This window comes from Agrobacterium sp. RC10-4-1 (genome assembly GCF_014138475.1).
GTDB classification, from domain to species: Bacteria; Pseudomonadota; Alphaproteobacteria; order Rhizobiales; family Rhizobiaceae; genus Agrobacterium; species Agrobacterium pusense.
Genome location: NZ_JACJIT010000006.1, coordinates 343374 through 397681 on the forward strand (window position 1 = coordinate 343374; position 54308 = coordinate 397681).

General features: G+C 59.9%; 41 protein-coding genes and 3 pseudogenes (1 of these 44 only partly in view). 12 read left to right on the plus strand and 32 right to left on the minus strand.

The window, feature by feature from the left end; translation table 11 throughout:
- The 4 genes from yjfF to ytfQ all read right to left on the minus strand — a co-directional run.
- Window positions 1–152, minus strand: the start of a protein-coding gene (gene yjfF, locus FHW77_RS18605; protein WP_044459900.1) for a galactofuranose ABC transporter, permease protein YjfF. 829 nt of this gene lie to the left of the window's left edge; 152 of the gene's 981 nt are visible here — the first part of the coding sequence; its start codon is at window positions 150–152; the stop codon falls past the left edge of the window.
- Window positions 149–1189: an ABC transporter permease gene (locus FHW77_RS18610; RefSeq protein ID WP_161794454.1), complete on the minus strand. Its 1041-nt coding sequence runs from the start codon at window positions 1187–1189 to the stop codon at window positions 149–151. The genes yjfF and FHW77_RS18610 overlap by 4 nt, the downstream gene beginning before the upstream one ends.
- Window positions 1189–2712 carry a sugar ABC transporter ATP-binding protein gene (locus FHW77_RS18615; protein WP_044459901.1) on the minus strand — a complete coding sequence of 508 codons (1524 nt, stop codon included), beginning with the start codon at window positions 2710–2712 and terminating at the stop codon, window positions 1189–1191. The genes FHW77_RS18610 and FHW77_RS18615 overlap by 1 nt, the downstream gene beginning before the upstream one ends.
- Window positions 2713–3010: 298 nt before the next feature.
- Window positions 3011–3970, minus strand: coding sequence for a galactofuranose ABC transporter, galactofuranose-binding protein YtfQ (gene ytfQ, locus FHW77_RS18620; protein WP_004438884.1), 960 nt, complete (start codon window positions 3968–3970; stop codon window positions 3011–3013).
- A gap of 525 nt (window positions 3971–4495) precedes the next feature.
- Here ytfQ and FHW77_RS18625 point away from each other — a divergent pair.
- A complete protein-coding gene (locus FHW77_RS18625; protein WP_035208190.1) occupies window positions 4496–6307 on the plus strand; it encodes an IlvD/Edd family dehydratase in 1812 nt (603 codons plus the stop codon).
- Between the two features lie 179 nt (window positions 6308–6486).
- On the opposite strand, the gene FHW77_RS18630 is transcribed toward FHW77_RS18625, so the two are convergent.
- From FHW77_RS18630 to FHW77_RS18660, 7 genes are all read right to left on the minus strand, one after another.
- Window positions 6487–6675 (minus strand): hypothetical protein, encoded by a 189-nt coding sequence (locus tag FHW77_RS18630; protein WP_003506556.1) that lies wholly within the window; start codon window positions 6673–6675, stop codon window positions 6487–6489.
- 164 nt (window positions 6676–6839) lie between these two features.
- The gene (locus tag FHW77_RS18635; protein WP_044459902.1) at window positions 6840–7958 is read right to left on the minus strand and encodes a pyridoxal-phosphate-dependent aminotransferase family protein; all 1119 of its coding nucleotides are present in this window, start codon (window positions 7956–7958) and stop codon (window positions 6840–6842) included.
- A 9-nt stretch (window positions 7959–7967) separates the two neighbouring features.
- Window positions 7968–8747, minus strand: a complete 780-nt coding sequence (locus FHW77_RS18640; protein WP_044459903.1) for an ABC transporter ATP-binding protein — start codon at window positions 8745–8747, stop codon at window positions 7968–7970.
- On the minus strand, window positions 8744–9544 hold the full coding sequence (locus FHW77_RS18645; RefSeq protein ID WP_044459904.1) for an ABC transporter ATP-binding protein: 801 nt from the start codon (window positions 9542–9544) through the stop codon (window positions 8744–8746). The genes FHW77_RS18640 and FHW77_RS18645 overlap by 4 nt, the downstream gene beginning before the upstream one ends.
- Window positions 9541–10371, minus strand: a complete 831-nt coding sequence (locus tag FHW77_RS18650) for an ABC transporter permease (RefSeq protein WP_044459905.1) — start codon at window positions 10369–10371, stop codon at window positions 9541–9543. The genes FHW77_RS18645 and FHW77_RS18650 overlap by 4 nt, the downstream gene beginning before the upstream one ends.
- Window positions 10368–11357, minus strand: a complete 990-nt coding sequence (locus FHW77_RS18655; protein WP_182590645.1) for an ABC transporter permease — start codon at window positions 11355–11357, stop codon at window positions 10368–10370. The genes FHW77_RS18650 and FHW77_RS18655 overlap by 4 nt, the downstream gene beginning before the upstream one ends.
- A gap of 9 nt (window positions 11358–11366) precedes the next feature.
- Window positions 11367–12974: an ABC transporter substrate-binding protein gene (locus tag FHW77_RS18660; RefSeq protein WP_044459906.1), complete on the minus strand. Its 1608-nt coding sequence runs from the start codon at window positions 12972–12974 to the stop codon at window positions 11367–11369.
- Window positions 12975–14498: 1524 nt separating this feature from the next.
- On the opposite strand from FHW77_RS18660, the pseudogene FHW77_RS27060 reads away from it, so the two are divergent.
- Window positions 14499–16049, plus strand: a pseudogene (locus tag FHW77_RS27060) (DNA translocase FtsK); the annotation flags it as partial.
- Between the two features lie 91 nt (window positions 16050–16140).
- Here the strand turns inward: FHW77_RS27060 and FHW77_RS18670 are convergent.
- Genes FHW77_RS18670 through FHW77_RS18695 form a run of 6 tightly spaced genes read right to left on the minus strand, consistent with a single transcriptional unit; the run spans window position 16141 to window position 24281 of the window.
- A complete protein-coding gene (locus FHW77_RS18670) occupies window positions 16141–17190 on the minus strand; it encodes a carbohydrate ABC transporter permease (RefSeq protein WP_182590647.1) in 1050 nt (349 codons plus the stop codon).
- Window positions 17191–17192: 2 nt separating this feature from the next.
- Window positions 17193–18188: a carbohydrate ABC transporter permease gene (locus tag FHW77_RS18675; RefSeq protein WP_182590648.1), complete on the minus strand. Its 996-nt coding sequence runs from the start codon at window positions 18186–18188 to the stop codon at window positions 17193–17195.
- Window position 18189: 1 nt separating this feature from the next.
- Entirely contained in the window at window positions 18190–19293 is a 1104-nt protein-coding gene (locus FHW77_RS18680; RefSeq protein WP_182590649.1) for an ABC transporter ATP-binding protein, read from the minus strand.
- Window positions 19293–20645, minus strand: a complete 1353-nt coding sequence (gene pglB, locus FHW77_RS18685; RefSeq protein ID WP_182590650.1) for a polygalacturonase PglB — start codon at window positions 20643–20645, stop codon at window positions 19293–19295. The genes FHW77_RS18680 and pglB overlap by 1 nt, the downstream gene beginning before the upstream one ends.
- Window positions 20646–20650: 5 nt before the next feature.
- Window positions 20651–21745, minus strand: a complete 1095-nt coding sequence (gene bglB, locus FHW77_RS18690) for a beta-galactosidase BglB (protein WP_182590651.1) — start codon at window positions 21743–21745, stop codon at window positions 20651–20653.
- 13 nt (window positions 21746–21758) lie between these two features.
- The gene (locus FHW77_RS18695; protein ID WP_182590652.1) at window positions 21759–24281 is read right to left on the minus strand and encodes a hypothetical protein; all 2523 of its coding nucleotides are present in this window, start codon (window positions 24279–24281) and stop codon (window positions 21759–21761) included.
- A gap of 194 nt (window positions 24282–24475) precedes the next feature.
- Here FHW77_RS18695 and FHW77_RS18700 point away from each other — a divergent pair, with 194 nt between their 5' ends.
- Both FHW77_RS18700 and FHW77_RS18705 read left to right on the plus strand, forming a co-directional pair.
- Window positions 24476–25756: an ABC transporter substrate-binding protein gene (locus FHW77_RS18700; RefSeq protein ID WP_111814073.1), complete on the plus strand. Its 1281-nt coding sequence runs from the start codon at window positions 24476–24478 to the stop codon at window positions 25754–25756.
- 253 nt (window positions 25757–26009) lie between these two features.
- On the plus strand, window positions 26010–27992 hold the full coding sequence (locus tag FHW77_RS18705; RefSeq protein WP_182590653.1) for a phosphatase PAP2 family protein: 1983 nt from the start codon (window positions 26010–26012) through the stop codon (window positions 27990–27992).
- A gap of 57 nt (window positions 27993–28049) precedes the next feature.
- Here the strand turns inward: FHW77_RS18705 and FHW77_RS18710 are convergent, their stop codons facing one another.
- The 5 genes from FHW77_RS18710 to FHW77_RS18730 form a co-directional block, all read right to left on the minus strand.
- On the minus strand, window positions 28050–29273 hold the full coding sequence (locus tag FHW77_RS18710; protein WP_182590654.1) for an MFS transporter: 1224 nt from the start codon (window positions 29271–29273) through the stop codon (window positions 28050–28052).
- Window positions 29273–31702, minus strand: a complete 2430-nt coding sequence (locus FHW77_RS18715) for a TonB-dependent siderophore receptor (RefSeq protein WP_182590655.1) — start codon at window positions 31700–31702, stop codon at window positions 29273–29275. Before FHW77_RS18715 ends, FHW77_RS18710 begins: the two co-directional genes overlap by 1 nt.
- Before the next feature lie 108 nt (window positions 31703–31810).
- Window positions 31811–32779: a FecR family protein gene (locus FHW77_RS18720; protein WP_182590656.1), complete on the minus strand. Its 969-nt coding sequence runs from the start codon at window positions 32777–32779 to the stop codon at window positions 31811–31813.
- A gap of 83 nt (window positions 32780–32862) precedes the next feature.
- Window positions 32863–33369, minus strand: coding sequence for a sigma-70 family RNA polymerase sigma factor (locus FHW77_RS18725; RefSeq protein ID WP_182590657.1), 507 nt, complete (start codon window positions 33367–33369; stop codon window positions 32863–32865).
- A gap of 197 nt (window positions 33370–33566) precedes the next feature.
- Window positions 33567–34715: an ROK family transcriptional regulator gene (locus tag FHW77_RS18730; RefSeq protein WP_182590658.1), complete on the minus strand. Its 1149-nt coding sequence runs from the start codon at window positions 34713–34715 to the stop codon at window positions 33567–33569.
- 212 nt (window positions 34716–34927) lie between these two features.
- Between FHW77_RS18730 and FHW77_RS18735 the strand changes: the two genes are divergently transcribed.
- Window positions 34928–35824 (plus strand): glycerophosphodiester phosphodiesterase family protein, encoded by an 897-nt coding sequence (locus FHW77_RS18735; protein ID WP_182590659.1) that lies wholly within the window; start codon window positions 34928–34930, stop codon window positions 35822–35824.
- A 133-nt stretch (window positions 35825–35957) separates the two neighbouring features.
- Here FHW77_RS18735 and FHW77_RS18740 read toward each other — a convergent pair whose 3' ends face one another.
- Entirely contained in the window at window positions 35958–36707 is a 750-nt protein-coding gene (locus FHW77_RS18740) for an SDR family oxidoreductase (protein WP_182590660.1), read from the minus strand.
- A 95-nt stretch (window positions 36708–36802) separates the two neighbouring features.
- Between FHW77_RS18740 and FHW77_RS18745 the strand changes: the two genes are divergently transcribed.
- Window positions 36803–37753, plus strand: a complete 951-nt coding sequence (locus FHW77_RS18745; RefSeq protein WP_182590661.1) for an AraC family transcriptional regulator — start codon at window positions 36803–36805, stop codon at window positions 37751–37753.
- 113 nt (window positions 37754–37866) lie between these two features.
- Here the strand turns inward: FHW77_RS18745 and FHW77_RS18750 are convergent, their stop codons facing one another.
- Window positions 37867–39000: an ROK family transcriptional regulator gene (locus FHW77_RS18750; protein WP_044459921.1), complete on the minus strand. Its 1134-nt coding sequence runs from the start codon at window positions 38998–39000 to the stop codon at window positions 37867–37869.
- Window positions 39001–39288: 288 nt separating this feature from the next.
- Here FHW77_RS18750 and FHW77_RS18755 point away from each other — a divergent pair, with 288 nt between their 5' ends.
- The 4 genes from FHW77_RS18755 to FHW77_RS18770 all read left to right on the plus strand — a co-directional run bounded on the left by FHW77_RS18755 (window position 39289) and on the right by FHW77_RS18770 (window position 44199).
- The gene (locus tag FHW77_RS18755) at window positions 39289–40281 is read left to right on the plus strand and encodes an ABC transporter substrate-binding protein (protein ID WP_182590662.1); all 993 of its coding nucleotides are present in this window, start codon (window positions 39289–39291) and stop codon (window positions 40279–40281) included.
- Window positions 40282–40391: 110 nt separating this feature from the next.
- Window positions 40392–41477 (plus strand): ABC transporter ATP-binding protein, encoded by a 1086-nt coding sequence (locus FHW77_RS18760; RefSeq protein WP_111813964.1) that lies wholly within the window; start codon window positions 40392–40394, stop codon window positions 41475–41477.
- Entirely contained in the window at window positions 41474–43159 is a 1686-nt protein-coding gene (locus tag FHW77_RS18765) for an ABC transporter permease (RefSeq protein ID WP_100911445.1), read from the plus strand. Before FHW77_RS18760 ends, FHW77_RS18765 begins: the two co-directional genes overlap by 4 nt.
- An 80-nt stretch (window positions 43160–43239) precedes the next feature.
- Complete coding sequence (locus FHW77_RS18770) at window positions 43240–44199, plus strand: hypothetical protein (protein WP_182590663.1); 960 nt, start codon at window positions 43240–43242, stop codon at window positions 44197–44199.
- 152 nt (window positions 44200–44351) lie between these two features.
- On the opposite strand, the gene FHW77_RS18775 is transcribed toward FHW77_RS18770, so the two are convergent.
- The 6 genes and pseudogenes from FHW77_RS18775 to FHW77_RS18795 form a co-directional block, all read right to left on the minus strand.
- Entirely contained in the window at window positions 44352–44915 is a 564-nt protein-coding gene (locus FHW77_RS18775; RefSeq protein WP_182590664.1) for a flavin reductase family protein, read from the minus strand.
- An 11-nt stretch (window positions 44916–44926) separates the two neighbouring features.
- Window positions 44927–45262 carry a ferredoxin FdxA gene (gene fdxA, locus FHW77_RS18780; RefSeq protein WP_004438973.1) on the minus strand — a complete coding sequence of 112 codons (336 nt, stop codon included), beginning with the start codon at window positions 45260–45262 and terminating at the stop codon, window positions 44927–44929.
- A 103-nt stretch (window positions 45263–45365) separates the two neighbouring features.
- Window positions 45366–45965, minus strand: coding sequence for a superoxide dismutase (locus FHW77_RS18785; RefSeq protein ID WP_182590665.1), 600 nt, complete (start codon window positions 45963–45965; stop codon window positions 45366–45368).
- Window positions 45966–46155: 190 nt separating this feature from the next.
- Complete coding sequence (locus tag FHW77_RS18790; RefSeq protein WP_502709248.1) at window positions 46156–50124, minus strand: putative Ig domain-containing protein; 3969 nt, start codon at window positions 50122–50124, stop codon at window positions 46156–46158.
- Between the two features lie 117 nt (window positions 50125–50241).
- Window positions 50242–50643: pseudogene (locus FHW77_RS27065) on the minus strand (CLIPPER-2 domain-containing protein); the annotation flags it as partial.
- Window positions 50644–50815: 172 nt separating this feature from the next.
- Window positions 50816–51385 (minus strand): TetR/AcrR family transcriptional regulator, encoded by a 570-nt coding sequence (locus FHW77_RS18795; protein ID WP_111813957.1) that lies wholly within the window; start codon window positions 51383–51385, stop codon window positions 50816–50818.
- A gap of 47 nt (window positions 51386–51432) precedes the next feature.
- Between FHW77_RS18795 and FHW77_RS18800 the strand changes: the two genes are divergently transcribed.
- On the plus strand, window positions 51433–51960 hold the full coding sequence (locus tag FHW77_RS18800; RefSeq protein ID WP_112416264.1) for a dihydrofolate reductase family protein: 528 nt from the start codon (window positions 51433–51435) through the stop codon (window positions 51958–51960).
- Between the two features lie 40 nt (window positions 51961–52000).
- Here FHW77_RS18800 and FHW77_RS18805 read toward each other — a convergent pair whose 3' ends face one another.
- The gene (locus FHW77_RS18805; protein WP_182590667.1) at window positions 52001–53068 is read right to left on the minus strand and encodes a linear amide C-N hydrolase; all 1068 of its coding nucleotides are present in this window, start codon (window positions 53066–53068) and stop codon (window positions 52001–52003) included.
- A gap of 140 nt (window positions 53069–53208) precedes the next feature.
- Between FHW77_RS18805 and FHW77_RS18810 the strand changes: the two genes are divergently transcribed.
- Window positions 53209–54009: a hypothetical protein gene (locus tag FHW77_RS18810; protein ID WP_182590669.1), complete on the plus strand. Its 801-nt coding sequence runs from the start codon at window positions 53209–53211 to the stop codon at window positions 54007–54009.
- A gap of 100 nt (window positions 54010–54109) precedes the next feature.
- Here the strand turns inward: FHW77_RS18810 and FHW77_RS26585 are convergent.
- Window positions 54110–54308 (minus strand): annotated as a pseudogene (locus FHW77_RS26585) (BID domain-containing protein); the annotation flags it as partial.

The window sequence follows — 54308 nt, forward strand, 5'->3', positions numbered from 1 at the left end:
ACGGCGGCTATGCCGAGAAAGGCGTTGTCGGTAAGAAGATTTCCGATCACCCGCGTCGAAAAGATCGCCGGATATTGCATCACGCAAAGAAGATAGGCGACGACGAAAATCGTCAGCGTGGTGAGGAAGGGCAGGTTGCGGCTGTGGATCATCGCGCGGTTCCTTCCTTGGTCATACCGTTGGTGGCGGTTTTGGCGTGCTGCTTTGGCGCTTTCACGAAACCGAGGACGGCCATGATCGCCGGAGATTGCAGCGTCAGCACCACCATGATGATGCCGGCCTTTATGATGAGGTTGAATTCCGGCGGAAAGCCCGAGACGAGGATGCCGGTATTGATGGTCTGGATGATGAGCGCGCCGATCAGCGATGCGGTGATGGAGAAGCGGCCACCATTTAGTGAAGTGCCGCCGATGACCACCGCCAATATGGCGTCCAATTCCAGCCAGAGGCCGGCATTGTTGGCATCCGCACCACGAATATCCGCCGTCACGATCATGCCGGCGATCGCCGCGCAAAGACCGGAGACGGCATAGACGAAGAACAGCAGAAAGCGCGCCCTTACACCGGCAAGAGCCGCTGCGCGGCGATTGATGCCGGTCGCTTCGATCAGGAAACCGAGTGCGCTCTTGCGAACGAGAAAGCCTATCAGGAGCGCGGCCGTTATCCAGATGATGACGGGCAGGGGCACACCGGCAAATGCGCCGGAGCCGATCGCGGAAAAGCTGTCATTGTTGAACGTGAGGATGACGCCCTCGGTGATGAGCTGCGCGATACCGCGCCCTGCCACCATGAGGATCAGCGTGGCGATGATGGGCTGTATGTCGAGAAGGGCAACCAGCACGCCATTCCAGAGGCCACAGACAATTCCCACGCCAAGCGAAATGGCGATGACGGCGGGAATGGAATGTCCATTGCTGATGAGCGTGGCGGCGACGGCGCCGCAGATGGCGATGACAGCACCAATGGAAAGATCGATGCCCTTGGTCGCGATGACCAGCGTCATGCCGATGGTGAGCAGCGCCACGGGGGCGGCGCGCACGAGAATATCCACCAGACTGCCATAGAGCCTGCCATTTTGAAACGACACATTGAGGAAGCCGGGCGAAATGATTGTAATCGCTGCGAGAATGATGAAAAGCGCAGCAAGCTGCGGTGCAAGTCTTCTAAGACGCCGATTGACTGCCGTCATCATGCCGCCTCCGTTCTGGCCGCATCTGCGATCGCACGCATGATATTGTCGGCCGTCACTTCGCCGCCTTTCAGCTCGCTGACATGCCGGCGGTCGGAAAGCACGACTACACGATGCGCCACGGCGGTGAGTTCCTCCAGTTCGGAGGATATGACGACAAGCGACATGCCCTCGCTGCAGAGTTTTTCGATCATTTTGAGAATTTCCGCGTGGGCGCCGATATCGATGCCGCGTGTCGGCTCATCGAGGATCAGAAGCCGGGGATGGGTGGCCAGCCAGCGGGCCAGGATGGCCTTCTGCTGGTTGCCGCCGGACAGGAACTTGATCGGCCGGTCGGGGTCGGCCGGGCGGATATCAAGGGATTTGATGAAACCTTCCGCCAGCTCCGCCTTTTGCCGGTGCGACAGCGGCCGCGCCCATCCCTGCCGGGCCTGAAGGGCCAGCGCGATGTTGTCGGTCACGGAGAAATCACCAATGATGCCGTCCGTCTTGCGTTCTTCGGGACAGAAACCGAAACCGGCCGCAATCGCCGCCTCGGGAGAAGAGATCGTCACCGCCTGCCCGTCGATCGTGGCTTTACCCGTGTCGGGGCGGTCTATGCCGAAGAGCAGGAATGCCGTTTCGGTCCGGCCGGAGCCGAGAAGCCCTGCCACGCCGACGATTTCCCCGGGGCGTATCCCGAGATCGAAGGGAGAGACGCTGCCGCGTTTGCCATAACCTTCGAAGCGAATGCTTGGCTCGCCTTCGGCGATTGTTTCTTCGGTCGCCTGATGGTCATGGGTAATCTGTTGAAGTTCCCGGCCGAGCATCATCGATATCAACTCGGAACGCGGCAGGCTGCCGATTTCGCGTGTGCCGACAAGCCGGCCGTTGCGCAGCACCGTCACCCGGTCGGCGATATCGTAGACCTGATTGAGGAAATGAGTGATGATTACGATACCGATACCGCGCGCCCGCAGCTTTTTCAGTACGCCGAACAGCATTTCAACCTCATGAGCGTCGAGGCTGGCGGTCGGTTCGTCCAGCACCAGCACCTTGCCGGAAAGATCGACGGCGCGGGCGATGGCGATGATCTGACGGATGGCGACGGAATAGCTTGAGAGAAGGGCGTTGACGTCGATGGAGAGCCCGTACTGGGCAAGCAGCGCCTGCGAATTCTTTTGCATCGTGCTGCGGTCGATCAGCCCGAAGCGCCGCGGCTGGCGGCCAAGGTAGAGGTTCTCCGCAACGGTGAGGTTTTCGAGAAGGTTGACCTCCTGATAGACGGTGCCGATGCCAAGGGCCTGCGCCTCACCCACATTGGCGGGCGAGATTTCGCTGCCTTCCAGAAAGACTGATCCGCTGCCGCGGCTGTAGACGCCCGTCAGGATTTTGATCAGCGTCGATTTTCCCGCGCCGTTTTCGCCGAGCAGGGCATGGATTTCACCGTGCCCAAGCAAAAAGTCGACGCCATCCAGCGCCGTGATCCCCAAAAAGGATTTGCCGATGGCGCGTGCTTCCAGAAGTGGTGCCGTTTCGGACATTGAGCAGTTTCCGTATTGCAATGGGTTTTGGTAGAGCAATCGGCAGGGAGCGGCGTATTTCTTCTCCCCGCCGGGGAGAAGGTGGGCCGAAGGGTCGGATGAGGGGGCAAGCTCTCCTGATATCTCCAGGCTTGCCCCCTCATCCCGCTGCCGCGACCTTCTCCCCGGAGGGGAAGAAGAAACAAGTGGCATGCGCTCGCTCCATACGAGATCATTCTGCAGACTGGATCGGAGAGGTTTCGCTCTCCTCAACAGAAAGAGACGGCGCAATCCCCGCGCCGTTTCTGCAAGGAATGGCTTAGTAACCCAGGCCCTTCTTCGCCTCGTAGACCTTCATCGGGTCGTCAGATGCCGTGTAGAGCTTGGATTCGGTCTGAATCCACTTCGCCGGAGCCTTCTTGTCTTTCAGATAGGCTTCGAGCGCGTCGAATGCCGGGCCGGCCATGTCGGGCGTCAGTTCCACGGTGGCGTTGGCTTCACCGGCTGCCATGGCCTTGAAGATGTCAGGCACGGCGTCGATCGACACGACCTTGATGTCGGTTCCGGGCTTGAGACCGGCTTCCTTGATCGCCTGGATCGCGCCAACGGCCATGTCGTCATTGTGGGCGTAGACGGCACAGATGTCCTTGCCGCCGCCTTCGGCCTTGATGAAGCTTTCCATCACTTCCTTACCCTTGGTGCGGGTAAAGTCACCCGTCTGCGAGCGGACGATCTTGATATTGGCGTGTGAAGCGATGGCTTGCTCGAAGCCCTTCTTGCGATTGATGGCGGGCGAGGAGCCGGTCGTGCCCTGCAATTCCACCACCTTGCAATCCTTGGAACCGACGTCCTTCACCAGCCAGTCACCGGCAACCTTGCCTTCGTGGACCTGGTCCGAGGTAACTGCGGTCAGGTAAAGATCATCGGGAGCCTCGATCTGGCGATCGAGCAGGATGACAGGGATTTTCTCTTCCTTGGCTTCCTTCAGGACAGCATCCCAGCCCGTTGCGACGACCGGTGCAATCAGGATTGCGTCGACGCCCTGCGCGATAAAGCCGCGAACGGCCTTGATCTGGTTTTCCTGCTTCTGTTGCGCGTCGGCGAACTTAAGCGTGACGCCGCGCTTCTCGGCCTGCTGTTTGGTAACGGTGGTTTCAGCCGCGCGCCAGCCGGATTCCGAACCGATCTGCGAGAAGCCGACGGTAAGTGATTTGGCGGAAACACTTGATGCAAGGCACAGCGAAACGGCGACAGTAACTGTCGCGAGAGCTTTTCTCATCTTAATCCTCCCAGAGATGATGTCAGCGTGACGCGATCACTATGAGCATATAGTAATACTCTTGAAAAGCGATTTTTTAGCCTTTCCGCAATTTGGCTTCGGTGAACTGCGGTGAATTTTCGCCATAAAATACTATGAATCAATGGGTTGAACGAAAGAAAGCCCCATTTTTCCGCTCGCGGAACTGGCTTGACGTGGCCTCAGAGGCGACTTGACAGAAGGCGATTGTCTCTAATAGTAATACAAATAAAGAGACTTTATAAAAGGCGGAGCGCGGAGCCGAAGAGCTAGCCGCATTCCCGAAAGGCATGGGAGGGAGAGGCCGTTGCGCGACACCGGTATCACCATAAATACCGAAAAATATTCGGCTAAATCCGAAGAACGGCTTCAGGTCACTCGTCTGGCGCTGCTCTGTCGGTTATGCGTGTTCTCCGAAAGCTGATTCCATTTTCCTTGCGCACAACATAAGCTTGTCGCATTTCGTAATATTTTACCGTTGGCCACTTCCGGCTGGAGACCTGCATCATGACTACATCCGACAAACTGCCTGCAACACAAGGCAAGCTTCGCTCACGCGCCTGGTTCGACAACCCCGCAAATGCGGATATGACCGCGCTTTATCTCGAGCGTTACATGAACTTTGGTCTGAGCCAGGCCGAGCTTCAGTCCGACCGCCCGATCATCGGCATCGCGCAGACGGGTTCGGACCTTTCTCCTTGCAACCGTCACCATCTGGAACTGGCAAACCGCCTGCGCGAAGGTATCCGTGAAGCTGGCGGCATCGCCATCGAATTTCCGGTTCACCCGATCCAGGAAACCGGCAAGCGGCCGACCGCAGGTCTCGACCGCAACCTCGCCTATCTCGGCCTCGTGGAAGTGCTTTATGGCTATCCGCTCGATGGCGTCGTTCTGACCATCGGCTGCGACAAGACCACGCCTGCCTGTCTCATGGCGGCGGCCACCGTCAACATTCCGGCCATCGCCCTTTCCGTCGGCCCGATGCTGAACGGCTGGTTCCGCGGTGAACGCACCGGTTCCGGCACCATCGTCTGGAAGGCGCGCGAACTGCTGGCGAAGGGGGAGATCGATTATCAGGGCTTCGTCAAGCTTGTCGCTTCCTCGGCTCCGTCGACCGGCTATTGCAACACCATGGGCACGGCGACGACCATGAATTCGCTTGCCGAAGCGCTGGGCATGCAGCTTCCCGGCTCCGCCGCCATCCCGGCGCCTTACCGTGATCGTCAGGAAGTCTCCTACCTCACCGGCTTGCGTATCGTCGAAATGGTCAAGGAAGACCTGAAGCCATCGGACATCATGACAAAGGATGCGTTCATCAACGCCATCCGCGTCAACTCGGCGATTGGCGGTTCCACCAACGCACCGATCCACCTGAACGGCCTTGCACGTCACGTCGGCGTCGAGCTGACAGTGGATGACTGGCAGACCTATGGTGAAGACGTACCGCTGCTCGTTAACCTGCAGCCGGCCGGTGAGTATCTCGGCGAGGATTATTACCATGCCGGCGGCGTTCCTGCTGTCGTCAACCAGCTGATGACCCAGGGGCTGATCATGGAAGATGCCATGACGGTCAACGGCAAGACCATCGGCGAAAACTGCCGTGGTGCGATCATCGAGGACGAAAAGGTCATTCGCCCCTATGAACAGCCGCTCAAGGAGCGCGCCGGCTTCCGCGTTCTGCGCGGCAACCTGTTCTCCTCCGCCATCATGAAGACGAGTGTGATTTCGGAAGAGTTCCGCAACCGTTACCTTTCCAACCCGAACGATCCCGAAGCTTTCGAAGGACGTGCCGTGGTGTTCGACGGTCCGGAAGACTACCATCACCGCATCGACGATCCGTCGCTGAAGATCGACGCCAACACCATCCTGTTCATGCGCGGTGCCGGCCCGATCGGTTATCCCGGCGCGGCAGAAGTCGTGAACATGCGCGCTCCGGATTATCTGCTGAAGGAAGGCGTCAACTCGCTGCCCTGCATCGGCGATGGCCGTCAGTCCGGCACTTCGGGCAGCCCGTCCATCCTCAATGCTTCCCCGGAAGCAGCAGCAGGTGGCGGCCTTGCCGTTCTGCAGACAGGCGACCGCGTCCGCATCGATGTAGGCCGCGGCAAGGCGGATATCCTGATTTCTGGTGAAGAACTGGCCAAGCGTTACGAGGCTCTGCATGCAGAGGGTGGCTACAAGTTCCCTGACCACCAGACGCCATGGCAGGAAATCCAGCGCGGCATCGTCAGCCAGATGGAAACCGGCGCGGTCCTGGAACCTGCCGTGAAGTATCAGCGCATCGCCCAGACCAAGGGCCTGCCGCGCGACAACCACTAACAGCCATCACAAGACTATGCGGCCCCGAGGACAACCTCGGGGCCGCTTTCGTTTCTTTTAACGGTAAACTAGAAGTATTGAGGTCTACGGACCGACCAACGCTATCATGCGCCCCGCGCCCCGCATCATGAGGCCACGGAGGGTCAATGTGTCGATGGCTTGGAGCGTGCGGCAGACGCTCAAATCACCGGGTAAAGCGACCAGAAAAACAGTTCATATTCCTGATCGCGATCGTCATCGTGCGATTCGTCGTCGGGTCTGCGCGGTGTTTTGTCCTGAAACTCGGTCTCCACCCGCTCATTGACGACGGGCATCCTTCGGCCGATGCCAAAGAGGTCAAAGGAGAGCATGTTGAACCCTGCTACCATGGCCGTTTCCCTTCTTCACGCGAGTTAACGTAGCGTTAAGTTTCGCGCGTTGCCATGATTTCGTCAAGATTGGCGGAGGAATTTGTCTACCATTTTTAACAACAATGTCGTGAGCGGCGTTCCATCGCGAGCGGATTTTGCGCAATGAATGTTCTTCGACACCGTTAAACGCCATCCGCAGGTGCGTCTAAATAGGTTTTTTTTGCGGCTTCCAGCGCGAAATCGGTATTTGCAGCGTGGCCGAGGCTTTTCAGGGCGCCGGAGAAGGCCAGGATATTGGCTTTCACTGCATCCCGATGCGCTCTCCGACCGGTGTGATTAAGCCTGATCAACCGTTCCGCGCCGGGGCCGACGCCACCGGAAATGTCCGCGCCTTGCTTCTGGGACACAGCCGCGAGGAATGCCCTGGCTTCGAGGGTATCAGGCAGGATCGCCGTGGAAACGAGGGCGGAAGCGTGCGCCTCTTCCACCCAGGTTGGAATGCCAAGCGCCCTGAGGCCGTTTCGGGTGGCCGCCGCTGCCGTTTTGTGGCGTCGATTGGCGGATGCCAGCCCTTCTGACTCGATCCTGTCAAGGGCGGCCTCCAGCGCGTAAAACTCCAACGGGGCGGGCGTTCCGGGCAGTGCGCCGCGGCCGGCATCGAGCCAGAGTTTCTTCTGGTCCATAAGCGAGAGCATGGAGTTGTCAGGAGCGCCGTCATGCGAAAGAAGCGTCCAGGCCCTTTCGCTGACGGAAATGGCGGAAATGCCGGCCGGGCCGGCCAGCGCCTTTTGCGGGCCGATGACGGCGATATCGATACCTAAACTGTCGACGTCGAAAGCATGTCCGCCAATGGACGCGACGGCATCCACAAGGGTCACGATGCTCCGTTCCCGGGCGAGCGCGGCAATGGCGGGCAGGGGGTTGAGGATGCCGCTTGCCGATTCCGCGTGGACGATGGCGAGAAGGTCGAAATCCGGCCCTTCCTCCAGCGCCCGTTCCACTTCCTCCAGGGTGACCGGCCTTGCCGGGCTGGCGGTCAGATTGCGCACAGTCGCGCCGCCCTTTTCCAGCCAGCCGCCAAACCACCTGCCATAAGGGCTGGTGACAATGTTGAGCGCTTTCAGGCCCGGTCGCGCAAGGCTGGTGGCTGCGGCTTCGAGCGCCAGCACGGCTTCCGCCTGTATCAGCAGCACGTCGTTGCTTGTGCTCATCAGCGCGGCCAGCCGGTCGGCAAGGGCAGCATAACGCTCGGCAGGAAAAGCGGGTGGGTCGAGCAGCAATGCATAATCCGGAGCGGGCATGTCTTTTCCTTACGTGGTGATGGTCAGGCGCGGTGCGGCGTCGATCAGGGTTCTGGCGGTCGAGGATTGCGGTGCCGAGACGATATTTCCTGTCCGGCCGATTTCAACGATCCTTCCCGCTTCCATGATAGCGACGCGGTGGCAGACGGCGCGAATAACCGCGAGATCATGGGAGACGAAAATACAGGAAACAGCCGTCTCGCGCTGTATTTCCACCAGCAGTTCAAGGATTTGCCGGCGAACCGAAACATCGAGCGCGGAGACGGCTTCGTCCAGGATGAGAAGCGACGGCTTGAGCGCAATCGCCCGCGCGATCGCGACGCGCTGCCTTTGGCCGCCGGAAAGCTCGAAGACCGAGCGGCCGGCATAGCTGGCGGGCAGGCCAACGCGATCGAGAAGGCGGCGGACTTCCGCCGCTCGCTCGCGTCTTGCGACCGTGCGATGAATGCGCAACGGTTCGCCGATGGCATCTTCGACGCTGGCGCGTGGATTGAAAGCGCCATGCGTATCTTGAAACACCATCTGCATGTGCTGGCGGGCGGCGCGAAGCTTGCCGCCGTCCAGTGTCAGCCAGTTGTGGCCTCTGAAAAGGATCGTGCCTTCGTCGGCCGCAATCAAGCGCATGAGAATGCGCGCAAGCGTGGATTTTCCGCAGCCGGAGGGACCGGCAAGTCCCAGCGTCTCACCGGGCTGAAGCGAAAAAGAGATGTCGGAGAGCGCCGCCACCCTTCTTGCGCCGGTGCGGTAGGTCTTGGACAAGCCGTCGACGGTGAGCAGGGCATCGTTCATGACGCGGCCTCGCTGACCAGTGGCGGCGTGGACAGATCGAGATAATCGGCAAGCAGCGCACGCGTATAGTCATGGACGGGTGCGGACAGCACCCGCCGCGTCGGGCCATGTTCCACCAGCAATCCCGCGCGCAGAACGGCAATCTCGTCGGCAAGGGTGGATGCAAGGCCGATATCATGGGTGATGAAGACCAGCGTCCTGTTTTCCTGCCGCACCAGATCGTCCAGCAGCGTGGCGATGGCGGCCTGGCTAACCGTATCGAGCGCGCTCGTAGCTTCATCGGCAATCAGGATTGAAGGACTGGCTGCAATGGCGGCGGCAATCGTCACGCGTTGCCTCTGGCCGCCGGAGAGCTGGTGCGGATAGGCCCGGACGAGGTGGGAAGGGTGCGGCAGCCGAACCCGCTCCAGAAGATCGCGGGCAAGATCGCGCGCTTGCCGCCATGAGAGGCCTAGATGCCGGACAGCCCCTTCCGCCACCTGTTCGCCGATGGTGAGAACCGGATTCAGCGTTGCGCCGGTGTCCTGAAAGATCGTGCCGATATCCCGCCCTGGCAGCGGCCTGCCGTAGAACAGGCTGTCGCGGCTCCACGAAATATCACCGGAAACCTTCGCATGTCCGGGAAGAAGCCCCGCAATCGCCTTGCCGAGCGTCGACTTCCCCGAGCCGCTTTCGCCGATGATCGCCAGCCTCTGGCCTTGCCGGATCGTCAGCGAGACATTCTGCAATGCCGGCGCATCACTTGCCGCATACCAAACGCTGAGATCGTCGATCCGGCACAGCGCATTTCCGCTCATGGCGCTCGCCTCCCTGTCGCCAGCGCTTTGTTGATGCCTTCACCGAGAAGATAAACGCCGAGAACCGTAACCAGAAGGCCGATGCCGGGAATGACCGACAAAAACGCGGCCGAGCGAAGGACATTGCGTCCTTCTGCGATCATCGAACCCCAGGTGACGATATTGGGATCGCCGAGCCCGAGGAAGGATAGGGCGGCTTCGGTCAAAATGGCCGCGGCGACGATGATGGCGGCAAGCGCCATGACCGGCGGCAGGGCATTTGGCAGGATCTGCCTGAATGCGATCTCAAGCGGGTGCATGCCGATGGCGCGGGCGGACTGAACATAATCGCGCTCGCGGATGCTCAAGACCTGCGCCCGCATCAACCGCGCCGGATCCGCCCATGCGCCAAGCGCAATGGCGAGTATGACAATCGGCATGGAGGGGCCGATTGTACTGACGAAGGCGAGCGCTAGCAGGAAGTTCGGGACGATCTGGAAGGCGTCGGTGACGCGCATCAATGCTTCGTCCACCACGCCGCCGGCAAATCCGGCAATGGTGCCGATGACGGTGCCGATAATCAGCGCGGCTGCGGCGGCGCCTATGCCGACGAGCAGGGAGGCCTGCGCACCATGGGCGAGCTCGGCAAGCACGTTGCGGCCCAGCCGATCGGTGCCGAGCGGTAGGGCCGCATCCGTTAAAGGCGTAATCAGCGGTTCGCCAACGATAGCCAGCGGGTCACCTGGAAAGACGGCGGGTGCGGCAAGCGCCGTCAGGGAAAGCAGCACCAGTATGACGGTTCCCGTCATGCCTTCGAAACTGCGCAGGAGCCGGAAAGCGAAACTCATGCGCCTTGTTCCCCGCTGCCAATGCGCGGATCGAGCACGGAATGGACAATGTCGACGGAGAGGTTGACGAGGATGACAAAAACCGCGCTAGTCAGGATGATGCCCATCAACAACGGGGCGTCTCGGCCAGTGACGGCCTCCTGCGCCAGCCGGCCAAAACCGGGAATGGCAAAAACGCTTTCGATGACCACGCTGCCGCCCAGCATGGTTGCCGCCTGCAGGCCAAGCACGGTGACAAGCGGCAGGGCGGCGTTGCGGGCGACGTGGCGTAGCACGATCCGTCGTTTTGAAAGCCCCTTGGACTGGGCAAAGAGCACGAAATCCAATGGCCAGATCGCCGCCATGGCGGTGCGCATCACGCGCAGGAAAAGCGCAAGATAGATCAGCCCAAGACTGGCGACCGGCAGCACGAGATGGCGGCCGATATCAACCGCCCTCGCCATGCCGTGCTTGCCCGAAGCGATGGTCTCGATGCCGGAGGTAGGCAGCCATCTGAATTTCACCGCAAAGACGATGGCGAGCACGAGCCCAAGCCAGAAGCCGGGCGTGGCGTAAAGCGCGAGTGAGAGTGTGGAAAGCGCGCGGTCTGTCGCCCCGCCCGGACGCGCGCCCGCCACGATGCCGAGTGCTGTGCCGAGGATGAAGGCGAGCGTTGTCGCACTGCCCATCAGAAGAAGCGTGTTCGGCAGCCTTTCCAGGATCAGCCCCAGCACAGGCCGGTCAAAGGCAAGCGACCAGCCGAGATCAAGCCGCAGCACCGAACTCGCATAGAGCCAGAAACGGGCCAGCACGGGGCCGTTCAGACCATATTGTTCGCGCAGCGCATCGCGCAGACCGGCATCGCCGCCGCCGATGGAAACGAGATAGGCGTCGACCGCGTCACCCGATGCGTTTTCAAGCAGCAGGAAGGTGAAGACGAGCACGATCAGCAGCACCGGAATGGCGGTGAATGCCCTTCGCCGCAGCAATTTCGCCGCACGTCTCACGGCGTTGCCTCAGGTATCCACCGCCGTATCCGCCCAGTTGGACACCGCCCACCGAGGATTACTGGCGACATGTTTGACCGTATCGCGCGCCACAGTGATGAAACCCCACTCGGCGACGTTGATCAGCGGCAGATCGGCCGTGACCTGTTTCTGGAAGTCCTTGTAAAGCGCCGTGCGCGCGGCGGCATCCACTGTTATCGCCGCCTTGTCGATCAATTCGTCCAGCGTCTTGTTCTCGTAGCCGCCCTGATTGGAGAAGCCGACGCCGGCCGGAATGCCGGAACGGACGAGAATCGTGGTCGATATTGCGGGATCGCCGCGGAACACCGGCGGGGCGATGGCGAGATCGAAGGCGTGGTCGGTGTAAACGGCCTTCTGGTGCGCCGCGGCGTCATTGTTCACCAGTTCTGCATCAATCCCGATTTCCTGAAGCGCCTGCCGCAGATAAGAACCGAACTGGCGGGTCTCATTGAAGTAGGGCGCGGGCAGAAGCTTCAGCGAAAAACGTGTTCCATTCGCGCCACGCGGATAACCCGCCTCATCCAGGAGAGCGTTGGCCCTGGCGACGTCGAAATCATAGGTCTCAACGTCATCCGTGTAAAATTCCGGCGCATTCTTTGGTACGGGGCCGGTCGATGCAGTGGCGTAACCGAGAAAGACCTTGTCGATGACGAATTTCCTGTCGATGGCGTGCGCGATCGCCTTTCTGACCTTGAGATCTGCCAGTTCCTTGCGGCGATGGTTGATTTCCACCACCAACTGATAGGTCAGTGCCTCATAGCCATCCGCAATAACCTTTATGCCGGGCTCCTTGGCGATGCGGGCGAGATCGGCGAGCGGCACGGCTGAAAACGCGGCAAGCTGGATTTCATCAGCCTCCAGCGCAGAGGCCGCGCCGGCCCGATCGGGAAGGACGCGATAGATGATTTCCTCGAGCTGCGGCTGACCCTTGCCCCAATAGTTCGGGTTCCGCCTCAGGCGGTAATATTCGCCAGGTTTATATTCGGAAAAGACAAAAGGCCCAGTGCCCACCGGTTTGGTATTGGCCGGATTTGTGGCGATGTCGGTACCTTCATAGAGGTGTTTCGGCACGACGCTGGTAACCACCGGCAGCGCATTGCGGATGAGCTGGAACGGCGTGGGTTTGGAAAAGCGGAAAATCGCCGTGTGGTCATCAGGCGTTTCCACCGTCTGGAGATTGGCAAAGACCAGCCGCCCGAGATTTTGCAGCGGTTTCCAGACGGAAAGCGCCGAAAACGCAACGTCCGCCGAGGTGAATGGCTTGCCGTCATGCCATGTCACACCCTCGCGCAGCTTGAAGGTGGCGCTGAGCCCGTCATCGGCTCCCTGCCATTCCGTCGCAAGTCGCGGCTCCAGCCCGTCGGTGCCGTTAAAGGAGGCCTCGGCCAGGGGCTCGACGATCTTGCTGGCGATGTAAAACACGCCGTTGGAGGCAACGATGGCCGGATTGAGGTTTTTCGGTTCCGAATCGGCCGCGACGATCAGTCGCCCGCCGGATTTCTCCTGTGCGACGGTAATTCCCGCCAATCCTGTGGTTGCGGCCAGCGCGAGCGAGGTCTTGAGAAGCGAGCGGCGGGAAAGCTGGACAGGCGACATGAATTTCACTCCGGAATGAGGGCGAGGCGGGCTTCTCCGCTTGGCCCGCGGCGCGCCGATCTTAAGGCTGCAACCTCGGCAGTGTCCACGTTAATTCGCGCCCTTTACAGCAATGATTTTACGTTGCGGAGAGCTTTGCGGAAACAATATGCCCCGTCTCGGAAAATTCGGTTCTCCAGTTCGCCATCAGCGGCGAATTCACGGCGGAAAACTCGACATTACCGAATGAAACCAAGCGTTTGATATGTGTTTTGCGAGGCAGCGGATGGCGCTGCGAACCTGTCGAGCGGTTGAAAATCCGTCGGTACGACCCCGTTTGGAAAGGGGTAATTAACCTTTATTTTTTATTTCAAGGAGACCGAAATATGTACGTTTATGATGAGTGTGCACGCTGCCATGAGCTTCTCCCGATCCAGATTTCAGAATTCGTCCAATAGCGTAGGGGAGGGGAGCGAAAACGCCCGTCATGCCAGTGTCCAGACGCCTGCGGGGCAGCGGACGATCGTGACGGCTGCAGGTGCAGCGCCGCGGCAGAATGCTGACGTGATCGCAGCCGATGCCATCGAAGGCCGTGCCGAGATGCCCGGCTGGCAGAATGCCTTCGTGCTTGGCCCGAATGTGCGCTTTACCCGCACGCCGGAGAGCGTCTTTAACCGGCGTATGCCGGTGGAGACGCCGAATATCCCGGACGAGGAGGCGCCCGCTGCCTCCGTACCGGTTGCCACAGAGCCCGAGACGGCGGTTCGCCAGGATGCGCCGGTACCCCAGCCCGCCGCGAAGCCGGCCGAGCAACGCATGGCGCCGCCGCGCATGCCGTTTCTGCCGCAGCCGCCCGACGCCCGCGGTGCTCGCGCCTTGACTTACAAATTGCGGCTGGAGCTTGCCCGTAAACAGGCGGAAGAAGCTGCCGCAGCCGTGCGCGGTCCATCTTCTTCGGCGTCTGCCGCGCCCGATACGGGACCCGCAGCGCCGCAGGCACCTGAGCCGCAAGCTGCCGCGCGGCCAGAAGCTGAGACGCAGACTTCCATTCCCGCCTTTGCCGCCCATCTGCCGGATGAGCTGTTCTGGGAAGTGATGACGCTTGATCTGCCCGGCGATGCGGCTGAAGCTCTTACCGCCCAGGTGCGGCGCGCATTTTCCGTTTCGGCGCCCGCAGCTCCGGCGCCTGCAAACACCTTTCTGACAGCGCCTTCATCCGCAGTGGCTGTCGCTCCCGTCTCCCCCGCAGCCGCCCCGGTTGTCCTTTCGGCCGAGCCACCGGTTGTTACCGTACCCGGCGGCTCCGCCATCCGGCTCTATCGGGAAATTGGCGTGCGGCAGGCATTCACTCCAGCCGCCGGCGTGGCTCCCGAACAGGAGTTCGCGTCGCAGCCGATAGCGGAAGCTGCCATGGTCGTCGCGCCGCAGCAGCTTGCAGAGCAGATTCAGCCGGCCGAAAGGCTCGTTGCCGAGCCGCGTTTTACGCCGCGAGCGCCTATCCAGTCTTCTCAGCCCATGTTCCGTGAAGCACCTGTCTTCGCCGATGGGGAATATGAGTATCCTTCGATTGACCTCCTGCAGGAAGCCCGCGTCCAGCAGACCACCACGATGACACCGGAAGCCCTGGAACAGAGCGCCGGTCTACTCGAAAGCGTGCTGGAGGATTTCGGCATCAAGGGTGAGATCATCGATGTCCGCCCTGGTCCTGTCGTCACGCTCTATGAATTCGAGCCCGCCCCTGGCGTCAAGTCCTCGCGTGTCATCGGTCTCTCTGACGATATCGCGCGCTCCATGTCGGCGCTCTCGGCTCGCGTCGCCGTCGTGCCCGGCCGCAATGTCATCGGCATCGAGCTGCCGAACCCGGTGCGCGAGACGGTTTACCTGCGCGAACTGATCGAGGCGCAGGATTACGCCGAGACACGCCAGAAGCTTGCCCTTTGCCTCGGCAAGACCATCGGCGGCGAACCGGTTATCGCCGAGCTTGCGAAGATGCCGCACCTTCTGGTCGCCGGTACCACCGGTTCGGGCAAGTCCGTTGCCATCAACACCATGATCCTGTCGCTGCTCTACCGCCTGAAGCCGGAAGAATGCCGCCTGATCATGGTCGACCCAAAGATGCTCGAGCTCTCGGTCTATGACGGTATCCCGCATCTCCTGACGCCTGTCGTCACCGATCCGAAAAAGGCGGTGATGGCGTTGAAGTGGGCGGTGCGTGAAATGGAAGACCGCTACCGCAAGATGTCGCGTCTCGGCGTGCGCAATATTGATGGTTACAATGCAAGGGCCGCTGCTGCCCGTGCCAAGGGCGAGACGGTGTTCTGCAATGTCCAGACCGGCTTCGATCGCGCCACTGGCGAAGCGGTCTATGAGCAGGAGGAAATGGACCTGACGGCGATGCCTTATATCGTTGTCATCGTCGATGAAATGGCCGACCTGATGATGGTCGCCGGCAAGGAGATCGAAGGTGCGATCCAGCGTCTGGCGCAGATGGCGCGCGCCGCCGGCATCCATCTCATCATGGCAACCCAGCGTCCCTCGGTCGATGTCATCACAGGCACTATCAAGGCCAATTTCCCGACCCGCATCTCCTTCCAGGTGACGTCGAAGATCGACAGCCGCACCATTCTTGGTGAGCAGGGGGCGGAGCATCTGCTCGGCCAGGGCGACATGCTGCACATGATGGGCGGTGGCCGCATCGCCCGTGTTCACGGCCCCTTCGTGTCCGACGAGGAAGTTGAAAAGGTCGTGGCGCATCTGAAGACGCAGGGTCGTCCTGAATATCTGGGCACGGTCACGGAAGATGCCGAGGAAGCGGAAGAAGAGGCGGAAGAGGATGCGGCTGTCTTCGACAAGACCTCGATGGGCGATGACGACAGCGATGACCTCTATGAAAAGGCCGTCAAAATCGTGATGCGCGACAAGAAGTGCTCGACCTCCTATATCCAGCGCCGCCTTTCGGTGGGTTATAACCGCGCCGCCTCGCTGGTGGAGCGAATGGAGCAGGAAGGCATTGTCGGACCTGCCAACCATGTCGGCAAGCGCGCCATCATCGCCGGCGAGCGCGACTCTTACGACGGGATGGGGTCCGACGACTGATCATCGCGTCACCAAATGAACGAAGGGGAGATGTGGCAAACAACATCTCCCTTTTTTTGTGTGGCGTTCGGCGCTAATGTCTGCGACACCGCTATTTCATTCCCGTTCCGGCGATGCCTGTCGTGATGTAGCGCTGCAGGAACAGGAACACGACCGTGACGGGTGCCAGGCTGAGGAAGGTCATGGCGAGGATATAGTGCCATTGCACCGAGAACTCGCCCTGAAAGGCGTTCAACCCCACCTGCAGCGTGAAATTCTCACGGCTGCTGAGAACGATCAGCGGCCAGAGAAAGTCGTTCCAGCGCCACAAAACCGAGAATATGGCGAGAACCGCGAGCGCCGGGGCCGTCAGCGGCAGGATGATGCGCCAGAAGATGCGGAATTCGCTGGCGGCATCCACACGCGCCGCCTCGATCAGTTCGTCGGGGATGGTCAGCATATATTGCCGAAGCAGGAAGACGCCTGTCGGCGTTGCGACGGTGGGAATGATGACGCCCCAGAGATTATCGACGAGGCCGACGCCGACGATGACGAGATAGGCCGGCACCATGACGACGGTTAGCGGGATCATTAGGGTCGAGATGATCAGCACGAAGATCGCCTTTTCGCCACGGAAACGGTATTTGGAGAGCGCAAAGGCTGCCATGGCGTTGACGATCAGCGTCAGGACCGTTGCGACGACGGTGACGAAGACCGAGTTCTTGAGGAAGGTCAGGAAGCTGAACTGTGTCAGGGGATCGGTGAAGTTCTCCGTCGCGATGGTCAGCTTCTGAACTGGCGTTATTTCCCGTGTGTCGACACTGATTGGCGGGCCCGGATTGGCTGGGTCCACCATCTGGGCTTTGAGGCCGATGCGGCGGACCATGGCCATCTCACGCTCTGCGCCGTCGATGGTGGCCTTCCACAGGCTGAGCGGCCTGTCGTAGCCCGGAACCTCCACTTGCACGGCAGCGCGCGGCAGGAGGCTTGGCGGAAACCGCGTGATTTCAGCCTCCGGTTTCAGCGATGACATGGCGGCCCAGACAACCGGGATGAGGACGGCGAGTGTGCCGCCGATGAGCCAGACCCAGGAGAGGATATCGGTGAGGCCGATCCGGCCGGGACGGCGGGTGCGCGTGAGGAAAGAGACGGCGTTGGACATGGTCAGGACTCCATCTTTTTGCCGAGGCGCAATTGCACGAGGGTGAGTGCGAGAAGCACAAGGCCCATCAGAACCGAGGCGGCGGATGCGAGGCCAAACAGCCTCAGGTCGCTGCCGAAGGCCATCTGGTAGATATATTGAACCACAAATGTGTTGGCCGTGCCTGGTCCGCCACCATTGGTCAAAACCCACGCCTCATCAAAGATCTGCACGGAGCGGATCATCAACAGGATGAGCACGACGAGCAGGTTGGGGCCAAGAAGCGGCAGGGTGATGCGCAAAAGCGTGCGCCGGGGCGAGGCGGCATCGATGGCGGCGGCTTCATAGAGGTCCTTCGGGATGGCCTGAAGTCCGGCGAGCAGGATCAGCGTATAAAAGCCCATGTGGAACCAGACCGAAACGACCACCACGAAAAAGCGCGACCAGCCTACATCCAGCAGGAAGATTTCCGGCGGCACGCCCAGCATCTGGAAGAAGGCGTTGAGCAGGCCGTTGCGGTCCAGAAACCATTTCCAGATGAGGCCGATGACGACGGGCGACAGCAGGACGGGATAAAAGAACATGGCACGGAAGAAACCGCGCGCGGCAATCGCCCGGTTGAGGATGAGCGCGGTTATGAGCGCGACCAGCAGCGTGGCGATGACGTTGAAGCCCACGAACCAAAGCGTGTTCCAGATTGCCGTCCAGAACAGCGATTCCCGGCAGCTGCCGGGGTCCATATAGCTCTGGCAATCGAGCAGCTTGCCGAAATTCTCCAAACCGACGAAGGGGCGGTCGGTGATCAAAAGTTCAGTGCCGCCGGTAAAGGCGTAACCGACGGCAATCGCAATCGGCAGGAAGGTGAAGATGCCGAAAAGAATGAGGTTCGGCATCAGGAAGATATAGGGCATGCGCCTTTTGCCGATCAGCCGCTCGATGAAGTTGAGCGGCACTTCGGCAATCGCCATCACGGCGTCGAGCGCGCGGTCGGAAAGTCTCGCAAGCTTTGGATTTGTCATGCTACCCCCTCCCTTCGCCCGCTAGGCGCGGCAGCGCCAGTTCGGTGGCGGGATCGAAGACATGGACCTTCTCACGTGCCGGCATGATTTTGAGCACGGCGCCGGAGGCGGGCGCGAAATGGCCAGCCTGATGCACGATGATCTGGTCCTTCTCACCCTTGATATTGCCGTAGAGATAGGTCTCGGTGCCGAGGCTTTCGTGGTATTGCACCTCGAAGGGCAGGCCGGTATCCACGACGGTGAAATGCGAGGGGCGAATGCCCGCCAGAACGGCCTGCCCGGGACTGACGGTTGCGGGATCGACAAGGCAGGGCAGCGCCACGCCATGGCCGGCGTCGATGGCGATGCTACCGTCATTGCCTTTGGTGATGGTGCCCTTTAGCATGTTCATGCGCGGCGAACCGAGGAAGCCGGCAACAAAGAGGTTGCGCGGATTGTCAAAAAGCTCGAGCGGGCTGCCCACCTGTTCGATGCGTCCGGCGCGCAGCACCACGATCTTGTCGGCCATGGTCATGGCTTCCACCTGATCGTGGGTGACATAGATCATCGTTGTCTTGATATCGCGATGTAGCCGGGTGATTTCTGCACGCGTCTGCACCCGCAGTGCCGCATCGAGGTTCGATAGCGGCTCGTCGAACAGGAAGATGTCAGGCTCGCGCACGATGGCGCGGCCGATGGCGACGCGCTGGCGCTGGCCGCCGGAAAGCTGTTTCGGCTTGCGGTCGAGATAGGGCTCGATGGCAAGCATCCGCGCCGCCTCGTTGATGCGGCTTTCGATCTCCGCCCGCTTGAAACGCAGGTTTTCTAGGCCAAAGGCGAGGTTCTTGCGCACGCTCATATGTGGATAAAGCGCATAGGACTGGAAGACCATGGCGATCTTGCGTTCTGCCGGCGACAGCGCGCTGACATCGCGATTTCCAATCGCGATGCTGCCAGATGTGACGTCCTCAAGACCGGCGATGATGCGCAGCAGCGTCGATTTTCCGCAGCCCGACGGGCCGACGAAAACGACGAATTCGCCGTTTTCGATCTGTAGATCGATATCATGCAGGACGTGAACGGCGCCGAACGCCTTGTTGAGGTTTTCGAGTTTCAGACTTCCCATCACCTGCTCCCTTCAACCGGGCTCGCCGTCGCGACGATCTCCCGACCGTTCCAACCCTCGGGCAAGGGCGTCGGTCTTTTGATGGCGACATCATCAGCTGAAAAGCCGTGAACGCCGTTAAGGTAGATCGCGGGCATGCCGCCCGGATAATCTTCCATGCCTACAATCCGGCCCTCCGCATCCTGCGTCCAGGCATTGGCGCGGCCGGCCGCATCGGCGCTTGGCGCTATATCGGCATTGGTCGGGCGCAGGTCATATTGCAGGCCGGTGCCGAGTTTGCCGGGCTCCTGCGCCAGCGTGATGCGCGCAAGCCTGACATTGTGAATTCCGGCTGCCGAGGTGGAGACGAGGTTGATCGCTCCCTCCATCGCACCGCTCAAATCTTCGATAACAAGATTGTCCACCCTGCCGGCCTGCCGTTCCGGGCGGCGGTCAACGACGGTGACGGTGACAGCTTCGCCAGAACCCCAGAAACCACCCGGCGTTTCATGGCACTCGGCCTCGATGCGTGAAAAGCGGATGTTGCGCATGGCGCCGCCATCACGGGAGAAAAGACCCATGCCACGATTTGACTGCACCACCCTGCAATCCTCGAACACCACATTGGTGAAATCGCCGAAGGATTCGGTGCCGAGTTTCAGCGCGCAGCTCATGCTGGAAACGGTGCAGCGGCGAACCGCGATATCGGCGCAGACCCCCACTGCCTTGCCATCCGGCCCGGCACTGGTCTTGAGGCAGATGCCGTCATCGGCCGTCGAGATGAAGCAATCCTCGATCAGCGCGCGCCGGCAGGCATCGAGCACGATGCCGTCCGTATTGGGCAGGCGGCGGTCGTTTTCGATGCGCAGATTGCGGAAATGAAGGTCCTCGCAATCGACCATATGCAGCGTCCACATGGGGGAGCCACTGACGTTCAGGTTTTCAAGGCGCACATTGCGGCAGGCTTCCAGCACCATGACGCGCGGGCGTTTTTTTGCCGGGATATAGGTTCCCATGGCCGTGTCATCACCAATGATGAAGCTTTCACCGCCGGCCTCGATGCGGCCCGGACCGGTCACGGCGATATTGCTTGCGCCCTTGGCGGTGATCATGCCGCGATCGGAGTCTTCGGCAATCACCGAAACCCGGGTCAGTGCATAAGCGTCGTAATCGGAAACGGGGGCGAGTACCGCGTCTGCGGCAAGGTGCAGTTCCACGCCGCTTTTTAGATGAAGGCCGGCGCTAACATGTCGTCCGGCCGAAAGAGATACGCGCCCGCCACCTGCTGATGATACGGCGTCGATAGCCTGCTGGATGGTCGCCGTGGCATCGAGGCCACTGGCCGCAACTGTGATGTCCTGACTGATGTTCATGATGCTCACGATGCCTTTGGCCTTTTCAGAAAAACGTCAATCAGAAGCAGCATCGTCAGTGCCTGCCCGTAGGGCGTGGGCAGGTTGGGGATGCGGCGGTAAAAATCGAGATCGTGGCCCATTGGCGTGCCGTCGGAGACGCCGTGAACGACGCCTTCCTCATCGATATTGCCTAGCACCGCTTTCAGCGCACGTTCCGCATGCGGACGGTTCTCTTCGCCGAGAATGCCGGCCTCAATGCCGCGCAGAATGCCATAGGCGATGCCGGCCGTCGCCGATGTCTCGACCGGTGAGGTGGGGTCATCGAGCAGCGTATGAAACATGCCGTCTTCACGCTGATATTTTCTCAGCGACCGCACCTGGCTTGAAAGCACATTGGCGAGGAAACGTTTGTCCTTCTGAGCAAGTGTCGGCACCAGTTCAAAGAGTTCGGGAATGGCGACGGTGATCCATGAATTGCCGCGTGCCCAAAACGCGTCCGCGAAATTGTGGCGACCGTTGAAGGTCCAGCCGTGATACCAGAGCCCGGTGACGGGGTCGGAGAGATAGCGCGCATGGATCATGAACTGGTAGACGGCCTCGTCGATCCAGTCCTGGCGTTTGCAGACAACGCCGGCGCGAGCGAGAAACAGGCAGGCCATGAACAGCGTGTCGTCCCAGAGCTCCCCCTCATTCAGCCGTTCCTTCACGACGTGCTGAAAACCGCCATCTTCGGTTTTTGGCAATTTATGCACCAGCCAGTCGGCCCAGTCTTCCACCAGTGCGCGGAAATCCGGCCGGTCGACATGTTCGGTGAGGATGACAAGCGGCAGCATCGGGGCGGAACTGTTGATCTGGCGCGGCGGCAGGCCACGGTCGATCTGCCAGCCATACCACGTCACGAGGTCATCCAATGCCTTCTGGTCGTTGGCGGCGAGCGCCCGGCGCAGGAAGCCGTAAAGGCCCACACCCACTTCCCAGTCCCACTCATCGAACTGGATCTTGCCATCGGAACTGCCGCTGACCAGACCTTCCTGAATGCCCTTGAGGCGGCTGAAGGCGGCGGCGACATTGTCGATCGTCGTCCTGAGAGTGTCTTTTTCCATGCTTGGCTGGTTCATCTGTCAATTCCGCTTAGGAGTAGAAGGGTTTTGCAGCGCTGCCCGAAGCTGGGTCGGCGCTGTCGAAGGTGATTTTTGGTTGCGGGTGGTCATGGTCGAAGGCCATGGCCTGTCCGCCGATGGTGAAGGCGCCGTCCCAGTTGAGAGTAAGTTCTGGCCCGCCGGGTGGCGTGACCGAGAGCTGGCGGCTTTCGGCATCGAAGGTGATCTGCGTGGCGAGGATTTTTTCCCGAAAACGGGAGAAGGCTTCCATATCCCCGCAGCCGATGATGCCGACCCAGCCGGCGCGGCGGCCGGGCGATCTGATCTCGCGACTGGCGGTGGCGCCGGCGGTGATGGGCTGAAGCCCGTTGGTCGTATAAAGCGCGGCAAAGCCACGGCCCGAGCGGGTAATGAGCCAGTTGCCCTCCACCAGCACCTCGTCCAGCCCGTCGCGGCCGAGATAGGCATGGGTCCAGTCGTTGCGGTGATCCTGCGTATCGAAGATCAGCATCGCCAGATCGCGATGTTGCGCCACGCGCGGCAGGATGCCGCTTCCCGCCCAGTAGGACGGGCGCTGGGTGCCCCACGGATCGTCTTCGCCCGGATGATTGACCCAGAGCCGCGCCATCGGGTGGCCGGCAAGCTTGATGTCCATGACGTGCTGCTGATGGCCCTTGCGGCCGGTCTTGTGATCGACAACGGTGGAAAGCTGGGCGGCCTCGTTCTTGAAGAGCACGAGCTTGCCGGGCTCAAGACCCTGCGCATACCGCGCCTCAACCATGCGGCCGGCCTCCAGCTGTGAAAGGGCGGCGAGATGCGCCGGTGGTAGGTAATCGCCGCAGCAGAACATCGGCAGAGAGGCAACGCCATTGTTCAGCCAGCCCTGACCGAAGGCGACCTGCGCAAAGGGCGCCAGTTCCGTCAGCGGCCCGGCCCGTAGCTCCTTGTCATAAGCCCGCCCTTGCGAACCGGAGGGAACGCCGCCGAGCGTGTGCAACGCGATCATTTCGAAGATGAGATCGATCTGGTGGCGCGCGCGGGCTGCAAGCTCCGGTCCCGCCCAATGTTCGATGGCGAGAAGGCCGATGAAATCCACCGGATAATAGGCAGCGGAGTTCCACTCGGCGAGGCCATGCGCCTCGACGCTGTCGAACCAGCGCTCCAGCCGGTCAGCCGCCAGCGCCGCCTGTTCTCTGCCGGTGCGGCCGGAGGCGGTGAAGACGGCATCCGGCAGATATTCGCCGGCTAATAACTGACTGGTGTGGAAGCAGAGAACATGGTTCTCGCTCCAGAACCACATGACGTCATTGCCCGGTTCGTCCACCCAGTAACGATAGCCGAGGATCGAGGCGTCGATCCGCGCCCGCATCTCGGCCGGCAGGCGGTCCCCATAGGCGCGCACCAGCCACAGAAGCGGGATCATGACGAAATCGGAGCAGTCTTCCCGCCGATCAATGGAATGCAGCGTCGCATCGACGATACCGCCGATCGTCTCGATGTCATCGCTGCCGGTGGCGACCATCGCCAGCGCGCGGCCGATGCGCCAGGCACCGAAACGGGCGCTGAAGGAGAGGGCGGCCTTTTTTCGCCCGTTGATATCGGCATTGGAGGCTTCCGGCGCGATGTCATGAATGAAAGCGGCGTCGATGACGCGGGTTACCGTTCCCGCTCCCGAACCCATGGTGATTTTGACGCCGTGATATCCGTCCGAAATGCCTGTCGTTTCTGGGATCGTCAGCGTGGATTGCCCGGCCTTCAGGACGGTGTCGACTTCCGCAAGCGAAGCGCGCTCATGCCCATGGCTTTTGACGGCGATGTGCACGGGCAGGTCGTTTGCGGGTGCCGCCCCGAAGACCAGTTCGAGGGCTGTGCCGGAAAACACGTCCCGCGCCGGGCGAACATCGCGCACCAGCGCGGCGAGACGCTTCGTTTCCTCCCGGTCGAGCGGCACGGGCAGCACGACGGTTAGCGGCACGGTGTCGACGACCTCAAGTTCGAACAACCAGATGATGTCGCGTTCCGCCAGATCCTCGCAGAGCAGCAGCACCTCGTTATCGCCGGCTGCGAGATCGAGCGTGATGTCACGGCAGCTTTCGACATTGCGGATGAAAGGTTCGAAACGGACCTGTTCGACGCCGCCCACCCAGATGCGGACGCCGCCGCAGGTGCGCAGCCGAAAATGCGCCTGTCTTGCCGCATCGCTGCGGAAGGTGCCCTTCAGCCAGCGCTGCACATGGGTGGGAACGTGCCAGAAACCGGTGAATTCGACGCGGCGATTGGAGCCCGGCAGGTTGAGGTGCGATACCGGCCAGCTGGTATCGGGTGCGATATCGCGGCCGATCATGGTCTGCTGGAAGGCCTTGCGGCAGGGCAGGTCGCCCACATCCACGAAACCGTTGATGAAGCGATAGTTCACGCGGTCTTCGGCGGGGGCTGCGGTGCCGGGAAATGACGTCTCCACCAGATCGGAGACGATCCAGGCGGTCACCGTTTCGCCGTTTGCGACGGTATAGGTCGGCTGCGACGCGTTCGCCGCAAATGGTCCATCCGTCATAATGGATCGCCTCCCGTCGATCGTTATGAAATTATTTTCACAATCCGATTTTCGCTTTTCTGCGTCGATTTGTGCGATTTACGTAAAACAAACAGCTTGACGTTTATTCTGTCAAGTCGCAAAACATTGTAAATCGAATTAAGCAGAGGAGCTTCCGTTCGATTTATGAAAATATTTTCATTGGGAGGATGAGCATGATGAAATTGTTTTCGGGCGTCAGCGCCCTCGTAGTGGCCTCTGTCGCAGGTCTTGCGACGGCCCATGCCGAGACCCGCACGATTACTTTCCTTTTTACGGATGACGACCAGGGTTACGTGCAGCGCATGTCGGAACTCAGCAAGGAGTTTGAGACGGCCAATCCGGGTGTGAAGATCAATTTCGTGTCTTCGGGTTATGACGCGGTTTCCAAGCAGCTGCCGGTGCAGCTTGCGGTGGGCGAAGGTCCTGATATCGCCAAGATCACCGACTGGCAGCTTGCGCCCTATTATCTCGACATGCGCCCCTATATGAAGGATGCGGAAGCCTTCGCGAAGCTGCACGGTTCCAGCCTCGACCAGCTTCGCCTGCCCAATGTCAACGATCCGAAGTCGATCAATGGCTACATGGCGTCGCAGACGCTGAACCTGCCCTTCGTCAACAAGACGCTGTTCGAGCAAGCCGGGGAGCCCTTACCCGGCCCAACGGCGAAGTTGAGCGAGATCGTCGAGGCATCCGCCCGTGTCGCCAACGCGACCGGCGTGCAGATCCCCTTCACCATGGACCGGTCCGGCCACCGTTTCTCCGGCGGCGCCTTCTCTTACGGCTCGACTTATGTGAAGGACGGCAAGTTCAGCTTCCCTGACGATGCGGCGAAAAAATACATCGCCGATCTCTTCTCATGGACGCAAAACGGCAGCTTCCCCAAGGAAATGTGGGGTGCGGCTGGCGGTTCGCAGTACAAGAACATGGGTGATGAGTTCGTCAACGGTAACGTCGTGACGTATCTTGCCGGCAATTGGATGGTCAATCCGTTCCAGAACAAGATCGGCGACACCTTCGAATGGACCGCGATCAATGCTCCCTGCGGCGATGCGGGATGCTACGCGATGCCTGGTGGCACCGCGATCGTTGGCTTCAAGCGCACCAAATACCCTGAAGATGTGGCTCACTTCATCGAATTCCTCGGCTCCGAAAAGGTGCAGCGGGAAATCGCCGAGAACTACGTCATCCTGACCGGCGCGGAGATCGTCGATCCGCAATACAAGCTGAAGAGCGAAAACGCCAAGGCGGCGATGAAGGTGTTCCTCGACAACAAGAAGAACGTGCCGCAGGCCGCCCGTGAGTTCGAACGCGCCAAGGGCGGCAGCGCCATGTATCAGCAGATCGTGCAGCGCATGAGCCAGCTCATCGTCGGCGAGCTGACGCTCGACCAGACCTACAAGGTTCTGGAAGATGACGTCGCCAAGATCAACGAGGCCGTCGCGGTCAAGAAATAACGGCCCGACCGTCCGCCTCCGGCGGAATGATGAAGTTATCGAACGATATGCCCGGAGTGGTGCTCCGGGCATATCGCGCCGTTTCTTTCCGAAGGCGGCGCATTTTCGCTGGAGGAATTGCCGCAGGGAGCCGTTCCCGGCGGCCCATCGAAAAACTGCAATACGCTCCGTTTAAACCTGACGATGAGGCGCGCGGAACGCCGCGCCGCCTGTTTTCGTCACGCGTCACTCGCTGAAAATCATAGGATTCGTCATGGCCAGACTGAAGATGTCGTCTTTCTTTTCCGCACGCTCGAGCCTGCTCGCCTCCGTCGCATTGCTGATTCTGGTTCCGGGCGCGCAGGCGTTCGATCGCACCGGCCCGGCAGGTGAGGGTTATGCCATTACGGTGCCGGAGCCGGCGGCAATATATCCGCTGCCGCTTGCCGACAATTACCGCAACCAGACCGGCAAGAATGAGAAAGGCGAGGCGGTTCGCGCCTATGATGACCGGGACAACCCGATCATCGAAATCCTCTCCGGTTTCAACCGCATCTGGACGCTTGGCGATGAACAATGGGCGGATGGCGGCGCCAATGGCGATGGTCCGGCGGATTTCAGCCATGTGAAGATCGTCGATCCCGCCGTCTGGCAGGAAAACATGCGTTACGTGCTGTCCGTGACGGGTGAAAACCGCACGCGCGCCGCCGCTTTCGAAGCCTATATGAATGACCGCCGTTCGCAGGGTTACAGCGTCATCGACGGCATGGGGCCGCTTGCCGACTGGTATCGCGAAGGGGCGGGCGCAACGACGACGGTCAATCATACGCTCGCTGATTTCGATCCGAACGAGGTCATCACCCGCAAGGAAGACGACAAGGGCACCGAGGCGGGTGCAGCCGATAGCGAGCTGAAGGATTTCGTCGCCTTCATGAAGGTGATCCGCGGCCCGGAGGGCACGACGTCGCCGGCGAAATATTTCTATTCCTCACCACGGCCCTGGCGCATGAACGACAAAGGCGAGGTGATCGAGACCGGCAAGGAAACGATTGGCGACCGCAGCTTCGAGAGCCATGACAGCGATCCGGGCGTCATCGTGCCGGCGCTGAAATATGCGCGGGAAAATCGCGGGCGCGGCAAGGATGGCGGTTTTCCGAGCGGGCACACCAATGCCGCCTATCTGGCCGCCATCGCCTATGCCTACGCGGTGCCGGAGCGCTTTTCCGAATTGCTGACGGCTGCCTCCGAACTCGGCGAGAGCCGCATCGTCGCCGGCATGCATTCGCCGCTCGACGTGATCGGCGGCCGCATCACCGCAACCGCCATGGCTGCCGCCATGTTGCAGGACCCCAAAAATGCCGAGGTGAAGAAGGCCGCGCATGCGGCCTTGCAGGCCTATTTCGCCAAACGCCTGCCGCAGGGCCAGTCCCTTATCGATTTCGCCCATGGCGCAAAGCCGGATGTCGACAAATTTGCCGATGCGGCGAAGAACGGGGCGGATTATCGCAGGCGCATGACCTATTCCTTCAGCCGCGACAGGGCCGTAGGCGATGCGCCGATGGTGGTGCCAAAGGGGGCGGAGATCCTGCTGGAGACACGTCTGCCCTATCTCGATGCCGTCCAGCGCCGCGCCGTGCTGTTTTCTACCGGCATCGAGGCCGGTTATCCGCTGCTGGATGACAGCAATGGCTGGGGCCGCATCAATCTGGTCGCTGCCGCCGGAGGTTACGGCGCTTTTGACGGCGATGTCGAGGTGACGATGGACGCCGCCGCCGGCGGTTTCAATGCGGCGGACAGATGGACGAACGATATTACCGGGGCAGGGCGTCTCGTCAAATCTGGCAGCGGAGCGCTGACTCTCGGCGGCCATAACAGCTATGGCGGCGGCACCATTCTCAGGGAGGGAACGCTGGTGGCGTCGTCCGCCGATGCGCTTGGAACCGGCGGCGTGCTGGTCAGCGGCGGCACGCTTTCGCTCGGCGGAGAGACGGATCTTGTCATCGGCGGCGACTATGCGCAGTCGGGCGGCACGCTGGCGGTCGATCCGAAAAAGGCTGCGCTTCGGATCAAGGGCAATGCGGTGCTGGACGGCGCGACGCTGAAGCTCGCTTTCGATGGAGGCGCGCCAGCCGCCGGCACGCGGTTCGAGGTGATCTCCGCCAACGGTCTGACCGGGACATTCGCCACGATAGATGCGGGCAATGTGAAGGTACGGCCGGTCTATACCGGCTCGGCACTGTCGGTGGTGGTCGAATAGGCCGATGCAGGAGGCCCGCCGGGCGCGGTTTAAGCCGCCGCGCCCGGGGGCTTCGGTTCAAGAATTCTGCCGTCGCATAAGCAGGAAGATGACCGGTGCGGCGAGCACCGAAACGATGGCGGCGATGATGAAGGAGGCCTGATAGCCGAATTTTTCGGCAATCGCGCCGGCACCCAGCCCGCCGATCATGCCGACAACGCCATCCATGCACTGGAACAGGGTGAAATCGACCCCGGCCTGCCGGGGGTCGGACCAGCCCATGAAGCAGGCGTAAAGCGCGACGAAGCCGATGGACATGATGCCCGACGAGCTTGCCACCGCAACCGCCATGACGACCCATTGCGAAATATCGCGATGAACGCTGAAATAAGCGAAAAGGCACAACAGCGCCGTCTGTACGAAGATGGCGATGAGCAGGATTCGTGACGCCCCGTAGAGCCGCACCAGCGTGCCGCCGAGCAGCGCGCCGGCGAAACCGACGATCATGCTGCCGACGCCATTCAGCGCGCCGATGGTGGCGAGATCGAAACCGTAGTCGACCAGAAACGGGCCGAGCATGGCGAGACCCCATTTCTGCGCGGCGACATAAACCGCCGCCACCAGAAGGCCGGTGCGGACTTCCCGTCGCTTGAGCGCGTTTTTGATCGATGGCAGGTGATCCCGCGTTTGCGTGACCGTTCTTGCCGCCGGGCCGAACAGGAAGGGGAGCGCGAGCAGGATGACCAGTCCGGCCATGACCAGCGTGGCGCTCATCCAGCCGGCGCGTTCCACCAGCACCAGAAACAGGCCGGCGCCGATGGCGGAGCCGAGATAGGAGCCGCCCACCTGCGCGGCATTGCCCCAGCCATGATGCTCTTCCGCCAGCGTTTCGACCGCATAGCCGTCGCAGGCGATGTCGACTGTCGCCGTCATCAGCGCGATCACCGACAGGATGGCGATTGCGACGGAAACCGGCGACGGGCCGGTGAAAGCAAGAACAGCGAGGCCGCAGGCGCAGGCGGCGATGCCCGTGCCGACGATCATCCGCGACCGGTTCCTGCCGACGGGCGGCAGCCGGTAACGCTCCACATGCGGCGACCAGAGGAATTTCAGCGCCCAGGGCAGAACGACGAGATAAAGCAGGCCGATCTGGTCCAGCGGCAGTCCGGCGGTTCTGAGCACCGCCGGCAGGCCGAGAAAGGTCAGCCCGCCAATCACGCTCTGGCCGACATAAAGTCCGCCGACCGCCACGAAGACGGCGGCCGGCGACGGCTTGGTTGTGGCAGGGTTCTGCTGCAGCATCAGAAGCGATACCGGATGCTGCCGACGACCTTGCGGCCTTCGTCATAATAGCAGAAGCCCGTGGTGCAGACCTGTTTCACCTCGTCGAGAAGGTTGGTGGCGTTGATCTGCAGTTTCACGCCTTCCAGCGAGGGCAGGGCCTTGCCGAGATCGTAGCGCAGCGAGGCATCGACGAAGGTGCGGGCCTCGTTGTCGAGAATGGGCGTGTGCTGGTTGTCGCCGAAGCTCGATCCGACATAACGCAGCCCCGCGCCGATGCCGAGGCCTTCGAGCGCGCCGCTCTGGAACTCGTAATCGGCCCACAGCGAGAAGGTGTGATAGGGCGAAGAATTGAGCTGCTTGCCCACGGTTTCCGACGTCAGTTTGGTGATTTCGACGTCGTTATAGGAATAGGAGCCGATGAGGCTCCAGCCATTGTCGAGCGAGGCCGTGGCTTCGAGTTCCACGCCGCGCGAGCGCAGGTCGAGCTGGCGCAGCAGGTTGATGCCGGACGAGGTCTCGTAGACCGTCGCATTGTCCTGATCGAGATTGAAGAAGGCGGCGCTTAGCAGGGCGTTATATTGCGGCAGGGCATATTTCACGCCGAGTTCATATTGCTTGCCGACCGTCGGCTGCGCCTGGCCCGTTACCGTTCCCGTGGTGATGATGACGCCCGGATTGGCGACGAAGGAGGTGCCGTAGCTGACATAGGGCATCACGCCGCTGTCAAAGACATAACCGAGGCTGGCGCGGCCGGTCGTCTTGGTTTCATCGCCCTCATAGGTGGGAGCCGTTGCGTCTCCGACGGTCTGGGCCTGATATTCGGTATCCAGCCAGTCGTGACGAATGCCGGCCGTCAGGCGCCAGCGGTCGATTTCAACCTGATCCTGCGCATAGATGCCGAGCGTGTTCATCCGCTGCTTCAGTATCAGCGACACATCAGGCACATAGGTGAAGGCGTCGGAGAAGGGGCTTGCGCCGTTGCCCTGTTTCGAGGTGTAGGACATGTGGCTGAAGTCGATACCGGTCAGCAGCGTATGTTTCGCCGGGCCGGTGTCGAATTCTGTCTTCAGGTAATTGTCGGCGGAGACGCCTTCATTGTCCTCGATGGTGATGCCGGGATAATTGGCGAAGACCCATTGCTGGTCGGCCGAAAGGGCTGAATAACGCGCCTTGCTGTAGAAGGTGACGTTGTCGTTGATTTCATGCTCGAACTCGTAGCCGATACGCCATTGTTTCTGCTCGAAATCATTAAAACGGGAATCGCCGCCATAAACCGGCGTCGCGCCGATTGACTTGCCGTCGCTGCCGTAATTGTTGATGTATCCCCAGGTGCCGCCGGTGGTGCTGTCCATGTATTCGCTGAGCAGCGTCAGCTTGGTGCCGGCATCCGGCTGGAAGGTGAAGGCCGGCGCGATGAACAGCCGGTCGTCCTTGATGGCGCTGATTTCGTTGCGGCCGTCGCGGGCCACCCCGGTCAGGCGGTAAAGCATGGTCTTCTCGTCATCGACGGCGCCGGAAAGATCGAAAGCGCCCTGCACGCGGCCGAAGGAGCCATATTGCAGCTCCACCTCGCGCAGCGTCTCTTCGGTCGGGCGTTTCGAGATGATATCGACAATGCCGACGGAGCTGCTTGCACCATAGATGGAGGCGGCCGGACCGCGCAGGATGGAAACCGCTTCCACGCCATAGGGCTCAAGCCGGGCGCTGCCGTTCTGGCTGCTCACTTGCCGCAGGCCGTCGCGGAAGATGCCGGTGGTGCTGAGATCGGTGCCGCGCACCTTGAAGGCGTCGAAGCGCGGCTCCGCACCATATTGGCCGATGCGCGCGCCGGGCGTGTAGTTCAGTGCTTCCGAGAGGTTCTGCGGTTTCAGGTCATCGAGCTGCTTGCGGCTGACGGTGGTGATGGACTGGGCGGTTTCGGCGACCGGCGTATCGGTCTTGGTGGCGGTGCGGCCGGATTTGCCGACATAGCCATTGCTCTCGATGATGCCCCTGGCGCCTTCAAGGCCGGTGCCCTGCACGGTGATCGGCGCAAGCAGGGTGCTGCCGGCGGCAGCCGAACCGCCGCTTTCGCCGGTCTGGCTGGCGGGATCGAAAATGCGGACGGTATTGCCGCCGGCCAATGCGTAGTTCAGTCCCGATCCGGCCAGAAGCCCGCTGACGGCCGCCGATACGTTGAGTGTGCCCTTGACGCCGGCCGTGCTGCGGCCCCTGGTGATCGCGGAGGGGTAGACCATGCGCAGATTGGCCTGGCGGCCGAAGCTGAGAATGGCGTTTTCCAGCGGCCCTGCGGGAATGGAGACGGTGACGGTGGCGGGTGCGCCGCTTGCGGCGGGCGGTGTCTGCGCGCTGGCGGTCGTGGCGCCCGGACCTGCGGCGACGATACCCCCGATGATCGCCGTCGTCGTCAGCCAGAACCAGCCGCGTGCCTGCTTGCCCAAATTCATGTCATTCCCTCTCACTCGTGATCTCATGCTGCCCGATTAAACGGGTCCTGATTGCCTAGAGTGAAAAGGCGGGCCGACTCCTGACGTCGGATTTGCGAAAAAGTTATTTTATCGCGAGCGGACGAAAACCAGCATTCCGGAAAGCCGCGATACCGAAACGGGAAGACTCTCTTCGAGAATGGTGAGGGCCTGATCCGTGTCCTTGAGGTCGAAGATGCCGGAGACGTGCTGCCTCGCCGCCGCCTCATCGAGGATGACGATGCGGCCCCGGCGATATTGCGAGAGAATATCGAGAACCTCGCGCAGCTGCTGGCCGGAAAAGACGAGCTTGCCTTCCCGCCAGGCCATGCTGTTGGCGACATCCTTGCGGGCGCGCACCAGCCTGCCGTCGCCACCAAGGGTCACGGCCTCTCCGGGCGTCAGCACGGCGATCTCGCCGCCTGTGGTCACTTCCACCCGGCCTTCCTCCACCTGCACCTCCTGCGGCAGCGCGCCATTGCCGGTGCGCACCGAATAATGCGTGCCGAGCGCCTTTGCCGTCAGCGCTCCATCCTCGACAATGAAAGGCCGCTCCGGGTTTTTGGCGACATCGAAATAGGCTTCGCCGCGAAGAAGGGTGATGCGCCGTTCCTTTTGCGAATAATGAATGGCAATCGCGGTATCGGTGTTCAGGCTGACGCGGCTGCCGTCTTCCAGCGAAAGCATGCGTGTTTCGCCGATTTCGGTGTAATAATCCGCCTGCCAGCGGTCCTTCAATCCGCTTTTCTCCGCAAACAGCGCTGCGAGCCCGATGAGGCAGAGACCGGCAACACCCGCCAGCATTGCCCGGCGAGGTCCGCGCCGTTTTCGCTGCTCGACCGGCGCAAGCTCGATATCGCCAAGCTCGCCCCAGAGGCTCTGCATGTCCTCATATGCGCTGGCATGGGCGGCATCGGCCCGCAGCCAGACATGAAACGCCACGCGCTCCGCTTCCGTCGCGTCTGCCGATTGCATGCGCGCCACCCACAGCGCGGCCTCTTCGGCCGGAGCCTCATCGGTCAAGCCGTTATCCTTCAGGCCGTCCGGGCGCTTGTTCATGTCCTGATCTGCCGTTGTTGCGTGCTGATGTGTATTCCTTTTCCCTTATAGAGTGAAAAAGGATGCGAACACCTGATGCCGGTCTACATTTTTATTTGCGCGCGGACCTGACGGCAGTGCAGCAGCGCCTTGATGATGTGTTTTTCCACCATGTTGCGGGAAATGCCGAGACGGGCGGCGATTTCGCCATTGGAATGGCCATGCAGGCGGCTGAGCACGAAGACCTGCCGGCAACGCTTGGGCAGGGCCTCGATCGCCCGCGCCATTAAAATAAGGTGCTGGCGCCCGGCGACGATCCGCTCCTGCCCCGGCTCTTCGCAGGCAACGGCAAAACCCGCTTCGTAAGGTGCGAATAACGGCCGTTCTCGCGACTGGCGAATGGCGGTCAGGCGGGCGACGGACCGGGCGATCTGGAAGAGATAGGCCTGTGGATTGTCGATCAGCGTCGCATGAGAAACCTCCAGCGCCCGCAGCACGGTTTCCTGCATGGCGTCGGCGGCGTCTTCCCGGTTCTGCAGGCGCCGGCGGAAAAACCGCATCAGCCGGCTTTCCTCCTCGGTATCGAGAACCTGTAACAGGGCTTTGCTCATCAATCGACCCGGTGACGTATTGGCTTGGCGCATGAAGCAGCCGGATATGCTGCCTCATGTCGCGATAAACATGATAGTTGTAGTCATATTTATCGCTTTCGGATGCAAGCTGCCAACCAGTAAAAAACCGGGGGCGAAATCAGGCTCACGTTTCCGTGATGATTGTTGCGGGATTACATCAGGCCGCTTGGGCTGAGTTACAGGAAATAGCGCACCCTGAGCGGCAGCAGCGCCGCACCTATGGCGGATGGATCGCCCTTTGTTTCACTGAGAACCAGCTTCGCCTCCTTCGGCCCGACACCGTAACGATGTTCGCGCCGGGAGGGCATGTGCGTGCGTTCGATCATCATCTGCCCCAGCGCGCGTGGCAATTGTCCGCCAAAGACGATGGCCTGCGGATCGAGAACCGCGATCAGGCTCGCCACCAGCCTGTCCACCTGCGGCATCGTCTCGGTGAGCCACTCCTCGACGCCCGGCCATGCGGGGTCGAACCGCTGGTGAAGCGCCTCGATGGAATGGATGTCGACGCCGTTTTTCTGGAGCGTGGCGATCAGATATTGCAGGGCCGGGCGTTTGGGCGATTCATCCGGGCTGTATATGCCGCTGAATTCGCCGGCATTGCCGTGAAAGCCGTGAAACGGTTGGCCGCCGAGGATCAGTCCGCCGCCGAAACCGTAGTTGAACGACAAGTACGCAAAGGTCTGGCACCAGGAGCCCACGCCGCGAAGGCTTTCACCGATCGCTCCCGTGGTGGCGTTGTTTTCCAGCCAGACCGGCAGGCGGAACCTCTCTTCGAGGATCGGCTTCAGGTCCATCAGCGACCAGTCGCGCAGGGGCTCCGGCGCATTGAAGGCGCGGTCCTCAGACACGAAGAAGCCGGACATGCAAAAACCGAGGCCCAGCAGTCGCTCGCGCGGGATGCCATGTTCCGAGAGCAGCCGTTCGAGGGCCTGCGACAATGCGGCGAGCGTTATCTCCCGGTCCTCCGGAAGCATCTTCAGTTTTTCCTCGACGACCACGTCGCAGCGGAAATCGGCGATGCAGATCACCACGGAATCTGTGTTGATGGAAATGCCAAGCGAATAGGCCGCTTCCGGCACCAGTTCGATGGTGGGGCTGGGCTGGCCGCGCGTGCCCTTGAGCGGCGTGCCGGTTCGCAGCAGCCCGCGCTCCAGCAGGCCTTCGATCAGCCGGTGGACGGATTGCTGTGTCAGGTTGGTGTGACCGGTGATCGACGCGCGGGCAATCGGGCCGTGGCGCCGGATGATATCGAGAACGAGGCGCTCATTCTCGCTGGCAAGCGGCTGGCGGTCGAAACTCTGGGGCTGGGTCTGATCCATGGTCATCGCTCTGGATAATGGCTGTGCGGGGCGGCTGCAATGCGGACCACCATGACTGAAATGACTTTTCATGGACCCTGTTATAAATATTACACTATGAGTGTATTAAATCCAGACGGTCAACAACCGGTTCGCAGGAGCCGCCTCGGCCGCGGGCATGGAGAAAGTCTGACCCCGGCAACCAGCGCCGGTAAACACAACGTGTGAAAGTGAAAATCATGCATCAAACCCTTGCCGCCTCCCGAAATACCTCCAGCCCCTGCAATGTCCTTGCGCTCTGCTCGCGCGACAATCCGGCCATCCTGACCATTGCCCATCGCGGTTTCTGGACCGCCACCGCCGAAAATTCGCTGGCTTCCGTCCGTGCAGCGGTTGCAGCGGGGGTAGAGATGATCGAGATCGACACGCAGGCGACGGCCGATGGCCGGCTGGTCGTCATTCACGACGGGACACTCGACCGCACGACGACGGGGAAGGGCGTCGTGAATGCGCTTCCCTTCGAGGTGGTCCGCGCCGCGAGACTGAAGGCCGGTGCGGGTGGCGACGCGGCCGAGGTGACCGATGAATGCGTGCCGACGCTGGAAGAATTGCTGGAAGAGGCGCGCGGCAGGATCGCCGTCAATATCGACACCAAATTCGCCCGCGATCTGCCGCTGGTCATGGAAACCGTGCTGCGGCTCGATATTCAGGATCAGGTGCTGGTGAAGACCGATATCGACCCGGAAGCCGCCCGTTTCGAGGTGCTGGATGCGCACTGGTTCGGCAAGATCCCGCATATGCCGATGTTCCCGGCGCGGAAGGGCAAGTTTGCGGAGGATTTGCGCCGTATCGAGGCGTTGCGTGCGCCGATGATCGAGGTGAAATTCACCGATATAGCCGATCTGGCTGAAGGTCGTGCCGAGATGGAGCGCCAGAACATCCGTCTCTGGATCAACACGCTCGACGTCGCCCATTGCCTCGATTTCAATGACACGCGCGCACTGGCGGACCCTGAAGCCGTGTGGGGCGCTCTCGCCGAGGCCGGCGTCGGAGCGATCCAGACGGATGAGATCGAAGCTTTTACCGGCTGGCTGAAGACGGCCCCCGGCGCGACGGGTAGAGCATTGGCAAGATGAGCAAGCGTCTCGAAGCGCCGTCGCCATCGTCCTGGTAAAGTCGATGGCAGATGTGTTGAAACATCCGCCATCTGCATATCAGCCGGCTGAAACGCCGCAACCGGGCAATGTCCGGTCAGGCCGCTATCGGTCGTCAGTTCGCCCGGGACAGCGCAATTGCATCAGGACCTGCGGGAAAACGAAGCTGGCCGGATACATCACGGACGGCGCTCCAGATCGCTTCGGCGACATCGCCTTCGCTGGTCGTCATGGCCGGTTTGGCGAAGCCTTCAAGGATTGGTCCTGCAAGGTCCATGTAGTCTTCCGGCAGCAGTTGCTCCAGCGGCAGGATGGCGTTTGTCGTGAAGCGGGTGGTCGGGGCATAGCCCGGTTCCACCAGCTTCACCCGGATGTTGAAATGACCCAGCTCATGCGCAAGCGAACCGGAGAAACCCTGGATTGCCTGCTTGCTGGCGGTATAGGCAGCGGCGAGCGGGAAGGAGGCAAGCGTGGCGCTGGATGTGACGTTGATGATCGTGCCGGATCGGCGCTTTCGCATCTGCGGGATTATCGCCTGCGTCATCGCCATCACACCGAAGCTGTTGGTGTCGAAGATCGTGCGGATTGCCGACATGGGTGTCGCTTCAAAAGCGCCGACCATGCCGATGCCGGCATTGTTGACCAGGACATCGACCGGACCTGCCGCATCGATCAGCGCCGCGATGCTTTGTTCGTCCGTCACATCCAGCGGCAGGACGCGCAACCGCTCAGTGTCGCCAACGACGCGGTCGGGATCCGGATGCCGCATGGTCGCAACGACATTCCAGCCGCGCGAAAGGAAGAGTTCGGCGGTTGCCTTGCCATAGCCCGATGAGGTGCCGGTGATGAGGATCGTTCTGGTCATCATAATCTCCATTGTTCGATAGGACCGGAGATAGACGACCTGTTCTGGATGATATATGCTACGAACTCCGCAATTTATTATTGATCGTCCAGACAATGGATCCTCTTAGCGATATCATCGATCTTCTGCGGCCGAGCGCCGCCGTTTCGAAGCCGATTTCCGGACGAGGCCGATGGGGCGTGCGTTATCGCGCCTATGACGCCCCGGGCTTTGCCGTCGTGCTGGTCGGTGCGGCATGGCTTATGATCGATGGCCGGGAACCTCTGCGGCTGGCGTGCGGTGATTTTCTGCTTTTGCCCTCCACGCCCGCCTTCTCGCTTTGCAGCGACGCCGACGTCGACTGCATTCCGGTCGAGCCGCAAGATCAGGCGGTGCGGCATGGGGAACAGCAAGGGGAACCCGATTTCGTGGCGCTGGGAGGAAGTTTCACGTTCGAGCGGGTCAATGCGGCGCTGCTGCTTTCGTTGATGCCCGAGCTGATCCATGTGCCGGCGGGTGAGGGCGGAGCATCCCGGCTGGCGCGTCTGATCGAGTTGCTGGCGGAAGAATGCACGCGCGAGGATGCGGGCAAGGAACTGATCATCCGGCGCATGCTGGAGGTTTTGCTGGTTGAAGTGCTACGTCGGCCGAACGCCGGTATCGAGGCCATTCCTGCAGGACTGGTGAAGGGAATGCGCTTGCCGGGGCTTGCCCGCGCATTGTCCGCCATGCACGCCGATATACGTGTGAATTGGACCGTGGCCGAACTGGCTCGCATCGCCGGCATGTCGCGTTCGGCCTTCGCAGCACGATTTAATGAAATGCTAGGCTGCGCGCCGATTGAGTATCTGGCTCGCTGGCGGATGGCGCTGGCCAGGGACGCGCTGATACGCGGGGTGAAGTCCCTCGATGATATCGCGGAGGAGATCGGCTATGAATCCGTCAGTGCATTCAGCACCGCTTTCCGCAGAAGAAGCGGTGTCGCTCCTGGCGTCTTTGCCCGCGCAAATGGCGACAGACGCCGACAGCAGGCAGGATTTTTCCAGCCGTTGCCGGTCATGCGGTAAGGGCCGTCCCGGCTTACCGTGAGGGAGGGGCGGAATAGGCGGGTTCGCTCCACAGTAGGCGCCGCGGATCTTCGGCGGCTCTTATTGGGCAGACGGCTACCGGCTAACAGCGGCTAAGCCCATCCCTTCAGCGCCCTACCTGAATAATAGCTGGGCGTCGTGGCACGGTAGATCGGTATGCTGGCTGCACCGAGATGCGGCAAGTCACTCATCATCGATTTGCGTATTTCGGGGGGCTCCACGAAGAAATCCTCGCCAAGCATTTCCAGCGACCCGATGCGCTCCACGATATGGTCGAGAATCCAATTGGGCAGTGATCCGCCAAAAATGATGGCGCCGGGATCCATCGTGCGGGCGACGGTCAGAGCCAACACCCGCAGCTGGTCCGTTGCCCGTTCAAGCCAGGTAACCACCGCCGGATGGTCGCGATAGCTTTCATCAATATCCCTTAAGCGCCGGACACCCACCCCGTGGGCTGCGAGCGTGTCGCAAAGATCCTGTCCGGAGGGACGAGGATGTGATTTGGGAAACAGGCCACCAAACTCGCCAGCATTTCCGTTCGTGCCGCGATAAAGATGACGCTGCACCACGACGGCGCCGCCGATACCATATGTCAACCAGATCATCGCAAAGTTACGGATACTGCGGCCCGCACCGTAATAAAGCTCTGAGAGAATGACGGTGTTGCCGTCGTTTTCATGAAAGACCGGGAAATCGAAATAGGGTTGGAAGTCCTTTTCGACGTCTATATCGCGCCAGTTCTCGAACTGCCTGATGCGAAACACATGGCCTCGATCGCGCTTGAAGTGGCCCGGAAAGCTGATGCCGCAACCCAAGACATCCTTCTTTCTTATTTTAGCCTTTTCCAGCACTTGGCGGGAAGCCCTTTCAGCCATTTCCATGATGTGTTCGAAACTGTGCCCTTCGAGTTCGGACCGAATTTCCTGCCTGATCGTGCCGTTCAGATCGGCGATACAAACACGCAGATCGTCTGGATTGAAATAGACCCCCAGAGTGAATAGTCCATTCGGGTTTATTTCAATTGCCGTGGAGGGTTTGCCGCGCTTGCCGCCACTGCGAGCTTCCTCCGCCTCGAGGATCAGGCCGGATTCGAGAAGATTTGCGGTCAGGCGTGTTAGGGTCGGTGCAGAAACATCCATCTCGCGTGCCAGCTCGATACGCGACATGCCTCCCTTTCCGCGCAAGATTTCAAGCAGTCGCCGCTCATTGTAGCCGAGGTCGATCAAACCATTCTCCTGCGAGACGTTACGCCGGATGAATAGCGCAAACCAAGCGGTTGTACAGCAAATTTCGATGAGTCAGAGGCATATCGAGCCAGTATGAGGCGAATTGAGTTTCCCTAATTCCCCGTTTTATCAATGAACTAGGGCCTTCAGGAATTTTAGAACCAATCGCCGCTTGACTTATTAATTTACGTAAAGAAAATAAATATCAGACAACGAGCAACGACACCAAAAATAGCAAGAACCTGTCGCAAGTCCTCGTCTGTCAAGGAACAAAAAACGGAGATCCTCATGCGTCAATCATGCACTATTTTCGCGCGCCTTTTTACTGGCGCAGCATTCCTAGCAAGCGCCGCACTCGCCCACGCACAAGGCACTGTCGTGTTGTATTCGGCAGCGCCGCAGCAGCTCATGGACGAGTTGTTGCCAATGTTTGAAAAGAAGACCGGCACCAAGGTGGAGCTTGTTAAAGCTGGATCCGGCGAGCTGATGAACCGCATTAAGGCAGAAAGCGGCAAGGCGGCGGGCGACGTGATCTGGAGCGTTGACGGCACCGTCATCGACTTCTCCGCTGATCTTTTCGAGCCTTACAAGCCTGTCGAAGCGGCCGCGATCAACACAGCTTTCTCGCCGAGTGCGAACTGGGTGCCTTTCACAGCTGTCGTGACAGCCTTCATTGTCAACAAAGAGGCTTTGAAAGGCGCGCCGGTTCCGACGTCCTGGGCCGATCTCGCCAAGCCTGAATATAAGGGCCTGATCTCCTCGGCTCGCGCTGATCAATCTGGTTCAGCATACATCCAGATGGCAACTGTCTTGCAGGACTTCGACAGTGAGGAGAAGGGCTGGGAGATCTATACCGGCATCCTTGGTAACTCTGTCCTATCCACCTCTTCCGGCGCCGTTCCACGTTTTGTCAATGATGGCGAGCAGGCCGTAGGCATTACGCTCGAAGATGCCGCTCTGCGTTACAAGCTAGGCAGCGCTCCGGTCGAGATTGTCTACCCACAAGAAGGCACGGCAATAGCGCCCGATGGTATGGCGCTCGTCAAGGGTGCGCCGAACGCCGAGAACGGCAAGGCTTTCATCGATTTCATCGTGTCCAAGGAAGCGCAGGAAGTCGTGGTGAAAGCCGGCCGTCGGTCGGTACGAACCGATGTTCCGGCAAACGCGGCACTTGTTCCGCTCTCGGATGTTCCTGATGCGAAATACGATTTCAAGTGGGCTGCCGACAACCGATCGCGCCTGATGGAAAAATGGAACGAGATACTTCTCGACGTCCAGTAAGAGCATAGGGCGGCGCGTCACGCGCCGTCCCCCCTCTACTCGTTCACATCCACATTTTCATTCCGTCCACCGTGGTCGCGCGCCGCGCAGGATATATCTTGGAGCAGCACATGGCCGCCGTTGAGATTAACAGCATCAAGAAAAGCTATCGTAATGTCGTTGCACTTTCCGACATCAGCATCTCAATTCCTTCGGGATCATTTTTCACGCTGCTTGGCCCGAGCGGTTGTGGAAAGACCACCCTTTTGCGCACGATCGCCGGGTTTCACCAACAGGACAGTGGCAGCATCAGCATCGAAAGACAGGCGATTGAGCATGTGCCCGCCCATAAGCGTGATGTCGGGATGGTGTTTCAGGATTATGCAGTTTTTCCGCATATTTCCGTGTTCGATAATATTGCCTTCGGTCTGAAGCAACGTAAGGCATCGTCAGCCGAGATCCGCGAACGAGTCGCCAAGATCCTCGATATCGTGCAGCTTGCTCCGTATGCCAAGCGCATGCCGCACGAGCTTTCCGGCGGCCAGCAGCAGCGTGTGGGCCTCGCGCGCGCACTGGTCATTAATCCCAAAGTGCTTTTGATGGACGAGCCGCTATCCAACCTCGACGCCAAACTGCGCGTGGACCTGCGGCGGGAACTGCGTGAAATCCAGCAGGCCATGAACATCACGACGGTCTATGTTACCCATGATCAGGAAGAGGCGCTCGCCATGTCCGATCTGGTTTGCGTCATGTATGGGGGAGTAATTCAGCAGGCTGCGCCACCCTGGGAAGTCTACAATAATCCCTCTAACCGTTTCGTCGCGTCTTTCGTTGGAGCCAATAACTTCCTGACGCTTGATCGCACGGGCGGGCAGATATTCCTGTCAGGCCACAAGGTTGCACTGCCGCAAGCGGATGCGATTTCACCGGAACGGAAGGTCGTCGCAGCGATCCGCCCCGAGGCGATTTCAGTGGGTCTTTCCGCGATCTCTGCCCAAGACCGCATCGACCTGCCCGTGACCATCCGTCAGGTCAGTTTCACCGGACGTGAAATGAACGTGGCGGCCGTACTCTCCTCGGGTGAAGAGATCGAGGCAATCACCAAGCCGTCACCAGAGATCATCGCCCTTGAGCCGAACCAGAAGACAACCTTTTCCTGGCGGGCGGCCGATACTCAGCTTTTCGGTGAAGGTGTGACGGGGGAGCGCTTGTCATGACGGATATGACCGCCACTTCAACGCCTGGAGGTTTCCGCCTGCGGCTGCCGGGTTTCTGGACAAGTGTCACGGCGCTTGCCGTGATCTTGCTGGCAATTTTCCTGATCCTTCCGATATTCAGTGTGTTTTTCATCAGCTTTTTTGATGCGAAGACCGGTGCGTTCGGGCTCAGCAACTACGCGGAGGTGTTCACGCGCCGGTTTTACACCGTGGCCCTCTGGAACACATTGCTGATCGGCGTCCTGGGCATGCTCGGTGCCTGTCTTCTTGGGATCCCGCTTGCATTTTGCACGTCGCGTTATCGCATCAAGGGACGCACATTCATCGCGACCTTTGCAGTTCTTGTTCTCTGCGCACCGCCTTTCATCGGTGCTTATGCCTGGATCATGCTGTTCGGTGCCAACGGTGCGGTCACCAACCTTTTGTCTTTTGCCGGCATCTCATTGCCAACGATTTATGGAATACCCGGCATCGTCATGGTCTTCAGCCTGAAGTTCTTCCCCTATATCTTCCTGATGACGGAAAATGCCCTGAACACCATCAACAAGTCTTATGAGGATGCGGCGGAAAACCTCGGCTGCACGGCGTTTGAGCGTTTCCGCAAAATCACCTTGCCCCTTGTTTTTCCAGCAGTCAGCACAGGTGCGATCATCTGCTTCGTGCTTTCCATCGCCGACTTCGGAACACCCGCCATTCTCGGCAAGGGCATCAGGACGCTTTCGACGATTGCTTATGCGCAATATACCTCCGAAATGGCGGGCACGCCGACCATGGCCGTCACGATTTCAATGGTAATGATCGGGATTTCCATGGCAGCGCTTCTTCTCCAGCGGCACATTCTCGCCAAGCGCCGTTACGCCAGCTCCCTGACCAACCGACCCGTTAAGCAGTCGATGCGCCCGCTGAAGTCATTCATCGTTCACGGTTTCTGCTATCTGGTAGTGTTCATTGCCATGCTACCTTCTCTAACGGTCATCTATACATCTTTCCTGGCGACGAACGGCCCCGTCTTTTCCGGTGGCTTCGGGTTTGACAGCTATGCTCGCATCTTGAGGGATTCCCCTCAGGCCATCGCCAACAGCTTTACCTTCGCACTGGCCGCAGTGGTGCTTATCGCGGTCGTCTCCGGACTCCTGTCCTTTATTGTCGTTAGGCGTGATAATGCCATTTCCGGCTCGCTCGATCTGTTGTTGATGGTGCCGTATCTCATTCCGGGCGTCGTTATGGCGATCGGTTACGTCACGACGTTCCGATATCCTCCTTTCGATATCACCGGGACGGCGCTCATCATCATTCTTCTGGTGTTCATACGCCGGCTGCCCTATGGCGTCCGATCCACGACATCGATCCTCAGGCAGATCAAGCCATCGATCGAGGAGGCGGCGGTTAATCTTGGAGCTTCACCCGCAAAGACATTTCTGTCGGTGACGGTGCCATTGATGTTGCCAGGCCTCATCATCGGTTCGCTGATGAGCTTCATCACCGCCATCAACGAACTTTCCTCGACGCTGATCCTTTATACGGCGCGCACGATTACCATGCCGGTCCTGATCTACATCCAGGTAATCGACGGTGAATTCGGGACTGCGGCCGCGCTTTCGACCGTACTATTGGTTAGCACCGGGATCTGTGTCTTCGTCGTCTTTCGCCTTTCGGAAGACAAGGAAGCTTCCTTCGTCTGACCTCTTACACCCCAGTAAAGATAATAGCTGCGGTGACCGACGTGTCGCCGTCCGCTCCCCTCTGCAAGGAAATCAACAAAATGAATATCGCGAGCTTTTCGCAATCGAAATACAAGAACGCCGCAACGCCGGGGGACGACGTGGCAGTTCTTCTTCCCGGCCGGGTTCTGGCTGTTTTCGACGGTGCGACCGATCCGACCGGAGCAAGTTACGACGGGCTGAGTTCCGGCCGTATCGCCGCACTTGCCGCAGCAAACGCGGTCGCCGAGATGAGCATAAAGGGCACCTTGCAAAGCTGTGAGGCGGCAGCTCTGTTTCAAAGTATCAGCGACCTCCTGAAATGCGAGGCGAAGCGCATCAATGCAAGCCATCCGCCATCCACAACGCTCGCGATTGTCGCAGATCTGGGTGACAGTTTTCGCCTGCTTCTGGCCGGGGATTCTGGTGTGCGTATCAACGGTACCCGCCTGCTGCAGCACGCCAAGCTGATAGACAAGGTCAGCACGTCGGCGCGAATTCATGTTTTCAAAGGGCTCCTGGCGACACATGGGGACGGCGATGCTGCTGAGGCAAAAACCCGCGCCACCATATTTTCCGGCCTTCACGCTGCTGTTAAAGCTAGTATCATGACGATGCCGGAGGCCGAAAACGTCGTCGCCGCCGCCGCTGTCGCAAGCGGCCTGCAAAACGACATCGACGCGGTCGAAGAGTTCCTGATGGGCGGCATTCGTGTCCAGCCACATTATGCAAACAGGCAGGGCCATGTTCTCGGTTACGCGTCGATCAACGGTGGGCAGGTGATAGGGGAGGGCTTGGTCGATCTATCCCTCGCCAAGGACACGGTCACAAGCCTCGAAATCTTCTCCGATGGTTATCTGTCATTGCCGACCGGTGTAGACATTGCCGATTGGGAGGCGGAATTTGCCCGCGTCGAGGCAGTGGATTTTCACAAGCTCGACGAATTCCCATCCGTGAAGGGATCGACATCCAACGAGTTCAGCGACGACCGGACGGTAATATGCCTGAAGACTCAATCATAAATCTGCCGCGGCAGGTATTTCGTCGCTGGCTGTGTTCCACCAGGTTGCAAATCCCATGATTGACTGCCGGGCTCTCGCCACTTCGTGGGGTGTTAAAGCCTTCTGAAAGACGCTGTGTATCTGAGGTCGTCGCGGGAAAACCCTTGATAGAGTTAGCTCCTCATCTCTGTGCCGGCGTAGGAGCGATCGCTCCAAAGCAGGGCTTTGCGTGAGGGATCCGGGATCGATTCGGTGATGGCGCCAACGAACAGGATGTGGTCGGCGGCATCAACGGAGCCGACGAGCTCGCAATCAAGGGAGAGTAGCGCCCCGGCAAGCCGAGGGCTTCCTGAAGGCCAGGAATCCCACTGGCCGATCGAAAACCGATTCGGCAGGTTTCCCTTCCCCGCGAAAACGTCGGCGATCTCTTCCTGGCCCCTGGACAGCGCGGCAACAGAAAACCGCCGGCTTGCGGCTATGAGGTCGACCATACGGCTGCTGGCGTCGATGGAGATCATCAGAAGCGGTGGCTCCGCGCTGAGCGGCATGAAGGAGGTGACCGTGCGTCCGATCCGCTCACCCCCATGGGCGGATGAGGCCACCGCGACGGTGAAGGCGAGGGCGCTCATCGCGTCCTTGAACTCACGTGGTGAGACTGTCGGCGTAGCGGAGGCTTTCAGCGGAAGATGCGCGTGATTGACCGCACCGCCATCGATGAGCTTGAGAGTATGAGACATGCGACGCCGGGCTAACCGCCCGCTCCCGGATTTTTCGAAAAAATGGAAAACTTGGCCGCCGCGCCATTCATGATATCGGCATTGTCTGGCGGCGCTCTCTTTTGATGCACGCGCGGCCAGATGCCGGAATAGTGGCGGTTAAGGTCGAGCCAGACGTGCAGTCCCGGCTCCGTATCTGGCCTGATCGCTGCGGCGGGGCACTCTCTCTCGCAAATGCCACAGTCGATACATTGATCGGGATGGATGACGAGCATGTTCTCGCCTTCATAAAAACATTCGACCGGGCAGACGTCCACACAGTCCATGTATTTGCAAGCGATGCAGTTTTCGGTGACGACATAGGGCATCTGGGTGCTCGAACGGAATGGCAGCCGGACGGCGGCTGTCCGGCTGCGCCTGAGCCGACGGGCCGCACGAGGTAGCGGCGCCGGCCAGATTGGTTCAATCAGATCAGAGACGACCGGCGACCGCCTGCCAGTTCACTAGATTATCGAGGAAGTTCTCGATATAGGCCGGGCGCTTGTTGCGGAAATCGATGTAATAGCTGTGTTCCCACACATCGCAGCCAAGAAGCGCCTTCTGTCCGGAGCACAGTGGATTGACCCCGTTTTCAGTGCGGGTAATTTTCAGAGAGCCATCGGTATCAACCACCAGCCACGCCCAGCCGGAGCCGAACTGGGAAGCGCCGGCAAGGGCGAAATTCTGCTTGAACAATGCTACCGAGCCGAAGGACTGTGTCAGCGCCTCTTCCAGCACCTTGGGCATCGCATGATGCTCAGGCCCCATGATTTCCCAGAAGAGAGTGTGGTTCCAGTGCTGGGAGGCGTTGTTGAATATGCCGGATTGTGCCACCGCACCCTTCTCATAGGCGCCTCGGACGATCTCTTCGAGGTTTCTGTTTTCCCACTCGGTCCCTGATATCGCCTTGTTGAGATTGTCGACATAGGCTTTGTGATGAAGATCATGATGGAACTTCAGCGTCTCCTCGGACATCCCCGAGGGGGCGAGCGCATCATGGGCATAGGGCAGGTCGGGAAGCTGGAAAGCCATGGGGTATTCCTTTGTCAACTGTTCGCTCAAGAGCATGAAAGAGCCTTGCGAAAACAAGGTGACCGTACTTCTAGGACCTCAATCGCGATTGAGGTCAAGCGGTTTTTTGACGCCATGCCAACGGCGTGCCGCCGTACTGGTGAGGCAGGCCAGCCAACGGGACGGCGCTTCGGTTTGCTTGCCTTTGCGCCTAGAATTTCTTGCTGACGCCAAGTTTCGCGCCTGCTGATGCTTCCCCATCGCCCTCTATGTTGAAAAGGAGTGCTGCATCAAGCGACCAGTTTTCTGCCGTCTCCATGGAAACACCCGTCGTGAGGGAGCCAAATGCGCCAGATCCGTCAAGACTTGAGACACCGACAGTACCCCCGAATCTCGGTGTGACGATCGAGCCGTTCTCAAGCGCAATCTGACGGGCCACCTCCGCGCCGAGGCTGACGCGGAGCTGTTCTTCGCGGAAACCTTCCAAGTCTATTCTGTCGCCGGCATCATTCCCCACGGCGTAATCGTCAACTGTCTCGGAAAAATAGACGCCACGAAGTTTCGGCGTGAAAGTCGTAACGTCATCAATATCCCATCGACCGGAAATCGACGTGTCGAACAGCCAGCGTGTGGTATCGAACGACCCGTCCCAGAAGGGCGTATCGATGTCATTTGCGGACCCTCCATAAAGAAGGCTACTGTTCCAGAAAATTCCCTTAGCGATTTCGAGCGATGCGTTCGGGCCTAGGAGCCAGCCGTTGCCGGTCAGTTCATTGTCACCGTCGGTGGGGTCGGTCATCCGGTCGAAGTGAAACGAGAAGCCCAGCAGAGCTTTGTCGGAAAGCAGATAGTCCACGCCGGCCGAGACCATGGCGAAACTGCCCCATTTGCTGCCCGATTCATCACGATTGTGAACGAGAAACGTACCGTCCAGCCAGATGTTGAAGGCTGGCAGTTCGCTCTCCGTCACTCCATCGGACCTTTCGCGGGCAGCTTCAATCTGGGCGAGGCTGGTGGAAAAGCCGAGGACCATCCCTTCACCGGACGGTGTTGCGCGGGAGGTGACGGCCTCCGTTGCACTGGCCATCTGCCGGCGTTCCAGAAGGCCCGGAACCTTGATGGTTGAAGCAAGAAGATTCTGTCTTGTGCTGACGAAACCGTGCACGAGGCGGTCTATCTCTCGTTCGACCGCATCCTCGTTATATGTCTTGATATCGTACGTGATTGTCGCCTCGTTTGACACTCCTGTTGCGGTTTTCAAACGGAAGCCGACCCTCGCGGCGCCCTTAAACGCAGGGTTCGGTACGAATTTCAGATATAACCCCGTCGACTGGACCGGGCCAGCCTGCGCGAACTCGCCATATACGATAGACGCCTGCCCGGCACCTTGTGGAGTGACATACGTCAGATCGGCGCCCGTGAATGGGCCTCCCGTGGCTTTTGCGGTGAGATTGACATTTTTCGGTGCCCCGTCTTTCACCTCGATCAGCTGATCTTCGACACTCACTTCACGTGGGGTCACCTTCAGCGTATAGCCAACAGAAAGCGTGCTTCCGCGCGCATCCCGCACCTGGATGGTAAAGGTGTAATCGCCTTCTGTCTCGGTTTCGAGCGGCCCGGTCAGTTCGCCTGTCGACACGTTGAGCACCATTCCGCGTGGCAACGTTCCGCCGGTGAGACCGTAGATGAGCGGCGCGGTGCCGCCAGAGGCAGTTATGGTCTGGCTGTAGGCTTCACCCGCCATCGCATCTTTCAGTGCACCGCCGGCGGGCGAGAGTGAAAGCGCGCCGGGAGGTGGCGTTACCGTCAAGGTAATGGTGGCGGTGGAACTGCCCGACGAATTGCTGACGGTATAGGTGATGCTGTCGGTACCGGAGTAGCCGCTTGCGGGACTGTAGGTGAGACTGGTTCCGGCCACCGTTGCCGTGCCATGTGACGGGCCAGCGACGAGGACCAGCGTGTCGACCCGGCCTCCGGAAAGGTTTAGCGGGACAGAGTTACCGGTACTGTCAGCAGCCACGGTCACTGCGCTGTCGGTTGCGACCGGGGCCTGCGCCAGCACGGCGATGTTGTAAATCGCCGACGCTACTACATCATCTGCGTCTCGCACCGTGACACTGAAGCTTGCGACGCCCTCCGCCGTCGGCACGCCAGCGATTTCGCCCGTTGCTGCATTCAAGCTCAAGCCGCTCGGAAGCGTGCCGCCGACTGCGTACTGATAGGGTGCACGTCCACCTGAAACCGAGATGATGGCACTGTAAGGTACTGCAGTAAAAGCATCGGCCAGTCGTCCGGGAGCGGGCGAGAAAACCAGCGTCGTTGCAGTCACATTGATGTTGACCGTCGCCGGTGCCGACGGACCGCTGACATTGGTCGCAGTGTAGGTAAAGCTGTCGTGGCCGGTATAGCCCGGCGCCGGCGTGTAGCTGATCGTGGTTCCAGTTGCGGTCGCCGTTCCATGCGCCGGTACAGTCGCAACATTAACCGTGGTCGCTGCGCCGCCCGTTATGTCAAGGGGAAGGACGTTGTTGGATGAATCCGGCAGGATCGTGACCGAAACATCGCTTGCAATCGGCGCCGCCGGGTTGACCGTGAAACTACGCGTGACCTGCGTTGCGGCGAGGTAATCGTCGTTACCTGGCTGATCCGCGTTGATCGTGCACGTGCCGGTCGACACAAATGCCAAGATGCCGGTCGTTGTAACCGTGCAGACGGCTGTGGTGCTGGATGTGAAGACAGGCGTCAGGCCGGAATCGCTTGTCGCTGTCAGAGTGGGCGTTGTACCGAATGTCTGCGTGCCGGGATCGGTGAACGTTATTGTCTGGGCTGCACGCGGCGTAACGCTGTTTGATGACGCCGAGGGAGAGCCGGCCCCCACACTGTTTTCGGCTGTCACCGTAAACGTGTAGCTTTGGCCGTTTGTCAGGCCGTTAACAATGATTGGACTGCTCTGTCCCGTTACGGGCATGACGTCCGCCGGGCTTGCGGTGACTATGTAGGACGAAATAGAGGTGCCGCCGGTTTTCTGCGGAGGCTGAAACGATACCGATGCCTGCGTATCGCCAGCGGTTGCAGAGATGCCTGTCGGCGCATCGGGAACGGTGGGGGCGACGTTGATGGAATAGGCCCGGCTACCTGTTTCGCCATTTGCATCCGTTGCGGTAATGGTAAAGACCGTATTCTCTGCTGCTAACGGCGTACCGGAGAGCACGCCAGCGGACGACAGTGTCAAGCCATACGGGAGAGTCCCCGCGGTTACCGAAAGGACTAAGGGGAGAGCGCCACCCGAGGCCGTCAGTGTCTGGCTGTAGGCGGTATCGTAGGTTGCCGCGGAAAGACTGGTCGGATTGATTTCGATGACGGGAGCGGCGATTGCCATCGAATAGGATTGCGAGCCTGTACCGCCCGTGGAATCCGTTGCGGTCACCGTAAATGGGAAATTGCCGCTTCGGGTAGGGGTGCCGCTGAGTTCCCCGCTGGTTGTCAGCGAGAGACCGGGCGGAAGCGAACCAGCCGATACCTCAAAAGTGTGTGGCGCGGTGCCACCACCCGCGGAGAGGGTAATCGGCCCATAGGACTGCTGATAAACAGGGTTTGAAATCGTGACCGGCGTAATTCTTACCGGGTCATAGGTCACACTGTTGTCTGAACTTGTGGACGCTTCGTTTGGAAGCCCCGCCGGCGTCATCACGCTTCCGGCCGCAATTGCTGCAGTGACGGTTCCGGCGCGGCTCATTCCGGTTACCGCAACCCGGTAACTTGGGCCTGAGCCCGTGATCGCGACATTGGTCGCTCCTGCGGTGCCGGAAAGCTGAATGTCGGCTGCGGAAAAACCGACGATCGGCTTGTCAAAAACAACATCAAACAGGATTGGAGAGCGAGAGGTCGGATCTGCCTGAGTGGCGGCCTGATTGATCGTCACCGTTGGATTAGTGTCCACCGTATGGCTTGAGCCGGAACCTGTACCCGTGCTGCAACCGCCGCCGCCTGAATAGGATGCGTTTACCTGATAGGTGCCGGACGCAAGGGTCGTCGTACGAAATGTGGCGGACGACGCCGGGCTGACTGGCCCTGTCGGCGACAGGCCGAGATTTGCAGATTGCGAACCGATGGAAATGTTGACGCTGCCTGAAGGTGATTGGCCGGCGTTGCAACCCATCGAGGAGACCGTCGCGGTCACGGCGACTTCTTGTCCGGGTATTGAAGGATTTGGCGACGATGTCACCGAAATGACAACGGGTCCGCCATCAACTGCTCGAACGACAGTCGGATTACTTTGGAACGACACAGGGATGCCGCCAAGTCTGAGGCCGGTGAATGAGGCTAGTTCCGTGAACTGGCCGGACATGACATCCATAGCATCCACTTGATAAGTAGCCGTGCAGAAAAGCTGCGCTCCGGTTCCTGTTGGGCTGTTGAATGGGTTACAGGAGATGTCCCTTTCCTTGATGGACGTCTTAGCGGGATCTAGCGTTGTTAAACTGTATGAGCCGGTGTCAATGACGAAGTCAAAGCGGACGGTGTCGCCGACCCGAGTGAACGTGTCGGGAGTGGCCGTCATCGAAACAGATTGAGCGAGGCTGGCCGTTACCGAAACGGTAACGAGCGCCAGGGCAAGCGAAGCCGCCGTCAGTATCCCGTAAAAACTCGACGCCGCACCACGGGCAACGTCACTCCACCAACTACGCCCGCTGCCCATATGCCCCCCAGCATTAGAATGTGCGAATATGCGAGACTTTGCTAGAGATGATTGGAGGTGGGAGTCAACCTCTGCTTGAATAAATCACAGGTGCTTCTTGTTATTTGCGGACAGCGTGTCGTTTTTGCCCCATCTGAAGGCGAAAAGTCGGTGCAACGATGAGGAATTCCGTTCACCGCCCGGCCCGTTCCACCATATCCACCCAATCCTGAAGCGCTCTTCGAATTGCCGAATCCGCGTCTTCACCGCGGGTGAACGCCCACCACGTGTGCGCGCCCTGCCAGACGGCCGCCATCTGCCAGCCGAGGCTCGCTGCGGTTTTTTCATCTTTCGAGACCCGACGCCCCAGCGATTGTGCGAGAATCTTGCCCCAGAGGGCACCTTTCGCCCTGAGTTTCGGATTGCGGATATCTTCTCTAAGCAGCAGTAGCCCGTCACAGGCGTTCTGTTCTGCAGCGTCACCCGGCATAAGCCGCATCAGCAGGGATATCGCGCCCTGCGGCGTCAACGGCTCCTCGTCGTCCGCTGTCCGCGTCTGCGCCAGCAGGTTGTCCCATGCGCGCATCAGCACAGACTCCACTAGGTCTTCGCGGTTGCCGTAGCGCTGTACCAGCGTAGCGGCAGAGAGGCCACTGGCTTTGGCGGCGGCAGCAAAGGTCAGGCCGTCAGGCCCTGTCTGCAACATCAGCGGCAGCAAGGCGTCAAGCACCTCTTCATCGGAAACAAGCTTGTGTCTTGGCATGAGGATATTTATAAACGTATATTCATTTATAAATCAAGGAGGATGAAATGGCGGTCATTCGCGGATATATTGCTACCAGTCTGGACGGCTTGATCGTAGCGGGAGACGGGTCTCTTGACTGGCTCTACAAGTATGACGACATGAACCTCGGCGAGCATGATTATCGCCTGTTCCTGAAGGGGATAAGGACCGTGGTCATGGGGCGGGCGACCTATGATTTCATTGCCGGGGAGCAGAGCCCCTGGGCCTATGACGGCCACCGTGTCATCGTCGTCACGTCGCGGCCGATCGAGCAGCCGAAAGGCGCGCTGGAAGTGCGCGCCGACCTGGATTCGCTGATCGAGGAACTGCGTGCTCTCGATGACGGCGATGTCTGGATGCTCGGCGGGGGCCGGCTGCAGATGGCCTTCATGGAGCGCGGCGCGCTGGATGAGATCGAAATATATGTGATCCCGGAAATGCTCGGCTCCGGCCAGCCGCTCTTTCCTCTGACCGGTTATCGGGCAAGCCCGACGCTGATAAGTGCAACGGCAATCGACAAGGGCTGTGTGAGATTGCATTACCGCTTTTCATGACGCTCCGGCGACCATGGAACCGCAGCGGCCAGGATGAGACTCAAAGCCCCAGGAATTTGAAAGGTTGAGCCTCCTTCAGGCTGTCATTCGCCATGCCGGAATAGATATGGATCTGGTTGGCGCCGAGGTCGAGTTTCTTCACTGCACCCGTCTCTTTGGAAAGATCGAGCTTCGTCAGGTCAATCCAGAAAATATTCGGTGTCAGTGCGGATTCGAAGAAATAAAGCTTGCGCTTGTGATCGATCACCGTGCGCCAGCGGGTGGAGGATATGTTGGGCTGGTCCGGGGTCGTGATGCCGTAAGGAACGGAGACGTTGCGGATGACACTGAATACGCTTGCGATGGCTTCGACCGGGTTTTCGCTTTTGGGTATTGCGTTTGCGTAAAAGGATGCGCGGGCAAAACGGTCGGACGCGCGGTTCGTGCCCGGCAGCATGACGGTGCCGCCAATCTGCTTCCAGTATTCGTTCAATGCCAACTGATGGTCGAAAGTCGGCGAATTGGTCATCACCTGATACTGGCGCCCGTGATGGATGACCTGCTTGCCAACGATATATTCAACGATCGCACTGTCGCCACTCCCATCGGAGAGCGATAGATGCAGTGTCGCCAGACGCTCTTCGCCGGGGACATTATCAGTCACGATCGTGAACGGGTTTTTCTCGAGCGCACGCACCGCTTCCTCCACGGTCGCGAAATTGTCGAGCACATATTGCGCCCATGCTGCGATGGACAAGCCCGGAGATTTCCCGTCATAGACGGGATAACTCGACTCAACGAGCCAGAGAACGTTGGCCGCCAGGCCTGCCTCGTTCACGCCGTCCGTCGTGGAAATGTCGTAACCCGATGCAATGACGCTGCCATATTTCGAGGTCCATTTTATGGAATTCGGACCGGCCTCACCGGAACGGTCCATGCCGCGGGGGAAAGCCCAGATATTTGTCCCCACATCCGTTTTCCAGTCCATCGAACGGGCCGTCATTACCTGATTATTTTCGCCCAAATAAACGAAACGCGTGCAGGCTTCCGCAACTGACGTGGTGAGCGTGGCAATGGAAACCATGGCGGCGGTGAAGGCAGAGAAAAGCGGCAGGGTCTTCGGGCGCATTTAAACGTCTCCGGTGCTTTCGGTACAAGATACAGCGTATGATAGAAGATCGGACTTGTTGGCGGGAGTCAAATAGGTTTAGCTACGGGCAATTAGTCGGGGAGAAGGCATTGCTAAAATATTCGGTTTTTGCGGTCTTTATGGCCTTTTCCGCAACTGCCGCCTCAGGCGCGGATGAGGTTCGTGCCGCGCCCGCAACGGTTGATGGAGCCGATTGGGCGTTTCAGGCCACGGGTTATCTGTGGGCCACTGGTTTGAACGGCAACATCTCGCCGTTCCGGCGGGCGCCCACGCTTCATGTCGAAAAATCCTTCTCCGACGTGATGGAGGATCTCAACTTCGGCGGGTTTCTTAACGTCTGGGGCCGTTATGACCGCTTCGTCCTTTCCGGCGACATCATGTATGTCGATACTACGGACAGCAAGGCGGCCGGGCCGCTGCCAGCGTTGCAGATTCCCGGTTTACCAACCTTGCCGGCCGGCGCTGCAATCGATGCAGATGTCGACACGCAGGAATTCATGGCGACGCTGCAGGCCGGGTACCGCATCGTTGACGCAGATGGATTTTCGCTGGACGCGCTGGCCGGGGCTCGCTTCTGGCATATTTCCAATGAGGTGGCGGTGACCGCCAGCCATCCCCTAATCGGCAGCGTGTCCGCCACCCACAAGGAAAGTTTTGGCTGGATAGATCCCGTCATCGGCGCACGCGCTTTTTTCAGCCTGACGGATAAGCTGTCCGTTCAGGGGCAGGTGGATATCGGCGGCTTTGGCGCGGGATCCGATCTCACCTGGTCAGCCTTGGCTACGGTCAACTACATCTTCACCGACACATTGTCCGTCTCGGCAGGCTATAAGGTGCTCGATGTCGATTATTCAGGCGATGGTTATGTTTTTGATTCCCGATTGAGCGGGCCTGTGATGGGCCTAACTTACCGGTTCTAGTCATTGTTTGTCTCAGTCTCAGCCATAATGGGTCCACGGCCCAGAAGACGGAGGCGACCGGCGCAACAGCTAGTTAATGCTATGTAGCAGTCAGCGCTAGCTAACGGCTCCATCCAAGCCCGCGAGACCGGTTCATTTGCTGTTTCAGCGTATGGTCATGACGAAGCTCGGCATGCCGTGTACGATCCACCATGCGTGCGATTTCCTCGATCTGCTCGGCGTGCTTTGTGAGCTCGGGACGTGTCTCCAGCTCCTCGGCGAACCTGCGAGGATCGGAGCTTCCGAACCGCTGGGTGAGC

Excerpts from the sequence above, each read along its gene's own strand:
- FHW77_RS18610 (WP_161794454.1), bottom strand. The coding sequence starts at position 1,189 with ATGACGGCAGTCAATCGGCGTCTTAGAAGACTTGCACCGCAGCTTGCT.
- FHW77_RS18615 (WP_044459901.1), bottom strand. The coding sequence starts at position 2,712 with ATGTCCGAAACGGCACCACTTCTGGAAGCACGCGCCATCGGCAAATCC.
- ytfQ (WP_004438884.1), bottom strand. The coding sequence starts at position 3,970 with ATGAGAAAAGCTCTCGCGACAGTTACTGTCGCCGTTTCGCTGTGCCTT.
- FHW77_RS18625 (WP_035208190.1), top strand. The coding sequence starts at position 4,496 with ATGACTACATCCGACAAACTGCCTGCAACACAAGGCAAGCTTCGCTCA.
- FHW77_RS18630 (WP_003506556.1), bottom strand. The coding sequence starts at position 6,675 with ATGGTAGCAGGGTTCAACATGCTCTCCTTTGACCTCTTTGGCATCGGC.
- FHW77_RS18635 (WP_044459902.1), bottom strand. The coding sequence starts at position 7,958 with ATGCCCGCTCCGGATTATGCATTGCTGCTCGACCCACCCGCTTTTCCT.
- FHW77_RS18640 (WP_044459903.1), bottom strand. The coding sequence starts at position 8,747 with ATGAACGATGCCCTGCTCACCGTCGACGGCTTGTCCAAGACCTACCGC.
- FHW77_RS18645 (WP_044459904.1), bottom strand. The coding sequence starts at position 9,544 with ATGAGCGGAAATGCGCTGTGCCGGATCGACGATCTCAGCGTTTGGTAT.
- FHW77_RS18650 (WP_044459905.1), bottom strand. The coding sequence starts at position 10,371 with ATGAGTTTCGCTTTCCGGCTCCTGCGCAGTTTCGAAGGCATGACGGGA.
- FHW77_RS18660 (WP_044459906.1), bottom strand. The coding sequence starts at position 12,974 with ATGTCGCCTGTCCAGCTTTCCCGCCGCTCGCTTCTCAAGACCTCGCTC.
- FHW77_RS18670 (WP_182590647.1), bottom strand. The coding sequence starts at position 17,190 with ATGTCCAACGCCGTCTCTTTCCTCACGCGCACCCGCCGTCCCGGCCGG.
- FHW77_RS18675 (WP_182590648.1), bottom strand. The coding sequence starts at position 18,188 with ATGACAAATCCAAAGCTTGCGAGACTTTCCGACCGCGCGCTCGACGCC.
- FHW77_RS18680 (WP_182590649.1), bottom strand. The coding sequence starts at position 19,293 with ATGGGAAGTCTGAAACTCGAAAACCTCAACAAGGCGTTCGGCGCCGTT.
- pglB (WP_182590650.1), bottom strand. The coding sequence starts at position 20,645 with ATGAACATCAGTCAGGACATCACAGTTGCGGCCAGTGGCCTCGATGCC.
- bglB (WP_182590651.1), bottom strand. The coding sequence starts at position 21,745 with ATGAACCAGCCAAGCATGGAAAAAGACACTCTCAGGACGACGATCGAC.
- FHW77_RS18695 (WP_182590652.1), bottom strand. The coding sequence starts at position 24,281 with ATGACGGATGGACCATTTGCGGCGAACGCGTCGCAGCCGACCTATACC.
- FHW77_RS18700 (WP_111814073.1), top strand. The coding sequence starts at position 24,476 with ATGATGAAATTGTTTTCGGGCGTCAGCGCCCTCGTAGTGGCCTCTGTC.
- FHW77_RS18705 (WP_182590653.1), top strand. The coding sequence starts at position 26,010 with ATGGCCAGACTGAAGATGTCGTCTTTCTTTTCCGCACGCTCGAGCCTG.
- FHW77_RS18710 (WP_182590654.1), bottom strand. The coding sequence starts at position 29,273 with ATGCTGCAGCAGAACCCTGCCACAACCAAGCCGTCGCCGGCCGCCGTC.
- FHW77_RS18715 (WP_182590655.1), bottom strand. The coding sequence starts at position 31,702 with ATGAATTTGGGCAAGCAGGCACGCGGCTGGTTCTGGCTGACGACGACG.
- FHW77_RS18720 (WP_182590656.1), bottom strand. The coding sequence starts at position 32,779 with ATGAACAAGCGCCCGGACGGCCTGAAGGATAACGGCTTGACCGATGAG.
- FHW77_RS18725 (WP_182590657.1), bottom strand. The coding sequence starts at position 33,369 with ATGAGCAAAGCCCTGTTACAGGTTCTCGATACCGAGGAGGAAAGCCGG.
- FHW77_RS18730 (WP_182590658.1), bottom strand. The coding sequence starts at position 34,715 with ATGACCATGGATCAGACCCAGCCCCAGAGTTTCGACCGCCAGCCGCTT.
- FHW77_RS18735 (WP_182590659.1), top strand. The coding sequence starts at position 34,928 with ATGCATCAAACCCTTGCCGCCTCCCGAAATACCTCCAGCCCCTGCAAT.
- FHW77_RS18740 (WP_182590660.1), bottom strand. The coding sequence starts at position 36,707 with ATGACCAGAACGATCCTCATCACCGGCACCTCATCGGGCTATGGCAAG.
- FHW77_RS18745 (WP_182590661.1), top strand. The coding sequence starts at position 36,803 with ATGGATCCTCTTAGCGATATCATCGATCTTCTGCGGCCGAGCGCCGCC.
- FHW77_RS18755 (WP_182590662.1), top strand. The coding sequence starts at position 39,289 with ATGCGTCAATCATGCACTATTTTCGCGCGCCTTTTTACTGGCGCAGCA.
- FHW77_RS18760 (WP_111813964.1), top strand. The coding sequence starts at position 40,392 with ATGGCCGCCGTTGAGATTAACAGCATCAAGAAAAGCTATCGTAATGTC.
- FHW77_RS18765 (WP_100911445.1), top strand. The coding sequence starts at position 41,474 with ATGACGGATATGACCGCCACTTCAACGCCTGGAGGTTTCCGCCTGCGG.
- FHW77_RS18770 (WP_182590663.1), top strand. The coding sequence starts at position 43,240 with ATGAATATCGCGAGCTTTTCGCAATCGAAATACAAGAACGCCGCAACG.
- FHW77_RS18775 (WP_182590664.1), bottom strand. The coding sequence starts at position 44,915 with ATGTCTCATACTCTCAAGCTCATCGATGGCGGTGCGGTCAATCACGCG.
- fdxA (WP_004438973.1), bottom strand. The coding sequence starts at position 45,262 with ATGCCCTATGTCGTCACCGAAAACTGCATCGCTTGCAAATACATGGAC.
- FHW77_RS18785 (WP_182590665.1), bottom strand. The coding sequence starts at position 45,965 with ATGGCTTTCCAGCTTCCCGACCTGCCCTATGCCCATGATGCGCTCGCC.
- FHW77_RS18795 (WP_111813957.1), bottom strand. The coding sequence starts at position 51,385 with ATGCCAAGACACAAGCTTGTTTCCGATGAAGAGGTGCTTGACGCCTTG.
- FHW77_RS18800 (WP_112416264.1), top strand. The coding sequence starts at position 51,433 with ATGGCGGTCATTCGCGGATATATTGCTACCAGTCTGGACGGCTTGATC.
- FHW77_RS18805 (WP_182590667.1), bottom strand. The coding sequence starts at position 53,068 with ATGCGCCCGAAGACCCTGCCGCTTTTCTCTGCCTTCACCGCCGCCATG.
- FHW77_RS18810 (WP_182590669.1), top strand. The coding sequence starts at position 53,209 with ATGGCCTTTTCCGCAACTGCCGCCTCAGGCGCGGATGAGGTTCGTGCC.